The 56496-nt window shown below is 61.6% G+C and carries 48 protein-coding genes and 3 tRNA genes (2 of these 51 cut by a window edge); 34 read left to right on the top strand and 17 right to left on the bottom strand.

The window, feature by feature from the left end; genetic code table 11:
* Nucleotide 1, bottom strand: a 1-nt sliver of a protein-coding gene (locus V0R37_RS16050; protein WP_420375461.1) for an alpha/beta hydrolase. 887 nt of this gene lie to the left of the window's left edge; only 1 of the gene's 888 nt is visible here; the start codon is cut by the window's left edge — 1 of its three bases falls inside, at nt 1; its stop codon lies off the left edge, out of view.
* A 115-nt stretch (nt 2-116) separates the two neighbouring features.
* Here V0R37_RS16050 and V0R37_RS16045 point away from each other — a divergent pair, with 115 nt between their 5' ends.
* Nucleotides 117-1772: an acyl-CoA synthetase gene (locus tag V0R37_RS16045; protein ID WP_420375460.1), complete on the top strand. Its 1656-nt coding sequence runs from the start codon at nt 117-119 to the stop codon at nt 1770-1772.
* A gap of 175 nt (nt 1773-1947) precedes the next feature.
* Nucleotides 1948-3045, top strand: coding sequence for a PLP-dependent cysteine synthase family protein (locus V0R37_RS16040; protein WP_420375459.1), 1098 nt, complete (start codon nt 1948-1950; stop codon nt 3043-3045).
* Between the two features lie 83 nt (nt 3046-3128).
* On the opposite strand, the gene V0R37_RS16035 is transcribed toward V0R37_RS16040, so the two are convergent.
* Together V0R37_RS16035 and V0R37_RS16030 are read right to left on the bottom strand one after the other, a co-directional pair.
* Nucleotides 3129-3205: transfer RNA gene (locus V0R37_RS16035), tRNA-Pro, on the bottom strand.
* Nucleotides 3206-3239: 34 nt separating this feature from the next.
* Complete coding sequence (locus V0R37_RS16030; RefSeq protein ID WP_420375458.1) at nt 3240-4823, bottom strand: TerC family protein; 1584 nt, start codon at nt 4821-4823, stop codon at nt 3240-3242.
* Nucleotides 4824-4981: 158 nt separating this feature from the next.
* Here V0R37_RS16030 and V0R37_RS16025 point away from each other — a divergent pair, with 158 nt between their 5' ends.
* Nucleotides 4982-5563, top strand: coding sequence for a DJ-1/PfpI family protein (locus V0R37_RS16025; RefSeq protein WP_420375457.1), 582 nt, complete (start codon nt 4982-4984; stop codon nt 5561-5563).
* Here the strand turns inward: V0R37_RS16025 and V0R37_RS16020 are convergent.
* Complete coding sequence (locus V0R37_RS16020) at nt 5560-7449, bottom strand: LTA synthase family protein (protein ID WP_420375456.1); 1890 nt, start codon at nt 7447-7449, stop codon at nt 5560-5562. The two genes, V0R37_RS16025 and V0R37_RS16020, sit on opposite strands and share 4 nt — an antisense overlap.
* 118 nt (nt 7450-7567) lie before the next feature.
* Here V0R37_RS16020 and V0R37_RS16015 point away from each other — a divergent pair, with 118 nt between their 5' ends.
* From V0R37_RS16015 to V0R37_RS16000, 4 genes are read left to right on the top strand one after another with little or no spacing between them, the layout of a single operon-like run.
* Nucleotides 7568-8779: an ABC transporter substrate-binding protein gene (locus tag V0R37_RS16015; RefSeq protein ID WP_420375455.1), complete on the top strand. Its 1212-nt coding sequence runs from the start codon at nt 7568-7570 to the stop codon at nt 8777-8779.
* Nucleotides 8780-8818: 39 nt separating this feature from the next.
* A complete protein-coding gene (locus V0R37_RS16010; RefSeq protein WP_420375454.1) occupies nt 8819-10705 on the top strand; it encodes an ABC transporter permease in 1887 nt (628 codons plus the stop codon).
* The gene (locus V0R37_RS16005; RefSeq protein ID WP_420375453.1) at nt 10702-11478 is read left to right on the top strand and encodes an ABC transporter ATP-binding protein; all 777 of its coding nucleotides are present in this window, start codon (nt 10702-10704) and stop codon (nt 11476-11478) included. The genes V0R37_RS16010 and V0R37_RS16005 overlap by 4 nt, the downstream gene beginning before the upstream one ends.
* Nucleotides 11475-12230, top strand: coding sequence for an ABC transporter ATP-binding protein (locus V0R37_RS16000; protein WP_420375452.1), 756 nt, complete (start codon nt 11475-11477; stop codon nt 12228-12230). Before V0R37_RS16005 ends, V0R37_RS16000 begins: the two co-directional genes overlap by 4 nt.
* A 42-nt stretch (nt 12231-12272) precedes the next feature.
* Here the strand turns inward: V0R37_RS16000 and V0R37_RS15995 are convergent, their stop codons facing one another.
* Complete coding sequence (locus tag V0R37_RS15995; RefSeq protein ID WP_420375451.1) at nt 12273-15836, bottom strand: indolepyruvate ferredoxin oxidoreductase family protein; 3564 nt, start codon at nt 15834-15836, stop codon at nt 12273-12275.
* A gap of 105 nt (nt 15837-15941) precedes the next feature.
* Between V0R37_RS15995 and V0R37_RS15990 the strand changes: the two genes are divergently transcribed.
* Nucleotides 15942-16871: a LysR substrate-binding domain-containing protein gene (locus V0R37_RS15990; RefSeq protein ID WP_420375450.1), complete on the top strand. Its 930-nt coding sequence runs from the start codon at nt 15942-15944 to the stop codon at nt 16869-16871.
* Here the strand turns inward: V0R37_RS15990 and V0R37_RS15985 are convergent.
* Entirely contained in the window at nt 16868-18163 is a 1296-nt protein-coding gene (locus tag V0R37_RS15985) for a phospholipase A (RefSeq protein WP_420375449.1), read from the bottom strand. The two genes, V0R37_RS15990 and V0R37_RS15985, sit on opposite strands and share 4 nt — an antisense overlap.
* A gap of 198 nt (nt 18164-18361) precedes the next feature.
* Between V0R37_RS15985 and V0R37_RS15980 the strand changes: the two genes are divergently transcribed.
* The 3 genes from V0R37_RS15980 (at nt 18362) to V0R37_RS15970 (ending at nt 22006) form a co-directional block, all read left to right on the top strand.
* Nucleotides 18362-18438: transfer RNA gene (locus V0R37_RS15980), tRNA-Arg, on the top strand.
* A 26-nt stretch (nt 18439-18464) separates the two neighbouring features.
* Nucleotides 18465-20135 (top strand): ABC-F family ATP-binding cassette domain-containing protein, encoded by a 1671-nt coding sequence (locus V0R37_RS15975; RefSeq protein ID WP_420375448.1) that lies wholly within the window; start codon nt 18465-18467, stop codon nt 20133-20135.
* A 305-nt stretch (nt 20136-20440) separates the two neighbouring features.
* Complete coding sequence (locus tag V0R37_RS15970; RefSeq protein ID WP_420375447.1) at nt 20441-22006, top strand: ABC transporter substrate-binding protein; 1566 nt, start codon at nt 20441-20443, stop codon at nt 22004-22006.
* A 9-nt stretch (nt 22007-22015) separates the two neighbouring features.
* Here V0R37_RS15970 and V0R37_RS15965 read toward each other — a convergent pair whose 3' ends face one another.
* A complete protein-coding gene (locus V0R37_RS15965; RefSeq protein WP_420375446.1) occupies nt 22016-22933 on the bottom strand; it encodes a LysR substrate-binding domain-containing protein in 918 nt (305 codons plus the stop codon).
* A 34-nt stretch (nt 22934-22967) separates the two neighbouring features.
* Here V0R37_RS15965 and V0R37_RS15960 point away from each other — a divergent pair, with 34 nt between their 5' ends.
* The 8 genes from V0R37_RS15960 to V0R37_RS15925 are packed head-to-tail and all read left to right on the top strand — an operon-like array spanning nt 22968 to nt 30678.
* Nucleotides 22968-24092, top strand: a complete 1125-nt coding sequence (locus V0R37_RS15960) for an NAD(P)/FAD-dependent oxidoreductase (protein ID WP_420375445.1) — start codon at nt 22968-22970, stop codon at nt 24090-24092.
* Complete coding sequence (locus V0R37_RS15955; RefSeq protein WP_420375444.1) at nt 24073-24366, top strand: (2Fe-2S)-binding protein; 294 nt, start codon at nt 24073-24075, stop codon at nt 24364-24366. The genes V0R37_RS15960 and V0R37_RS15955 overlap by 20 nt, the downstream gene beginning before the upstream one ends.
* Nucleotides 24363-25763: an FAD-dependent oxidoreductase gene (locus tag V0R37_RS15950; RefSeq protein WP_420375443.1), complete on the top strand. Its 1401-nt coding sequence runs from the start codon at nt 24363-24365 to the stop codon at nt 25761-25763. The genes V0R37_RS15955 and V0R37_RS15950 overlap by 4 nt, the downstream gene beginning before the upstream one ends.
* A complete protein-coding gene (locus tag V0R37_RS15945; protein ID WP_420375442.1) occupies nt 25760-26902 on the top strand; it encodes an NAD(P)/FAD-dependent oxidoreductase in 1143 nt (380 codons plus the stop codon). Before V0R37_RS15950 ends, V0R37_RS15945 begins: the two co-directional genes overlap by 4 nt.
* A complete protein-coding gene (locus V0R37_RS15940; protein WP_420375441.1) occupies nt 26899-27840 on the top strand; it encodes an ABC transporter permease in 942 nt (313 codons plus the stop codon). The genes V0R37_RS15945 and V0R37_RS15940 overlap by 4 nt, the downstream gene beginning before the upstream one ends.
* Nucleotides 27837-28712, top strand: a complete 876-nt coding sequence (locus V0R37_RS15935; protein ID WP_420375440.1) for an ABC transporter permease — start codon at nt 27837-27839, stop codon at nt 28710-28712. The genes V0R37_RS15940 and V0R37_RS15935 overlap by 4 nt, the downstream gene beginning before the upstream one ends.
* A gap of 2 nt (nt 28713-28714) precedes the next feature.
* The gene (locus V0R37_RS15930; RefSeq protein ID WP_420375439.1) at nt 28715-29713 is read left to right on the top strand and encodes an ABC transporter ATP-binding protein; all 999 of its coding nucleotides are present in this window, start codon (nt 28715-28717) and stop codon (nt 29711-29713) included.
* On the top strand, nt 29710-30678 hold the full coding sequence (locus V0R37_RS15925) for an ABC transporter ATP-binding protein (protein WP_420375438.1): 969 nt from the start codon (nt 29710-29712) through the stop codon (nt 30676-30678). The genes V0R37_RS15930 and V0R37_RS15925 overlap by 4 nt, the downstream gene beginning before the upstream one ends.
* 37 nt (nt 30679-30715) lie before the next feature.
* Here the strand turns inward: V0R37_RS15925 and V0R37_RS15920 are convergent, their stop codons facing one another.
* Nucleotides 30716-31615: a LysR substrate-binding domain-containing protein gene (locus V0R37_RS15920; RefSeq protein ID WP_420375437.1), complete on the bottom strand. Its 900-nt coding sequence runs from the start codon at nt 31613-31615 to the stop codon at nt 30716-30718.
* 100 nt (nt 31616-31715) lie between these two features.
* Here V0R37_RS15920 and V0R37_RS15915 point away from each other — a divergent pair, with 100 nt between their 5' ends.
* Together V0R37_RS15915 and V0R37_RS15910 are read left to right on the top strand one after the other, a co-directional pair.
* Nucleotides 31716-32915: an MFS transporter gene (locus V0R37_RS15915; protein ID WP_420375436.1), complete on the top strand. Its 1200-nt coding sequence runs from the start codon at nt 31716-31718 to the stop codon at nt 32913-32915.
* Nucleotides 32916-33123: 208 nt separating this feature from the next.
* The gene (locus tag V0R37_RS15910) at nt 33124-34161 is read left to right on the top strand and encodes an acyltransferase (RefSeq protein WP_420375435.1); all 1038 of its coding nucleotides are present in this window, start codon (nt 33124-33126) and stop codon (nt 34159-34161) included.
* A 66-nt stretch (nt 34162-34227) separates the two neighbouring features.
* On the opposite strand, the gene V0R37_RS15905 is transcribed toward V0R37_RS15910, so the two are convergent.
* Nucleotides 34228-35439, bottom strand: coding sequence for a trans-sulfuration enzyme family protein (locus V0R37_RS15905; RefSeq protein WP_420375434.1), 1212 nt, complete (start codon nt 35437-35439; stop codon nt 34228-34230).
* Nucleotides 35440-35675: 236 nt separating this feature from the next.
* On the opposite strand from V0R37_RS15905, the gene V0R37_RS15900 reads away from it, so the two are divergent.
* The 8 genes from V0R37_RS15900 (at nt 35676) to V0R37_RS15865 (ending at nt 44111) form a co-directional block, all read left to right on the top strand.
* Nucleotides 35676-36386: a GntR family transcriptional regulator gene (locus V0R37_RS15900; RefSeq protein WP_420375433.1), complete on the top strand. Its 711-nt coding sequence runs from the start codon at nt 35676-35678 to the stop codon at nt 36384-36386.
* Between the two features lie 2 nt (nt 36387-36388).
* Nucleotides 36389-37687 (top strand): malonyl-CoA decarboxylase domain-containing protein, encoded by a 1299-nt coding sequence (locus V0R37_RS15895; protein WP_420375432.1) that lies wholly within the window; start codon nt 36389-36391, stop codon nt 37685-37687.
* Complete coding sequence (locus V0R37_RS15890; protein ID WP_420375431.1) at nt 37684-38490, top strand: enoyl-CoA hydratase/isomerase family protein; 807 nt, start codon at nt 37684-37686, stop codon at nt 38488-38490. Before V0R37_RS15895 ends, V0R37_RS15890 begins: the two co-directional genes overlap by 4 nt.
* Before the next feature lies 1 nt (nt 38491).
* A complete protein-coding gene (locus V0R37_RS15885; RefSeq protein ID WP_420375430.1) occupies nt 38492-40024 on the top strand; it encodes a malonate--CoA ligase in 1533 nt (510 codons plus the stop codon).
* 83 nt (nt 40025-40107) lie between these two features.
* Nucleotides 40108-41100, top strand: coding sequence for a TRAP transporter substrate-binding protein (locus tag V0R37_RS15880; protein ID WP_420375429.1), 993 nt, complete (start codon nt 40108-40110; stop codon nt 41098-41100).
* 95 nt (nt 41101-41195) lie between these two features.
* Nucleotides 41196-41684, top strand: a complete 489-nt coding sequence (locus V0R37_RS15875) for a TRAP transporter small permease subunit (RefSeq protein WP_420375428.1) — start codon at nt 41196-41198, stop codon at nt 41682-41684.
* Nucleotides 41681-42997 carry a TRAP transporter large permease gene (locus V0R37_RS15870; protein ID WP_420375427.1) on the top strand — a complete coding sequence of 439 codons (1317 nt, stop codon included), beginning with the start codon at nt 41681-41683 and terminating at the stop codon, nt 42995-42997. Before V0R37_RS15875 ends, V0R37_RS15870 begins: the two co-directional genes overlap by 4 nt.
* A 142-nt stretch (nt 42998-43139) precedes the next feature.
* Nucleotides 43140-44111 carry a Bug family tripartite tricarboxylate transporter substrate binding protein gene (locus V0R37_RS15865; RefSeq protein ID WP_420375426.1) on the top strand — a complete coding sequence of 324 codons (972 nt, stop codon included), beginning with the start codon at nt 43140-43142 and terminating at the stop codon, nt 44109-44111.
* 13 nt (nt 44112-44124) lie between these two features.
* Here the strand turns inward: V0R37_RS15865 and cls are convergent, their stop codons facing one another.
* The 4 genes from cls to V0R37_RS15845 all read right to left on the bottom strand — a co-directional run bounded on the left by cls (nt 44125) and on the right by V0R37_RS15845 (nt 47324).
* Nucleotides 44125-45579, bottom strand: a complete 1455-nt coding sequence (gene cls / locus V0R37_RS15860) for a cardiolipin synthase (RefSeq protein ID WP_420375425.1) — start codon at nt 45577-45579, stop codon at nt 44125-44127.
* 118 nt (nt 45580-45697) lie between these two features.
* Nucleotides 45698-45907 (bottom strand): hypothetical protein, encoded by a 210-nt coding sequence (locus V0R37_RS15855; RefSeq protein WP_420375424.1) that lies wholly within the window; start codon nt 45905-45907, stop codon nt 45698-45700.
* Nucleotides 45908-46001: 94 nt separating this feature from the next.
* Nucleotides 46002-47057 carry an FUSC family protein gene (locus V0R37_RS15850; RefSeq protein WP_420375423.1) on the bottom strand — a complete coding sequence of 352 codons (1056 nt, stop codon included), beginning with the start codon at nt 47055-47057 and terminating at the stop codon, nt 46002-46004.
* Nucleotides 47058-47248: 191 nt separating this feature from the next.
* Nucleotides 47249-47324, bottom strand: a tRNA-His gene (locus V0R37_RS15845).
* Nucleotides 47325-47627: 303 nt separating this feature from the next.
* On the opposite strand from V0R37_RS15845, the gene V0R37_RS15840 reads away from it, so the two are divergent.
* Entirely contained in the window at nt 47628-48011 is a 384-nt protein-coding gene (locus V0R37_RS15840) for a hypothetical protein (protein WP_420375422.1), read from the top strand.
* Between the two features lie 21 nt (nt 48012-48032).
* On the opposite strand, the gene ypfJ is transcribed toward V0R37_RS15840, so the two are convergent.
* Nucleotides 48033-48887: a KPN_02809 family neutral zinc metallopeptidase gene (ypfJ, locus tag V0R37_RS15835; RefSeq protein WP_420375421.1), complete on the bottom strand. Its 855-nt coding sequence runs from the start codon at nt 48885-48887 to the stop codon at nt 48033-48035.
* Nucleotides 48888-48995: 108 nt separating this feature from the next.
* Between ypfJ and V0R37_RS15830 the strand changes: the two genes are divergently transcribed.
* The 4 genes from V0R37_RS15830 to bamC all read left to right on the top strand — a co-directional run bounded on the left by V0R37_RS15830 (nt 48996) and on the right by bamC (nt 52478).
* Nucleotides 48996-49622 carry an L-threonylcarbamoyladenylate synthase gene (locus V0R37_RS15830; RefSeq protein WP_420375420.1) on the top strand — a complete coding sequence of 209 codons (627 nt, stop codon included), beginning with the start codon at nt 48996-48998 and terminating at the stop codon, nt 49620-49622.
* Between the two features lie 77 nt (nt 49623-49699).
* Nucleotides 49700-50350, top strand: coding sequence for a site-2 protease family protein (locus V0R37_RS15825; RefSeq protein ID WP_420375419.1), 651 nt, complete (start codon nt 49700-49702; stop codon nt 50348-50350).
* An 88-nt stretch (nt 50351-50438) separates the two neighbouring features.
* Complete coding sequence (gene dapA / locus V0R37_RS15820) at nt 50439-51344, top strand: 4-hydroxy-tetrahydrodipicolinate synthase (protein WP_420375418.1); 906 nt, start codon at nt 50439-50441, stop codon at nt 51342-51344.
* A 15-nt stretch (nt 51345-51359) separates the two neighbouring features.
* Nucleotides 51360-52478: an NlpB/DapX family lipoprotein gene (bamC, locus tag V0R37_RS15815; protein WP_420375417.1), complete on the top strand. Its 1119-nt coding sequence runs from the start codon at nt 51360-51362 to the stop codon at nt 52476-52478.
* Between the two features lie 70 nt (nt 52479-52548).
* Here the strand turns inward: bamC and cysG are convergent, their stop codons facing one another.
* The 3 genes in view from cysG to V0R37_RS15800 are tightly spaced (at most 27 nt apart) and all read right to left on the bottom strand, a layout consistent with a single transcriptional unit that may run on beyond the window.
* Nucleotides 52549-53946 (bottom strand): siroheme synthase CysG, encoded by a 1398-nt coding sequence (cysG, locus tag V0R37_RS15810; protein WP_420375416.1) that lies wholly within the window; start codon nt 53944-53946, stop codon nt 52549-52551.
* Nucleotides 53947-53973: 27 nt separating this feature from the next.
* Nucleotides 53974-55674, bottom strand: coding sequence for an assimilatory sulfite reductase (NADPH) hemoprotein subunit (cysI, locus tag V0R37_RS15805; protein WP_420375415.1), 1701 nt, complete (start codon nt 55672-55674; stop codon nt 53974-53976).
* 12 nt (nt 55675-55686) lie between these two features.
* Nucleotides 55687-56496, bottom strand: partial view of an assimilatory sulfite reductase (NADPH) flavoprotein subunit gene (locus V0R37_RS15800; protein WP_420375414.1) — the 3' portion only. It continues 984 nt past the right edge of the window; the window shows 810 of its 1794 coding nt (coding positions 985-1794); its start codon lies beyond the right edge, outside the window; its stop codon occupies nt 55687-55689.

The following is a 56496-nucleotide window of genomic DNA, read 5'->3' as shown; positions in this document are numbered from 1 at the left end:
TGAAGTATCGGTCGGAAGGGGCGAAGCATTGATGATAGCGATTCGCGTCGGATGCTGCGCGGTTTTTCGGCGTTATATACTTGGACGATACCTACAAAGAGACAAAGGACGCTTCCATGTTGCCGCTGCACCCCACCAGCTATGAAGATGCCGCCAGGCGGTTTCAATGGGAGATCCCGCAGCGCTACAACATCGGCGTCGACGCTTGCGCCAAGTGGGCGGAGCGGGATTCGGGCCGGTTGGCGCTGGTCCATGTCGATCAACACGGGCAGGCGCGGCAATACAGTTTCGGTGAAATACACGAGTCGTCGAATCGCTTGGCCAAGCTGTTTCTTGCCCTGGGCGCCAAGCCCGGCGACCGGATCGGAATTCTTCTGCCGCAGGCTCCGGAGACCGCCTGGGCGCACATCGCCGCTTACAAGATTGGCTGTATAGCCATTCCCTTGTTCACGCTGTTCGGGGCCGAGGCGCTGTGCTATCGGCTGGCCGACAGTGCGGCGCTGGTGGTCGTGACCAATGCGGAAGGCGCGGCGAAGCTGGCTGAAATACGCAGCCAGCTTCCGGCCTTGAAGACAATACTTACGATAGATGGCGCGCAGGCCGATACCGTTGACCTGCATCGCGAAATGAAGCGGCATGGCTCCGATCTGGTTCCAGCCGATACGGCGGCCGACGACCCCGCCGTCATCATTTATACCTCGGGCACCACAGGCCAGCCCAAGGGCGCGCTGCATGCGCACCGTGTGTTGCTGGGCCATCTGCCGGGCGTGGAAATCTCGCACAATCTCTTTCCGCAAGAGGGCGACCGGATGTGGACGCCGGCCGACTGGGCATGGATAGGCGGACTGTTCGACGTGCTGCTTCCCGCCTGGCATCACGGCATTGCCGTGGTCGCGCATCGTTTCAAGAAATTCACACCCGAGAACGCTTTTCAATTCCTGCAGGATTACGGTGTGCGCAACACTTTCCTGCCGCCCACGGCATTGAAGATGATGCGCTCGGTGGACAGGCCCGAGACGCGCTGGAATTACCGCCTGCGTTCCGTGGCCAGCGGCGGCGAATCGCTGGGCGCTGAATTGCTCGATTGGGGCAGGCGTACTTTCGGACTCACCATCAACGAATTCTATGGCCAGACCGAATGCAACATGACTGTCTCTTCGTGCGCGGACATCATGCCCGCGCGCCCGGGTGCCATAGGCCGCGCCGTGCCGGGCCATACCGTGGCCATCATCGACGAGCAGGGCAACACGCTGCCGTCGGGAAGCAGTGGCAGCATAGCCGTGCGGCGTCCCGATCCGGTGCTGTTCCTGCAATATTGGAATAACGCCAGGGCCACCGAAGAAAAGTTCGCGGGCGACTGGCTGCTTACCGGCGACACCGGCAGCATGGACGATGATGGCTACATCCATTTCATCGGCCGTAACGACGACGTCATCACCTCGGCGGGTTATCGCATAGGTCCGGGCGAAATCGAGGACTGCATCCTGCAGCATCCTTCGGTGAAAATGGTCGCTGTGGTCGGCGCGCCCGATGCGCAGCGCACCGAAATCGTGGCGGCTATCGTTGTCCTGCAGGATGAGCGCAGTCCAAGCGATGCGCTCAAGCGTGAAATCCAGGATCATGTAAAGTCGCGGCTGGCCGCGCACGAATACCCTCGCGAAGTGTTCTTCGTCCAGGAATTGCCCATGACCACCACCGGGAAGGTGATACGCCGCGAGCTGCGCCAGATGGTCGGGCAGTGGCGCAAGGATGCGCTGAAAGCCGCTCACTGACCGGAAGTGCTTGAAGGCGCCGCCATTGCGTTGTTCGCGGGCTTGCATCCACGATCAACTCTTATAATCCAGTCTTTGCCGTGTTAGGCGGGCCGCCCGGACGTCGTGGTAAGCGCGGATCGGCAAGGCTCGCGTGCCGCATGATGCGGCGCATTTCAAAGGAGAGGACCGGATCATGCCAAGTATTCGCGACGCATGGGTGCAACAGGCTGTGCGAAAGATAGAGGCGGATTTCAACAGATCGGCCGACACGCATTTGATCCCCCTGCGCCTGCCGGCTTATCCCGGCGTGGATCTCTACTTGAAAGACGAGTCCAGCCACCCGACTGGCAGCCTGAAGCACCGCCTGGCGCGATCCCTGTTTCTGTATGCTCTTTGCAACGGCTGGCTGCATCCGGACAGTACCGTCATCGAAGCCTCGTCGGGTTCCACAGCCGTGTCCGAAGCCTATTTTGCACGATTGATAGGCTTGCCTTTCATCGCCGTCATTCCCAAAGGCACGTCCCAGGAGAAGATCGCCGCCATCGAGTTTTACGGCGGGAAGATACACCTGGTGAACTCCGGACGGGAAATCTACGGCGAATCCGAACGCCTGGCGCGCGAGTTGGGCGGGCATTACATGGATCAGTTCACCTACGCCGAAAGGGCGACGGACTGGCGCAGCAACAACAATATCGCCGAGTCGATCTTCAGCCAGATGCGGCAGGAGCCGCATCCTGTGCCCGCATGGATCGTGTGCAGTTGCGGAACCGGAGGCACCACGGCGACGATAGGGCGATATATACGCTATCAAGGCTACGACAGCCGCGTGTGCGTCGCGGACCCGGAAAATTCGGTGTTCTTCGATGCCTATGCCACGGGTGATAAGCAGCTGGAAATTCAGACCGGCTCTTTGATTGAAGGCATAGGCCGGCCGCGGGTCGAACTGTCCTTCATACCGTCGGTCATAGATCGCATGGTGAAAGTTCCCGATGCGGCAAGCTTGTCGGCCTTGCGCTATCTGCAAAGCAGCCTGGGGCGGCGTTGCGGCGGATCGACGGGCACGAACTTCATCGCCGCCCTGCATTTGGCGCGCGAGATGCACGAGGCGGGTCAAGAAGGCTCCATCGTCACCGTATTGTGCGACAGCGGCGAGCGCTATACGCAGACCTATTACAACGATGGCTGGCTGGCCGCCCGTGGCTTCGACATAGGCAATCTGGAATCGGCGGTCCAGGCTTGCGCCCAGAATGGCGCGGCCATGCCCTGGGATCTGCTGGAGCACTTGCGCTGATGTAAAAAGCCCCATGCCGCGCGGCGGAAAAAAAAAGAGCTTACGCCTTGTATTGCGTAAGCTCTTGATTTTTGCTGAAGTAATGGTCGGGGCGAAAGGATTCGAACCTTCGACCCTCTGGTCCCAAACCAGATGCGCTACCAGGCTGCGCTACGCCCCGAATTCACAACAGCCAGCGACTATAACATAAAAGCCTAGGCGGCGTTGGCGGGCGCCTGGGGTTCCTGATCGCTGGCCGGCGAACGCTGCACCAGCACCTTGGCGATGCGCCGTCCTTCCAGTTGCAGGACCCGGAATCGGAACGTGCCGTTCGCTTGAGAGAACTCAAGCTCGTCCCCGACTTCCGGCAGGCGGCCGAAACGGCGCAGCATATAACCGGCCAGGGTGCTGAACTCGTCGGTATCGTCCTGCAGGCCCTCGAGTTCGAGCGTCTGCTCGAAATAATGCATGTCGGTGGCGCCGTCGACGATCCAGCGATCGTCTCCGTCGGCGATGATGTCCGGGGTTTCATCCTCGTCGGGGAAGTCGCCCGCAATGGCTTCAAAGACGTCGATGGGCGTAACCAGCCCCTCGACCGTGCCGAACTCGTTGATGACGATGACCAACTGGCCGCGCGCGGACTTGAGCGTTTTTATCAGATCCAGGATGCGGATGGTCTCATGCACAAGAATGGGCGGGCGCAGGTTTTTTTCGTTCAGGGTCTTGTGCGTGATCAGATCCGCGATCATGTCCTTGGCCCGGCCTATTCCCACGATATCGTCCAGCGAGCCTCGGCAAACAGGGAAGAACCCGTGAGGCGTCTCGCTGATTTCCTGGCGGATGTGGTCGGGATCGCCGTTCAGGTCTATCCAGCTGATATCGGTGCGCGGCGTCATGATGGAATGGACGTTGCGATCGGCCAGCCGCAGCACGCCGCTGACCATGTTGCGCTCTTCCACGCCGAAAGGCGTATCGTCCGGCGAGGGCGCGGAGTTGGGAGCGGGCTCGTCGCTGGTGGAAGGCCGCTTGCCCAGCATGCGCAAGATGCCCTCCGCGGTGCGCTCGCGCATGGGGCGCTGGGTATCGCGGCTAAGCAGGTTGCGCCGCGCGATCTGGTTCAGGGATTCGATGGCAACCGAAAAGCCGATGGCGGCATACAGATAGCCCTTGGGCACCTTGAAGCCGAAGCCTTCGGCAACCAGTGCAAAGCCTATCATCAGCAGGAAGCCCAGGCACAGTATGACGACTGTGGGATGGGCATTGACGAAGCGCGTCAACGGCTTGGACGCCACCAGCATGATGCCGATGGCGATGATGACGGCCGCCATCATGACCTCCAGGTGATCCACCATGCCCACCGCCGTGATGACGGCATCCAGGGAAAAGACGGCGTCCAGCACCACGATTTGCGTCACGATGACCCAGAAGCTGGCATACATGCGCGAGCCCGACATGGCATGGGCCTTGCCTTCGACCCGCTCGTGCATTTCCATGGTGCCTTTGAAGACCAGGAAGAAGCCGCCGACGATAAGAATTAGATCGCGCCCGGAAAAACTGAACGGCCCCATCGAGAACAGCGGTTCGGTCAGCTTGAACAGCCAGGATATGGCCGATAGCAGGGCCAGACGCATGACAAGGGCCAGCGACAGGCCGATGACGCGGGCGCGGTCCCGCTGCGCCGGCGGCAGCTTATCCGCCAGGATCGCGATGAAAATCAGGTTGTCGATGCCCAGAACGATTTCCAGGACAACCAGTGTCAACAAGCCGATCCACATGGTGGGATCAAGCAGCAACTCCATTTTTATTCCTTTCAGTTTGCAGTAAGTATTGTATCGTGCTTGTTTTTTGCCGCGAATGGATAGAAGATGGAAACGCCCATAGGCTTTATACGGGCGGGGCGCGCCGCATTCGCTTGTCGACGGCGTTCATTGAAACCTGTCTTTACATGAGACGACACATGAGCAAGAAACTATTGATGCTGGTCGGCGACTATGCCGAAGATTACGAGACCATGGTGCCATTTCAAACCCTGTTGACGGTGGGGCATGTCGTGCACGCCGTGTGCCCGGACAAGAAGGCGGGCGATACGGTTGCCACAGCCATACACGACTTCGAGGGCGACCAGACATACAGCGAGAAGCCCGGACATCGTTTTGCGTTGAACTACGATTTCGACAAGGTTGACGCCGCGGACTACGACGGCCTTGTCATTCCAGGCGGCCGCGCGCCGGAGTATCTGCGCATGAACGACAGGGTAATAGAGATCGTGAAGCAATTCGATGCCGCCAAAAAGCCGATTGCCGCCGTGTGCCATGGCGCTCAGATACTGGCGGCGGCCGGTGTGCTGAAGGGGCGCACGTGTTCGGCGTACCCGGCTTGCGCGGCCGAAGTCCGCCTGGCGGGCGGCACCTATGCCGATATTGCCGTCGACCAGGCCCATACCGATGGCAACCTGGTCACCGCGCCGGCATGGCCGGCCCATCCGGCCTGGATGGCGCAATTCCTGGCTGTATTGGGGACTCGCATACAGCACGCCTAGGCCTTGGGCCCGAGCTGGGGCAGGGTATAAGCCCGATTCTGGTACACCCAGCTTGGCCAAAGGACGTGGGCCAGGGCCTCGCCGGCCAGGCCGGCGTCCAGCGGCATGGGCGTGTACGTCTCGGGCGCCTGATAGCGGTATTGGGTGGCGTCGCGGTGGGGCTCCATCACGACCAGCGCGTCGCCCTTCAGGTAACCGTAGTTCTCGCCATACTGCATCATGGCCCTGTCTCCGCCGGGCAGCGTCAGGTCGCGTCCTATCATGGGGTGCTCGGCCCGCAAGCCCATGATGGAGAGCAGGGTGGTGGGCAGGTCTATCTGGCTGATCAGGCGGTCATCGCGCCTGGCGGCGACATCGGCCCCGGTGATCAGCGCGGGGATATGGAAGTGGCGCAAGGGCACCAGGCTGGCGCCGCCGACTCGCGAATCATGGTCGGCCACGACCAGGAACACGGTGTTTTCCCAATAATCGGATTGCCTTGCCCGGTCGAAGAATTGCCCCATGGCCCAATCGGCATAGCGCACGGTGTTTTCCACAGTGGCCGGGTTGCCGTCGGTCTCTATCCGGCCGCCGGGGTATTCCCAGGGCGAATGGTTGCTGACGGAAAAAGCCAGCGTGAAGGTAGGCTCGTCGGGCGCCTCGCTGAGCAGGCTGTGAACCGTATTGAACATGTCCTCGTCGCTGGCGCCCCAGGTGCCGACGAAAGCGGGGTTCCTGAATGTGGGCAGGTCGTACAGATCGTCGAAGCCATTGCCCAGGAAGAAGCTTTTCATATTATCGAAATGCGCTTCGCCGCCGTAGATGAAACGCGAGCGGTAGCCATGCTGCTTCAGGACTTGCGCCATGGTGAAGAAATTGCTTTGCGCGCCGGACAGTCGCAGCGCGGCATCGGACACCGTGGGCGGAAAGCCGGCGACAACGGCTTCCAGGCCGCGGACCGAGCGCGTGCCCGTGGCGTAGGCGCGCGTGAAGTTCCAGGAGGTTTGGGCAAGCCTGTCCAGTTGCGGGGTCAGCGCGGCGCCGCCCAGGTTGCCTACATATTGGGCGCCCAGGCTTTCCTGCACGATCATCACCACGTTCAGCGGACGACTTCGTTGTGAGGTGGGCTCCTGCACATGCAGCGTGGGGATATCGGCCGGACCTGCGGCCAGCCCGGCGCAGCGCTGGACGATGCCGTTCATTTCCTGGGCGGGCATGTCGCCGTATACGTCGGCGGCGGAGCGCTCGTTTTTCATGCTGTAGATGGCGTAGGCCACGCTGTACAGCGAGTTCAGCGGCAAAGTGTTCAGCATGCTGTCGCCGCAGTAGGCCACCGTTGATGGGTTGATGGGACGGTGCCCCAGCGTGCCGCGTATGGCAAGAAAGACGACGGCCGCCGCCACCAGCGTAAAGATCGGGCGCTGCCACCACGTCATGGGCGGGTCGGTGGGCACGTTGGCGAACAGCAGCCAGGCGATCCATGCAAAGACGGCCAAGGCGGCGACCGCGCCGAAGATCACCGCCTTGTAGCCCTTCCACAGCATGCCGAATACTTCCTGGGGGTGCTTCAAGTATTCCACGTACAAGCGGTTGGGACGCGTATCGTATTCATGAATGAACTGGGGCGTTGAAACTTCCAGCAAGACCAGCAGGAACCAGGCGAACTGGAACCACCATCCGGTGATGCTGACGGCCAGGGGCCAGTGGCCCAGCCAGGGCGCAAGCATGAGCGGGATGCCGGCGATGATGGCAATCTGGTTGGCATCGATGCGCAGCCCGCCTTTCAATATGGGCAGCAGGCCGCCCGCCTGCTTGACGCGATCCCATTGCCAGGCCGCCAACAGGCATCGGCTGAGCGTCAGCAGGCAGAGGCTGGATACAATGAAAATCAGGCTGAGTTCGCGCATGAGGGAAGTAAAATGGGTTCAGTCGGCGTAGTGTAATGGCATCCGCAGGTCTTGCCTGCCCATATTGCGTACAATTTATTGCACTTTTACCTTCAGACGGCTCAGCACAGGATCCTATATGTACTCTTTCAGGTTTTATTTGAAACTGGCAGGCGCCGCGGCACTGGCGGCGGCAAGCACAGCCGTTGCGGCCCAGGACACCATCAAAATAGGCGAGCTGAACAGCTACAAGACCCAGCCTGCCTTCCTGGGACCGTACAAGAAAGGCATGGAGCTGGCCGTTGAGCAGATCAATGCGGCGGGCGGGGTCGACGGCAAGGCGCTGGAACTGGTGGTGCGCGATGACAATTCCAATCCGGGCGACGCGGTGCGCGCCGCCGAAGAATTGCTTACGCGCGACAAGGTCGATGTGCTGACCGGCACCTTTTTGTCTCATATAGGTTTGGCGGTCACCGATTACGCCAAGCATAAGAAGCAGTTCTTCCTGGCCAGCGAGCCGTTGACCGACAAGATCGTCTGGGCCGACGGCAACCGCTATACCTACCGCCTGCGCAACTCCACCTATATGCAGGTGGCCATGCTGATTCCGGCCGCCGTGAAAATGAACAAGAAGCGCTGGGCCATCGTCTATCCCAATTACGAATACGGGCAATCGGCGGTCGCCACGTTCAAGACGCTGCTGAAACAGGCGCAGCCGGACGTGGAATTCGTCGCGGAACAGGCCACGCCTTTGGGCAAGATCGATGCGGGCAATGTGGTCCAGGCGCTGGCCGATGCGCGGCCCGAAGCCATGTTCAATGTATTGTTCGCCACCGATCTGGCCAAATTCGTGCGCGCCGGAACGCAGCGCAATTTCTTCAAGGACCTGCCGGTGGTCAGCATGCTGACCGGCGAACCCGAATACCTGGATCCGCTGGGCGCCGAGGCGCCTGTGGGCTGGGTGGTTACGGGCTACCCGTGGTATGCCATCGACACGCCGGAACACAACGCTTTCCTGAAAGCCTACCAGGCCCGCTACAACGACTATCCGCGCCTTGGCACCATCGTCGGCTACAACGCCATCCTGTCGCTGGCGGCCGGCATCAAGAAAGCCGGTTCCACCGAAACGGAAGCGCTGGTCCAGGCCTTCAAGGGACTGGAGGTCGATACGCCTTTTGGACGCATCAAATACCGCGGCATCGACCATCAGTCCACGATGGGAGCCTACGTGGGCACGATCGCCATCAAGGACGGCAAGGGCATCATGACCGATTTCAAATACGTGGATGGAGCCAGCGTCCAGCCGACCGACGACCAGGTCAGGCAATGGCGGCCCGCATCGGCCGACTAACTTCCAGGGCCGCGGTGCCTGACGGCACCGCTTTTTAGCATGCACCTTACCGGTTTTATCGTTCAGTTCCTGAACGGCTTGGCAGAGGCGTCATCTCTTTTCCTGGTGGCGGCGGGACTGTCGCTGATCTTCGGCGTGAGCCGCATCGTCAACTTCGCCCATGGATCCCTGTACATGCTGGGCATATACATCGCCTACTCCATCGTCCAGCACTGGGGCCAGGGGCCGGCGGGTTTCTGGGCCAGCCTGCTTTGCGCCGCGCTGGTCGTCGGCCTGCTTGGCGCGCTGGTCGAAATGGTCTTGCTGCGCCGCATATATCGGGCGCCGGAAATGTTCCAGCTTCTGGCCACCTTCGCGTTGGTGCTGGTGTTCAACGACATGGCGCTTTGGCTATGGGGGCCCGACGATTTGCTGGGTCCGCTCGCCCCGGGACTGAACGGGTCATTGCGGATCTTCGACCGCTATCTGCCGGTGTACGACGTGGTCCTGATCGTTATCGGGCCAGCGGTATTGCTGGCCTTGTGGCTGCTGCTGACGCGCACCCGCTGGGGCACCTTGATACGTGCGGCGACGCAGGATCGCGAGATGCTCGGCGCCCTGGGCGTGAACCAGGCCTGGCTCTTTACCGGCGTGTTCGCACTGGGCGCCTTCCTGGCGGGACTGGGCGGAGCGATACAGATTCCACGCCAGCCCGCCAGCCTGGGGCTGGATCTAAGCGTAATCGGCGATGCCTTCGTCGTGGTCGTGGTGGGCGGCATGGGTTCGATTCCCGGCGCCTACCTGGCGGCGCTGATCATTGCCGAGCTCAAGGCCCTGTGCATTGCGCTGGGCGTGGTCGATATCGCCGGAGTCAGCGTGGCCTTTCCCAAGCTGACGCTGGTGGTCGAATTCATTTTCATGGCCTTCGTCCTGGTCTTCCGGCCTTGGGGCTTGCGCGGCAGGCCATTGGCCTCGGTGCGTCTTGCGGGCCAGCCCGATGCGCCCCTGCGCCCGGCGGGCGCGGGCTTCAAGTGGCTTGCGCTGCTGCTGGCAGCGGCCTTCGCCCTTTTGCCGCTCCTGTCCGGCGTCCTGCCCTACGCCGCGGTGCTGGCGCAAGACATGCTGATTGCGGTGCTGTTCGCCGTCAGCCTGCATTTCATGATGGGGCTGGGCGGCATGCCTTCCTTCGGACATGCCGCCTACTTCGGTATCGGCGCCTATGCAGCCGCCTTGCTGTTCAAATCGGCCGGCCTGGGCATGGCGGCCTCGCTGCTTGCGGCTCCTCTGGCGGCCGGCCTGGCGGCGGTCGTCTTCGGCTGGTTCTGCATTCGATTGACGGGCGTCTATCTGGCCATGCTTACCCTGGCCTTTGCGCAAATCGTATGGTCCATCGTCTATCAGTGGGACGCGGTAACGGGCGGTTCCAACGGCATAGTCGGCATCTGGCCCGAAGCCTGGCTGTCGGGCAATGCCTATTACTACTTTACGCTGCTGGTGGTGGCCGCGGCGAGTGTCGCGGTGCGCCGCATGGCCTTCGCGCCATTCGGCTATGCCTTGCGCTCGGTTCGCGACTCGGCATTGCGCGCCGACGCCATAGGCCTGAACGCCAAGGGCGTGCAATGGACCGCTTTCATCGTGGCCGGCTTGTTCGCCGGTTTGGCGGGGGCCTTGTATGTATTTTCCAAAGGCAGCACCTCGCCCGAGGTCATCACGGTGGGCAAATCGGTGGATGGCCTGGTGATGGTGCTGCTGGGCGGTATTCAGACTCTGTTCGGGCCTATCGTGGGCGCGGCCGGCTTTACGCTGCTGCAGGATTACTTCGTGGGCATTACCGAGTACTGGCGCGCACTGTTCGGCGCGGTGATATTGCTGATCGTATTGGTCTTCCCGCAAGGAATCGCGGGCTATGCCGGCATGTTGCTGCAGCGCAAGGGGAAACCGGCATGAGCCTGCTGAAGGTAAGCGGACTGAGCAAGCATTTCGGCGGCAACAAGGCGGTCGATGCCATCGGCTTCGAGCTGCGGCCGGGCGAACTGCTGGCCTTGATCGGCCCCAATGGCGCCGGGAAGTCGACCACGTTCAATATGGTGGGCGGGCAATTGCCGGCCTCCGGCGGATCGGTGCGCTTCGACGGCGTCGAGTTGCTGGGCATGCCCTCGCGCAAGATTGCGCGGCTGGGCGTGGGGCGCACTTTCCAGATTGCCGCCACCTTCGCGTCCCTGACCGTGCTGGAGAATGTGCAGATGGCCTTGCTGTCTCATCATCGCAAGGTGTATTCCTTCTGGCGTACGGCCATGCCCAGATACCGGGATGAAGCCTTGCGCTTGCTGGGTCAGGTCGGCATGGGCGAGCAGGCGGGCCGCGCATGCAGCGAACTGGCCTACGGCGATGTCAAGCGCGTGGAATTGGCGATGAGCCTGGCGGGCAGTCCACGCCTGCTGTTGATGGACGAGCCTACCGCCGGCATGGCGCCCGCCGAACGCAATGCCTTGGTCGGCCTGGTAAAGAGTCTGGTCGTGCAGCGGAATATGGCGGTCCTGTTTACCGAACACAGCATGGATGTGGTGTTCGCGTATGCCGATCGCGTGATTGTGCTGGCTCGTGGCAAATTGATCGCGGAAGGCACTGTCGATGAAGTGCGCCGCCACCCCAAGGTCCAAGAGGTGTATTTCGGAACGGGCCGGACCTTCCAGGCCAAGGCGGGAGGCGCTGTCGTATGAAGAGCGGGCAAGTACATGCGGGGCAGGGGGGATCGCTATTGTCCGTGGCCGGATTGAATGCATGGTACGGCGCGGCCCACATACTGCATGATGTCGATCTGCAAGTTGAGCAGGGCGAGGTCGTTGCCTTGATGGGGCGCAACGGCGCCGGCAAATCCACCACGCTCAAGGCCATCATGGGGCTGCTGCCGGCACGGCGCGGAGATCTTGCCTTCATGGAGCACGATCTGCAAAAGCGGCAGGCCTACGAAATCGCACGCCTGGGGCTGGGCTATGTTCCGGAGGATCGGCGGGTATTCACCGATCTGACTGTCATGGAAAACCTGGCGACGGGCCGTCAGCCTGATAGAACCCGGCCCGATGGCCGGCCCGGACTGAACTGGTCCTTGGAGGCGGTATTCGATCTGTTCCCCGCCCTTGCCGACATGCGCAAGCGCCGGGCCGGCACATTGAGCGGCGGCGAGCAGCAGATGTTGACGGTGGCGCGGACGTTGATGGGGAATCCTTACTGCCTGTTGCTGGACGAACCTTCCGAAGGCGTTGCGCCGCTGATCATTGAGCAAATGGCCGACATGATCCTGGCCTTGAAGGCCAGGGGAGCAAGCGTGCTGCTGTCCGAGCAGAACATCCATTTCGCGGATCTGGTGTCCGACCGCGCTTATGTGCTGGAAAAAGGCGCCATCCGGTACAGCGGCACGATGGCCGAGTTGGCCGCCAACGAAGACGTGCGACTATCCTATCTGGCGCTTTAGGCCGCCCAGGCGGACTGCCTTCACTCTAGCCAGGAAAACGCGTCAAGCCACCTGTACTAAAGGCGCCGTGTTCCGATAGCTGTCCAGCAGCTGTGCCCGCCGCGCCTGGGCCGCTTGCAGATTCCTTTCCTTTACGTGGCCGAAACCCCGGATGTCTTGCGGTAGATTGGCCAACTCGATGGCCACGGCCAGGTTTCCGTCCGTCAAGCTGGCGTCGAATTCCTGAGTCAGCGCAAGGTAATCCTGCACCAGCGCACGTTCCTGGCGGCGTTCGGCGCTGCGTCCGAACACGTCCAGCGCGGTCCCCCGCAAGCCTTTCATGCGGGCCAATGCCTTGAACACCGTCATCACCCACGGTCCGTATTTCTTTTTTACCAATTCGCCCTTGTCGTTGCGCTTGGCCAGAAGGGGAGGCGCCAGATGAAAATGCAGCTGGTAGTCCTTGCCGGGTTCGCCTTCGAACTGCGTGCGCAGTTTTTGCGTGAATGCCGGGTCGGTATAAAGCCGGGCGACCTCGTACTCGTCCTTGTAGGCCATCAGCTTGGCCAGGTTTCCGGCCACCGCGCGTGTCAGTCGCATCCCTTTCCCCGATGCCAGGCCGGCCTCTTTGGCACGCACCCGTTCGACCGCCAGCGCATAACGGCGCGCATAGGCGGGATTCTGATATGCCGTCAGCCATTGAACGCCGCGCTCGATGACCGCGTCCAGGGTTTCGGGCATGGCGATGACCTGGGCCGCCTTGTCCGTCTTGCCCAGGTCGGGGGCAATGGCATCCGGGCCATGATGCGCCGCGGCTCGGCCCCACTCGAAGGCCGACAGGTTTTTCTCCACCATTACGCCATTCAATTCGATGGCGCGCAGCAGGCTTTCATAGGACAGCGGTATCCAGCCCTTTTGCCATGCATAGCCCAAAAGCAGAGGGTTGGCGTAGATGGCATCCCCCAGCAGATACACCGCCAATGCATTGGCGTCCAGGAATTCGCACGCCGGGCCCATGGCTTCGGTCAAGGTCTTATGTGCCGCCGCATCGGGAAAGCGCCATGATGGGTTCTTGATGAAGTCGGCCGTGGGAATGGGCGCGCTGTTGATGGCGGCGCGGGTCGTGTCCTTGCGCACTTTCGATATGACTTCGGCCGAAGTGGTGACGATGGCGTCGCAGCCTATTATTACCTCGGCTTCGCCGGTTGCGATGCGCGTGGCATGCAAATCGTCGGGATGTCGCGCAATCTGCACATGGCTGAGCACGGCGCCGCCTTTTTGCGCCAGCCCGGCCATGTCGAGCACGGTCACCCCCTTGCTTTCCAGGTGGGCCGCCATGCCCAGCAGGCCGCCTATGGTGACCACGCCGGTGCCGCCTATGCCGGTGATCAATATGCCGTAAGGACCGTCCATGGCCGGCAGTGCGGGCATGGGCAGTCCGGTGCTCAGCCCGCCGTCCGCCTTGGGTTCTTGAGGCTGCGGTTTTTTAAGCTGTGCGCCCTCGGCGGTGATGAAGCTGGGACAGAAGCCGTTGACGCAGGAAAAATCCTTGTTGCAGGATGACTGGTTTATTTTCCGCTTGGTGCCCAAAGGTGTTTCCAGCGGCTCGACCGACAGGCAGTTGGATTTGACGGAGCAGTCGCCGCAGCCTTCGCAAACGGTGTCGTTGATGAAGACACGGCGCGCCGGGTCGGGGTAGGTGCCGCGCTTGCGGCGGCGCCGTTTCTCGGTGGCGCAGGTCTGGTCGTAGACCAGGACGGTGGTGCCTTCCATGTCGCGCAGCTCGCGCTGCACACGGTCCAGTTCCTCGCGATGATGCACGGCCGCGTTGCCGGCCAGCGTCACGCCCTTGTATTTGTCGGGCTCATCGGTAACGACCACCACTTTCCGGGCGCCTTCGGCGTGCACTTGCGCGATCACGTCGGTCACCTTCAGCACGCCGTCCACAGGCTGGCCGCCCGTCATGGCAACGGCGTCGTTGTACAGGATCTTGTAGGTGATATTGGCGTTGGCGGCGATGGCGGCGCGGATGGCCAGGATGCCGGAATGGAAATACGTGCCGTCGCCCAGGTTCGCAAAAACATGTTTCTCGGTGGTGAAGGATTTCTGGCCTATCCAGGCGGCCCCTTCGCCGCCCATGTGGCTGAAGGTTTCGGTCTTGCGGTCCATCCAGATCGCCATGTAGTGGCAGCCGATGCCGGCCAGCGCGCGCGAGCCGTCAGGCACATTGGTCGAGGTGTTGTGAGGGCAGCCCGAACAGAACCAGGGCTTGCGGTCGATGGCGGCGGCCGGTGACTGGAGTTCGCGTTCCTTTGCGTCGATGATGGCCACGCGAGCGGCGATCCGCGCGCGGACCTCGGCCGGCAGCTCGGTCTTTTCCAGCCTCCTGGCAATCGCCCGCGCGATCAGGGCGGGCGACAGCTCGGCGCTGGCGGGCAGCAGCCATTGTCCGCGCGGCACCGACCATTCGCCGCCGGCATTGTCTTTTTCGTCGAACTTGCCGTATACCTTTGGGCGGACATCGTCGCGCCAGTTGTACAGCTCTTCTTTGAGCGCGTATTCCAGTATCTGGCGTTTTTCCTCGACCACCAGTATTTCTTCCAGGCCGGTGGCGAATTCGCGGGCATCCTGCGCATTAAGGGGCCAGACGCAGCCCACCTTCATCAGGCGTATGCCCAGCTGCGCACAGGTGGAGGCATCCAGCCCCAGGTCGGCCAACGCCTGGCGGGTGTCCAGGTAGGCCTTGCCGGCGGTCATGATGCCGAATCGCGGGCGTGGCGAATCGATGACGATGCGATTCAGCTTGTTGGCGCGCGTATAGGCCAGCGCCGCATACCATTTATAGTCGATCAGCCGCGCTTCCTGCGCCAGGGGCGGATCGGGCCAGCGTATGCCCAATCCATCGGGAGGCAGGATGAAGTCCTCGGGGATGACGATGCGCGCGCGATCCGGGTCGATGTCCACCGAGGCGGTCGATTCGACAACTTCGGTGACGCATTTCATGGCGACCCACAGGCCTGAGTAGCGGCTCATGGCCCAGCCGTGCAGGCCGTAATCCAGGTATTCCTGCACGTTCGACGGGTAAAGCACGGGAATGCCCGCCGCCTGGAGATCGTGTTCGGATTGATGGGCCACGGTGGACGACTTGGCGCCGTGGTCGTCGCCGGCCAGCACCAGGACCCCGCCGTGGCGGGACGTGCCGGCGGAATTCGCATGCTTGAAGACATCCATGGAGCGGTCCACGCCCGGCCCCTTGCCGTACCACATGCCGAAAACGCCGTCGCGCGTGGCGTCCGGATAAAGGGTGACCTGCTGCGTGCCCCAGACCGAGGTTGCGGCCAAGTCTTCGTTCAGGCCCGGCTGAAACACGATGTCGTGATCGCTTAGATGCTGCTTGGCCTTCCAGAGCGCCTGGTCCAGCGCGCCCAGCGGAGAACCGCGATAGCCTGAAATGAAACCGGCGGTATTCAAGCCGGCGCGCTGGTCCCGTGCCTTTTGCAGCATGGGCAGGCGCACCAGGGCCTGGGTGCCGCTCATGTAGGCGCGGCCTTTCTCCAGCGTGTACTTGTCGTCGAGGGATACCTTGGCGAGCGTCGACAGCATCGCCTGATCGAGGGGAGCATTCATCGGGGCAGTCTCCTGTGCGTTGCCTTTCTGCTTATCGACCTAGTGTATGAACTTATATTGATATCGTAAAATCAAATTTTCAGCTATCTGGTATTTGAAAATCGAATGAAGAGCGAGGTCACCCTGCGGCAGTTCCGTTACTTCATCGCCGCGGCGGCGTCGGGACAATTTTCCAGCGCGGCGGTGGCCGAACACGTGTCGCAATCAGCCATCACCAGCGCCGTGCAAAGCCTGGAAAGGCAATTGAAAGTTCGCTTGTTCGAGCGCCTTCCGCACGGCGTGGTGTTGACTCCGGAAGGCCAGGTCTTCTTTCATCATGCGCGCCATGTCATGGATTCGGTCAACGACGCCATGCGGCACGCCAGCCTGCTGCCCCAGTCGGCCAAAGGCACGATACGGCTGGCGGCCACCTATACGGTTCTGGGTTACTTTCTGCCGGATCTGTTGAGCCGTTTCAAGCGCAGCTATCCCCAGGTCGAGATCGATCTGGTGGACATGGACAGGGCATCGCTGGAGGCCGCCCTGGCCGAGAAAAGCATAGATCTTGGCATAGGGCTGCTGTCCAATATAGAGCGGCAGGAGCATTACGGCCATCGGCTGCTGGTGCGTTCACGCCGCCGGGTCTGGGCGGGCGCGTCCCATCCGCTGGCGCGGCAAGCCACCGCCACGCTGAAGGAAATCGCCGACCACCCCTATATCATGCTGACGGTCGACGACGCGGATACGGCGGCGCTGCGCCATTGGCCCGATACGCATGCCGCCTTGAAGGTGGCCATGCGCACCAGTTCGCTGGAAGCCTTGCGCGGCCTGGTGGCTTACGGTTTTGGCGTATCGATACTGTCGGACCTGGTTTACCGGCCCTGGTCGCTGGAAGGCAAGAAGATCGTCGCCATACCGATATCCGATCCCGTGGCGCCGATGGATGTCGGGCTGGTATGGCCGCCAGAAAAGGAACCCGCCGGCCTGGTCGATGTCTTTCGCCAGTTTCTGATCCATGCCTGCGACAGCGACGCGGCGGGCGGCAAGCAGCGCTAAGGCACCAGGGAAATCCCCACGCGGACCTGCGAATCGCTTTTGTGGTTATAGCCCAGCAGTGTTTCCCCATAGCCCTTGAAATACTGCACGTGGAAATAGCCGTTCATGTTCAGGAACGTTCGGCGCAGCGGCCAGGCGGCTTCGATCTGGGTTGCATTGCGGCCTTCATGCCCCTGGCGGTACAGGCCGGACAGCACCAGGCCGTTGTCCTGCGCCCAGCGCAGCTTCCAGTCCACGTGTCCGGCGTAATCCGCGTAGTCCGGATTGTTCTTCACGCTGAAATAGCTTTTAAAGCGCGGCGCGAAGGTCAGCGTGCTGCCGCCGTCGAAGCGATAGTTGAACTCGGGCTGGATATATGCGAAGTTCAGCGAGCGCGAATCGTCGCCGCTCTTGCCGTTCGATTCGTGCTCTACGCCCGATGCCAGCCCCAGGAACCAGTCTTTTTGCGGCGATTGCCATAGCGCGTCCTTGCGCCAGAACAGACTGGGCTTGAACGAGGTGTCCACAAAAGGGTGGGAGTCGGAGTGAAGATCCCATAGCGCCGTCTGTGTATAGCCCAGGTAGATATTGTCGGCAAAGTCCGGATTGTTCGGGTCGTTGGGCGTGAAGATGCGATACTTGAAGCTGACTTGATAGCGCGCGTTGCGGCCGCCCTTGTTGCCCACGTCGAAATAAACGGGTTCGTAGGGCGAGATGGCGCTACGGAAATTATCGAAGGCCGAAGAGGGCGTGGTCAGGTGATTCGTCGAATTCACGGGCGGCCCCTCGGTAAGCGAAGCGCCGGTTGCCGCGACCACATTGGCCGGAAGCGGCGGGTCGGAATGCCCGCTGCCGCTTGCCGCGCCCGCATCGATTACCGGCACCGCGGCCGGCGTTCCCGCGATGACGCTGCGCTCCAGCGGGCTGGCGTCCAGCGCCAGCAGGGTGGGTTCGCCTTCGATGTTCACGGCCTGCAATCCATTGACGCCTGTCGGCACGACGGCACTCCAGGACAGCTTGACGAAATTGTTGACCGGAATGTTGACGGGGCTTTGATTGCCTTCCAGGTAGGCCAGGCTGCGTATGCTGCGGCCGCCTTGGTCGCGCCATTGAAGTACGAGGTTCTTGGGAGCCGTCCAACTCATGACGGAGTCGGTGTCATTGAACAGCACCGCCCTGATATTGACGGTTTCGCCCGCAACGGCATGCGTCTGTTCAAGCTTGTAGGTGATTCCGGCGGAAGCGGGGCCCGCCATGAGCAAGGCGGCCAACAGGACAAGGAGGCGGGATTTAAGAAGAGGCATATGAGTCATGTGACTGCATTCGGCTTGTTATTGATACGAAAGAGACTGTAGCATCGGCTGAAATGGTTTAAGCAACCTATTGTAAACACCGTATCAAGCGGTATATTCGCTTTGTGGTTTGTGTATCAAGAGCCGGTAAGTGGACGATTCCATGGGCTTTTTGGCTTTGGGGGGCGACGCGTTAAAATGCGCCGTCCCGCCTACAAAGCGGCAGTAGCTCAGCTGGATAGAGCACGGGCCTTCTAAGCCCGGGGTCGGGGGTTCGAGCCCCTCCTGCCGCGCCACCTCCTTTGAAGAACACAAGCTCCGAATGATCATCCTGAAGAACGTGACCCTGCGTCGCGGCAGTAAAGTATTGCTGGACAAGACATCCGTCACGCTCAATCCCGGTGAAAAGGTCGGGCTCGTTGGACGCAATGGCGCCGGTAAATCGTCGTTGTTCGCGGTCCTGAACCGTACATTGAGCGAAGACAGCGGCGAATTTTCCATTCCCGCCCAATGGCGCATGTCGCAAGTGGCCCAGGATATGCCGGAAACCGGGCAAAGCGCCACCGACTTCGTCATTGAAGGCGACACCGTGCTGCTGGCCGCGCAAACCGAAGTGGCCGACTCGGAGCAAAGCGAGGATGGGATGCGCATGGCGCACGCCTACATGGCATTGCATGATGCCGGCGCGCACGATGCGCCGGCCCGGGCGCAGGCGCTTATCCTGGGTCTGGGGTTCTCGGTAGCCGAACTGGATCAGCCGGTAAACAGCTTCTCGGGCGGATGGCGCATGCGTCTTCAACTGGCGCGCGCCTTGATGTGCCCGTCCGACTTGCTGTTGCTTGACGAGCCGACCAACCACCTGGACCTGGATGCCCTGGTGTGGCTGGAAGCCTGGCTCAAGAATTATGCGGGCACCATGGTGGTCATCAGTCATGACCGCGAGTTCCTGGATGCCGTGACCAATGTCACCCTGCATATCGATCAGGGCAAGCTGGTGCGCTACGGCGGCAATTACAGCAAGTTCGAAGACATGCGTTCCGAGCAAATGCTGCTGCAACAGGCGGCGCACGCCAAGCAACAGGAAAAGATCGCGCATCTGCAGAAGTTCATCGACCGCTTCAAGGCGAAAGCCAGCAAGGCCAAACAGGCGCAAAGCCGTGTCAAGGCTCTGGAGCGCATGGAGAAGGTCGCCCCCATGCTGGCCGACGCCGATTTCCAGTTCGAGTTCAAAGAGCCGGCCAGCCTGCCCAATCCCATGCTGTCGATGTCCGGCGCCAGCTTCGGCTACCCGCCCGCCGACGACGCGCCAGTCGGGACGCCGCCAACGGTGATTGTCAAGAACATCAATCGTTCGGTGCTGGCGGGCCAGCGCATCGGTATCCTGGGTGCCAACGGCCAGGGGAAATCCACCTTTGTGAAAACCATTGCCGGAGCACTGCAAGCGACCGCGGGCGAAATCATCACTGGCAAAGGCTTGAATATCGGCTACTTCTCGCAGCAGGAACTTGACGTCCTGCGTCCCGCCGACAATCCGCTGGACCACATGATACGGCTGGTGCGTGATACGCCCGCCAATGTGCGCCCCAGCGCCATGGACTGCCGCGAGCAAGGCTTGCGCAACTTCCTGGGCACCTTCAATTTCAGCGGCGACATGGTCAAGCAAAGCGTGGGCAGCATGAGCGGCGGCGAAAAGGCCCGCCTGGTGCTGTGCATGATCGTGTGGCAGCGTCCCAACCTGCTGCTGCTTGACGAACCCACCAATCACTTGGACTTGGCCACCCGCGAGGCGCTAAGCATTGCCTTGAACGAATTCGAAGGGTCGGTCATGCTTGTCAGCCATGACCGCGCTTTGCTGCGTTCGGTGTGCGACGAGTTCTGGCTGGTATCGCGCGGGGGCATGACGGACTTCCAGGGCGACCTGGATGACTACCAGGTTTATCTTCTGGAAGAGGCCAAGCGCCAGCGGGAAGCCGCGTCCCGGAAGGCGGCTTGAATGCAATCCTCAGGAGCAGCCCTAATCCTATAGGGTTTGATTCTTGTCCCGCTGATCACAAGCCTTGCTTTTGCGCAGACTCCGGCTGCGCAATCGGGTCAATTTTCCCTAGTATTTACCCTTATTCGACTGCCTGGTACTAACCCTTAGTGAGTCAGGCGGCTAGCCCTTGGCGTCCATCTTTATCGCCCACTACATAACCTTTTGGAATAGACGTTTGGAAAAAAGGACTTTGACGCATATGTTGGTCGTCCATAAGATCGATGCCGCTTGCATGACTATCAAACACCATGAGGAGATCGACAATGAAAATGAAGATGTTGCCCGCGCTGACACTGGCCGCATTCGGCTTCTGTGCCGCCCCGCTGATGTCCGCGCACGCCCAGAGTGCCGAACGCCCTGTCATCCGGGTGACGTCGGGAGCGGCGGATAACGCGACTTTCGACCCCCATCGCGCCACGTCCACCCATGACAAGGGCGTGGTCAGCCAGATGTTCAATGGATTGGTGCGATTTCCCCCCGGCAGCGCCGATCCCAAGGCGCTGGAACCCGATCTGGCCGAGAGCTGGGAAAACGAAGGCAGCAAGGTATGGACCTTCCATTTGCGCAAAGGCGTGAAGTTCCATGGCAACTACGGCGAGCTGACGGCTGACGACGTGGTGTATTCGTTGCAGCGCGCGGCCGATCCCAAGCGTTCGAGCTTTGCGTCGACCTTCAGGGGCGTCGAGAAAATCGAGGCGGTGGACCCTCTCACCGTTCGCGTTACGCTCAAGTATCCCGACTCGGGCTTTCTTGGGCGCGTCTCCAACTATCACGGCGGCAACATCGTCAGCAAGAAGGCCGCTGAGGAAAAAGGCAACAAGTTCGGCGCCAGCCCCATAGGCACCGGCCCCTTCGCCTTTGCCGAGCATGTCACACAGCAGTATGTGAAGCTGAACGCGAACGACGCCTATTTTCGCGGCAAGCCCAAGGCGGCGGGCCTGATGTATCGCATGATTCCTTCGGATAGCGCCCGCGACCTGGCCTTTACCTCCGGCGAGATCGATATCATCCAGGGCAAGCGCGAACAGCGTTGGGTGGAAAGCGCCCGCAAGCGCGGCTACAACGTAGACATTTTCGAGCCGGCCGAATTCCGCATCCTGCACCTGAACCGCAATATCAAGCCGCTGGATGACCTCAAGGTTCGCCAGGCCGTGGCGGCGGCGGTCAGCGTGGACCAGATTATCAAGTATGTCGGCGCCGACGTGGCCGATAAAGGCTGCTCCGTGGTGCCCAATGGCTATCTGGGGCATGACTGCAGCGCGGGGGCATATAAGCACGACGTCGCCAAGGCGAAGAAGCTGTTGGCCGAGGCGGGGCATCCGAACGGCATCACGCTCAAGTCGATCGTGTCCAATATATCGGCCCAGCAGCCGATCATGGAAATCGTTCAGGCGCAGTTGGCGCAGGCCGGCATCAAGCTGGATATGGAAGTGGTTGACCATGCCACTTATCAAGCACGCAGCCGCAAGGATCAAAGCGCCATCGTTTTCTATGGCGCGGCCCGCTTCCCCAATGCCGATGCCTATCTGTCCGAGTTCTTCGACTCGGCATCGGCTATCGGGTCACCGACGGCCATGTCCAATTTTTCGCACTGCTCGGTGGCGGACGAGAGCATACGCGCCGCCAGGATCGAACCCGACGATGCGAAGCAATTGGCCCTTTGGAAGGACGCCCAGCAGAAGATCCACGCCGATGTCTGCGGCATTCCCTTGTTCGGCTTGAAGCAGGTATGGGTGCATAGCAAACGCGTGAACTACGGCTATGAATTGAAGGGCGCGCTGAACCTGGCCCCTCCGATCACCGAGGCCACGACGCTGAGCGCCAAGTAAGGCGCCGGGCTATATGCCATGAAGCAATTCGTCGGAAATCTGTTGCGACACGCGCCGCGCATCCTGCATGAAGGCCTCGACCAGGCTGGCATTGCGGGTGGCGTCTACCCAGCAAAGCTGGAAGGTGAATTCGATTTCCGGATCGAATCGCCGCAGGGCCAGCCGGCCGCGTGCGCCTTCCGCGAAAAGGGGGTGGATGAGCGACACCCCCAGGCCCGCCGCCACGAATTCGCAAACGGTGGGCGCGGTGACGGTTTCGAGCACAGTGCGCAGGCGCGCTCCGGTGGACAGGAAGGCCTGGCGCGTGAGCTGGTCCGTTTGGCTGTTGGGGGCGAAGGTCACGAAGGGTTCGTTGTCCAGGTCGGTGGCTCGGATCACCCGCTTGCGCGTCAGGGGGTGGTCCAGCGGAAGGGCGCAAACCAGAGGGGACGAAGTCAAGGGCTCGCGGTCGATGTAGGGGTTGTCGATGAGGCTGCCGGCCAGGACCACGTCGATCTGCCGGGATACCAGCCATTCCGCCAGGAATTGGGATCCGCGCGTTTCGATGGTGATGTGGACGTCGGGATGCTTCTTGATGAATTCCATGGTGACTCGCCGGACGAAGGAGCCCGACAAGGCCGGCATGACGCCGATATGCAGCTGGCGCTGCTCGTCGCGGCGAATGGAATCGACGGCCTCTTCAAGCTGGCGCAGCCCGACGAAGATGCGGTCGACTTCCTCGTACAGCCGCATGCCGTGTTGCGTGGGGGCCAGCCTGCCTTTGACCCGTTCGAACAGCGCGAGCCCCGAGTCTTGTTCGAGCTTGAGCAGCAGCTTGCTCACCGCGGGCTGGGATACGAACAAGGCGTCGGCGGCGCGGTTGACCGAACCATGTTCGATAACCGCCTTGAAGGCTTCGATCTGGCGAAGGTTCAGCGATTTCTTCATGCATCAATCCCGTAATGAATAAGAAGTGAGAACGATGGAATCTTATGACGTAATCGTAATCGGCGCCGGCATGGTCGGGTCGGCGATTGCCTACGGTTTGGCCGGGCGGGGCCGCAAGGTGCTGGTATTGGACGGAGCCGATAGCGATTTTCGCGCGGCCAAGGCCAATTTCGGCCTGGTGTGGGTGCAGGGTAAAGGGTATGGCGTGCCGGACTACCAACGCATATCGCGCCGCGCCGCCAGGATGTGGCCGTCCTTCAACAGCCAGTTGGCGCAGGAAACCGGCATGGCCCTGGACTACGAGAATCGTGGCGGCCTGTCGTTTTGCGTGGGCGAGAAGGAATGGAACGATCGCCGGGAGCGCCTGGCGTCCTGGAATGCGCAAGTCCCCGAAGAGCACGCCTGTACGCGCATGCTGGATCGCGGCCAGTTGCAGGCTTTGCTGCCGGGCGTGCGGCTGGGAGATCAAGTGAGCGGCGCGAGCTTCGGCGAAGCCGACGGCCACGTCAACCCGCTGAAGCTGCTTGCCGCCCTGCATAAAGCCCTTGCGGTCCGGGGAGCCAGGCTGGTCAGCGCCGCGCCCGCGACGGCCATCGATCCCTTGCAAGGAGGGGGCTTTGCGGTGCATGCGAATGGCATTCGTTATGAAGGGGCTCAGGTCGTGATCGCGGCCGGCCTGGGTTCAAGCGAGTTGGGCCGCATGGTTGGGCTGGATGCCTCCTTGCGTCCGCAGCGCGGCCAGATACTGGTCACGGAGCGGCTGGCACCGATGCTGCCTCTTCCGGCCAGCGGGGTACGCCAGACCGGCGAAGGCACCGTCATGATAGGCGTGACGCACGAAGAGACAGGTTACGACGTGCACACCACGACCGATGCCGCCGTCCGGATGAGCCGCCGCGCCCTGCGTCTATTTCCGGATCTGGCCAAGGCGCGATTGGTGCGCCAGTGGGCCTGCCTGCGCATCATGACGCCCGACGGATGCCCGGTCTACGCGCAATCAAGCTCGCATCCCGGCGCCTGGATCGCCCTGTGCCATTCGGGCGTCACTTTGGCTTCGTTTCATGCCGGTCCCGTTGCTGATGCGGTGTTCGATTCAGCGCTCGGCGACGAGTTCAACGTTTTTCATCATAGGCGGTTTAATGTTTCGACAATTGGATGATTCAAGCGCGGCGGCGCTCACGATTTATATCGACGGCGTAGCCGTCACCGCGCGGGCCGGGGAAACCGCCGCCGGCGTCATGTTGCGCCAGGCATCGCCCGTGACCCGCACGACGCCTGTGCAAGGCCAGCCCCGCGCGCCGTATTGCATGATGGGCGTCTGCTTCGAGTGCCTGGCCGTCGTGGACGGCGTCGCCTCGACGCAGACCTGCATGCTGCCTGTGCATGAGGGGATGAGGATAGAGCGTCAACATGGAAAACGGAGCGTGGCATGACTGAACGATACGACCTGATCATCGTCGGCGCCGGCCCGGCGGGCATGCATGCCGCCATCGAGGCGCGCCGGCAAAACCTGAGCGTGCTGGTGGCCGACGACCAGCCCACCCCCGGCGGCCAGATATGGCGCGCCGTGGAGCGGACGGCCGCCAGCGCCACGGGCGATATCCTTGGCGAGGACTACCAGGCCGGCGCCGCCGTCGTGCGCGCCTTTCGCGCCTGCGGCGCCGACTATCGGCCCAGCACTCAGGTGTGGCAAATAGAAAGCGGCTGGCACGTCTATATGACGCATGGCCAGCAAGCCACTGTGGTGCAGGCCGACAACATACTGCTTGCCACTGGGGCGCAAGAGCGTCCGGCGCCTTTTTCGGGCTGGACGCTGCCCGGCGTGATGACGGTGGGCGCGGCGCAGATCCTGCTCAAGACCTCCAAGCAGGTGCCTGAGCAGCCGGTATGGATAGCGGGCAGCGGCCCGCTGGTGCTGGTTTACATCAAGCAGTTGCTGCAGGCCGGTGGGCGAGTGGCCGGGTGGCTGGATACGGCGCCGCCGCGGAACTGGCGGCGCGGCCTGCCGCATTTCCTTGGCGCGCTGGGCAACTGGCGCGAGTTGCGCAAGGGCTACCGCTGGATGCAGGCCTTGCGCAGGGCGGGCGTTCCCATCCATCGCGGTGTTACGGATATTCGCGCCGAAGGCGAGGGCAGACTGTCGCAATTGGCGTTTAAAACGGAAGGCGGCGCCGAGCAACGCGTTCCCGCCGCCTTGCTGCTGGTGCATGAAGGCATCGTACCGTCCATACACATGACCCGGGCTCTTGAATGCAAGCTGGCCTGGCTGCCGGCCCAGCGCTGTTTCTCGCCGGAAACGGACGAGTGGGGGCAGTCCAGCCAGCCGGGCGTTTTCATCGCCGGCGATGGCGCCGGCATTGCCGGTGCGCGGGCCGCCTGCCTGCGCGGCCAGCTTGCCGGCTTGGGCGTTGCCAGGCATATGGGCAAAATGGATGACGCCCAGGCAAGCAAACTGGCATCCCCGATACGGGATCAGCTCGCTCGCGAGCTGGCCCTGCGCCCGCTGCTCGACGCCATGTACCCGCCGCGCGCGAATACGGCTTCTCCTTCCGACGACACCATAGTCTGCCGCTGCGAAGAGCTGACGGCGGGCGATATACGGGCTTGCGCCAAGCTGGGCCAGCCCGGCCCCAATCAGATCAAGTCGTTCACGCGCGCCGGAATGGGACCCTGCCAGGGGCGCCAATGCGGCTATACCATCGCCAATATTCTGTCCGAGGCGCAGCAGCGTCCCGTGTCGGATGTAGGCTTCTACCGGATACGGCCGCCGCTCAAACCCCTTACGCTGGGCGAACTGGCTTCGTTGGACGATAAGGCGCCGCAAGCATGACACGCCAGAACTACGATGTTGCCGTCATTGGGGGCGGCCTGCACGGCCTGTCGACCGCGATGCATCTGGGCCGATCCGGCAAGAAGGTGCTGATTCTGGAACGCCATTGGTCGGGCCGTCATGCCTCGGGGGCGACGGCGGCGGGCGTACGCACGCTCAACCGGGATCGCGGCGAGCTGGACCTGTCGCTGCAAGCCATGGAAATGTGGCACGACATGCCGGGCCTGGTGGGGGATGACTGCGGGTTTCACGCCAATGGGCAGATATGGGTGGCCGAGGATGCCGCCGCGCTGACGCGGGTGCAGGCCCACGTCCAGGCTCTGGAGCGCGACGGCTACCGGCATGAGGAGCTGATCGGCCCCGAGGAACTGCGCCGCTGGCTGCCTGCCTTGAGTCCGCATTGCCTGGGGGCATCCATCGCCAAGCGCGACGGGGCCGCGGATCCGCACCGCACTTTGCGGGCCTTCCGGACCAGCGCTCTGGCCGCCGGCGCGACCCTGGTGGAACAATGCGGGGTCGAGGCCATTGAAAGGCAGGGCGGCGATTGGACCTTGCGCACCAGCCGGGGCAATTGGACCGTGCCCTTCGTCGTGAATGCGGCCGGCGCGTGGTCCGGGCGCATCGCCGCCATGGTGGGCGACGTCATTCCACTGGCGACGAAATCGTCGATGATGATGGTCAGCGAGCGGATCAACCCCTTCATCAAGCCCGTGGTATCCATCGTGGGCCGATCGCTGTCGTTCAAGCAGGCGGATCAGGGCACTCTGGTCATCGGGGGAGGGCTGCAGGGCGTGCCCGACCTGGACAAGGAAACCTCGACGGCGCGCATGCGGGTGCTGGCGGCGGGCGCGCGCGCCGCCACGGATTTGTTCCCTTCGGTCCGGGACCTGCGCATCGTGCGCGTCTGGGCGGGACTGGAGGCCAAGACCTCCGACATGCTGCCCATTGTGGACGCATCGCCCAATGCGCCCGGCGTTTTTCATGCCTTTGGCTTCTCGGGGCATGGGTTTCAACTGGTTCCCATCGTCGGCGCCGCCGTGGCGGACCTGATCGTGCAGGGCAAGACCAGCCTGCCCATCAGTCACTTGTCGGCGCGCCGCCTGATGGAGCCGTCTCCTGTCAAGGACAACACACCATGATCAAGTTTGCGATCAAGCGACTGCTGCTCGCCATCCCCACCTTGCTGGCCATGCTGACCGCGGTGTTCGTGCTCGTTCGGTTGGTGCCGGGAGACCCGGCGGCGGTCATGCTGGGAGACCAGGCCAGCGCCGAGGCCTTGCAGGCCCTGCGCACGCAGCTAGGCCTGGACCTGCCGGTACACCAGCAGTATCTGTCCTTTTTGGGCGATGTCCTGTCGGGCAACCTGGGCGTCGCCATGTCCACCGGGCGGCCCGTGCTGCAAGAGGTCGCCGCGGTGCTGCCCTGGACCTTGCAGCTTACCGCCGCGGCCATCGTCATAGGCTGTCTTTTCGGTTTGCCGCTGGGCGTGTGGGCGTCCTTGCGCCGCAATGCATGGCCGGACTACCTGGGACGCCTGGTTTCCCTGACGGGCTTGTCTTTCCCCGCCTTCGTGTCGGCGATCCTGATGCTGCTGGTATTCGCCATACAGATGAACTGGTTTCCGGTGATCAGCGCCACCCATACCGGCAGCTGGATCGATGAATTGCGCAATCTGGCGCTGCCCGCCTTCAACCTGGGCCTGATCATGATGGCCTACGTGATGCGGGTCACGCGCTCGTCGATGCTGGGCGTGATGGGCGAAGACTACATACGCACGGCGCGGGCCAAGGGGATACGCCCCATGCGCCTCATCCTGCGCCATGGCTTGCGCAACGCCCTGATACCCATCGTCACCATCATCGGCCTGTACTTCGGCACGCTGATCGGCAACTCGGTGCTGACGGAAATCGTGTTCAACCGGCCCGGACTGGGCAAGCTCATCCTGGGGGCTTTGAACGTCCGTGACTATTCCTTGTTGCAAGGCCTGATGATCGTCTTCGCCACTTGTGTGATTCTCGTCAACCTGTTGACTGACCTGGTCTACGGCCTGGTCGATCCTAGGGTGAAATACCAATGAGTTCTACTGCTACCGTACCTGTTGCGGCGGCTACGCACAGCCATGCGCTGTGGGCCGCCCTGCGTCGCAACCGCCTGTCGTGGATCGGGCTTGCACTGTTGCTGCTGATTGTCCTGGCCGCCTTCCTGGCTCCCTGGCTGGCGCCTTACGATCCGCTCAAGCAAAACATCATCTATCGCCTGGAGCCGCCGTCGGCCCAGTTCTGGCTGGGCACCGACAGCTATGGCCGCGACGTGCTGTCGCGCATCATCTATGGCTCGCGCGTGTCGCTGCTGGTGGGCTTCGTGGCCATCCTGATCGCCATGACCATAGGCTCGGCGCTGGGCGTGCTGGCCGGTTACCTGGGCGGCTTGTTCGATCGCCTGGTGATGGGCCTGGTCGATGTGCTGTTGTCTTTTCCCACCCTGGTGCTGGGCTTGATGATCGCCGCCATGCTGGGCGCCAGCCTGGAAAACCTGATCATCGCCATTGCCATCACCGAAATCGCGCCTTTCGTGCGCGTCGCAAGGGCGCCGACCATCGCCTTGAAGCAGCGCGACTTCATCGAAGCGGGGCGCGCCCTGGGCTATGGCCCCTTGCGCCTGATGGGCGTGCACATCGTGCCGAACATGATTTCGGACGTCGTGGTGCTGGGGTCCCTGTGGATGGCTTCCGCCATCCGCACCGAGGCCTCGCTGAGCTTCATCGGCCTTGGCGTTCCGCCGCCGACGGCGACCTGGGGCAGCATGATACGGGAAGGCTTCGAGAACATTCTGGACGCGTGGTGGCTTACCGTGTTCCCCAGCCTGGCTATCCTGCTGACCGTCCTTGCCCTGAATCTATTGGGTGATGCGTTGCGCGACGCCATCGACCCCAAGCTGCGCTCGGAGTGATTATGACGACAGCATCTCCCACCCTTGAACTTCGGGACCTGGTCACCGAGTTCCGCGTAGGCGGAAAGTGGCACGCGGCGGTGCGCGGCGTGTCGTTCAAGGTCGAAAAAAATGAAACGCTGGCCATCGTTGGCGAGTCGGGCAGCGGCAAGAGCGTCACGGCGTTGTCCATATTGCGGCTGATGCCGGCGACGGGCGCCCGGCATGGCGGGGGCCATGTGGCGCTGGAAGGGCGCGACCTGACGTCCTTGTCTGAGCGCCAGATGGCCAGCGTGCGCGGCAACGACATCGCGATGATATTCCAGGAGCCGATGACGTCGCTGAACCCGACGATGACTATCGGGGACCAGATAGCCGAGGCCGTGCGACAGCACCGCAAGATAGGTTGGGCCGAGGCCCGCAAAGTGGCGCTGGACGTGCTGGAAGAGGTCAAGATACCGGCCGCCGCCAAGCGCTTCAAGGATTATCCCCACCAGTTCTCGGGCGGGATGCGCCAGCGCGTCATGATCGCCATGGCCCTGGCCTGCCGGCCCAAGGTCTTGCTGGCCGACGAGCCGACCACCGCCCTGGACGTGACCATACAGGCGCAGATATTGACGCTGCTGGACGATTTGAAGACAGCCTATGGCATGTCGGTGGTGTTCATTACCCATAACCTGGGCGTCGTGGCGCAAATCGCCGACCGGGTGGTCGTGATGTACGGCGGCGAGATCGTGGAGCAGGCCGATGCGGACGCCTTGTTCAAGCAGCCGGCCCACCCCTATACCGAGGCCTTGCTGAAGGCCATGCCCCGCGTGGATGATGACGTGGCCTCCCTGGAACCCATAGCGGGCAGCGTCCCGGCCATTACCGACATGCCCAAGGGCTGCACCTTCGCGGCCCGCTGCCCCTTGCGCGAAGCCCGCTGCGAACAGGAGCACCCGCCTTTGGTATCACTGACCGGCCGGCGGCAGGACGTGCGCTGCTTTGTCCGCGCACGTCAACACGGAGAGAACGTATGAGCACGCTCCTGGAAGTCAAGAACCTGGTCAAGCGCTTTGAAAGCGGCGGAGGACTGCTGGGCGGCCCGAAACAGATCGTCCGCGCAGTCAACGACGTCTCCTTCACCGTTGAACGGGGGCAGTCCCTGGGCCTGGTGGGCGAGTCGGGTTGCGGCAAGTCCACGGTTGCGCGCACCCTGCTAAGGCTGGTCGAGCCCGACGAGGGCTCCATCGTGTTTGACGGGACGGAGTTGCGTAATGCTTCGTCGGCTCAGCTGCGTGCGCTGCGCAAGCGGATACAGATCGTTTTTCAAGATCCCTTTGCTTCGCTGAATCCCAGGCTGACCGTGCGCCAGACGCTTTCCGAGCCTTTGCGGGTGCATAAGCTGGGTTCGGCGGAACAGATACACGCCACGATAACGCGAGCGCTGGACGAGGTCGGCCTGCCGCAAACCGCGCTGGATCGTTACCCCTTCGAGTTTTCGGGCGGGCAGCGCCAACGCATAGGCATCGCCCGGGCGCTGGTTCTGAATCCCGAACTTATCGTCGCCGATGAGCCGGTTTCCGCTTTGGACGTATCGGTGCAGGCCCAGATTCTCCAACTGCTGGAAAGGCTCAAGGCCGAGCGCAAGCTGTCCTTTGTGTTCGTCTCGCACGACCTGGGCGTGGTGCGGCATTTTTGCGATGAGGTCTGCGTCATGTACTTGGGGCGCATTGTCGAGCGCGGCAAGACCGGCGAAGTGCTGGATGCGCCCCAACACCCATACAGCCGCGTGCTGCGCGATTCTTCGCCGGTGCCCGATCCGGCGGCGCGGATCAGGCTGGCCAAGATCACCGGCGAGATACCCGCGCCCACCGACCTGCCCACCGGCTGCACCTACCACCCGCGCTGCGCCCATGCCCAGGCCAATTGCAGCGCCCAGGTGCCGGAATTGCGGCAGACCTCGGCCGAACGCAAGGTGGCGTGCTTTTATCCTTTGGTTTGATGAACATCCGGCCGCGCTATGCCGCCGGCGCCACTCCCTACTTTTCCAACACTCCTTCGCTTAGCCGCAAGGCCAGCAGGTCCACCAGCGCCGCCACGCGCGGCGCCAGCGTTCCCTGTTTATAGAACACCGCCCATACGGGCTGCTTCCAAGGCAGCGTTACCGATTCCAGCACCGGAACCAGCCGGCCGGCGGCCACGTCGCCGCGCGTAAGGAAATCGCCCAGGCAGGCAATGCCGGCATGGGCCAGTACCAGGTGCCGCAAGGTTTCGCCGCTGGACGCCGCGATGGCCGGCTGTATGGGCAGTCCATCGCAACCGCCATGGGGCAGGGGCCAGATATTCAGCGATGCGGGTTCGGTAAAGCCCACCAGGCGATGCCTTGATAGATCGGCGATGTCCATAGGTGCGCCGTGGCGCTCAAGGTATTCGGGCGAAGCCAGCAAACGCAAGGGATTGGCTCCAAGCCGCCGGGCGTTGAGCGTGGAGTCCGCCAGGGAGCCGATGCGGATGGCCAGGTCGGCGCGTTCTTCGATGAGGTCAACGAAGGTCTCGCCGCTGATCAGCTCCAGGCGCAGCAGGGGATAGTTGTCCAGCAGTTCGGCCACCAGCGGCGCAAGCAGATGATCCAGCACCGGCGTGGCGGCGTTGACGCGCACCAGCCCCGAAGGCTGTGACAGGCGGGCGGCCAATTGCTGCTCGGTGTCCTCCAGGTCGGCCAGCACGCTGCGCGCGCGGACCAGCAGCCATTGGCCTTCCTCGGTCAGGTCCAGGCGGCGCGTGGTGCGTGTTATCAGCGCCATGCCCAGTTTCTTTTCCAGGCGCGAAATGGTTCGGCTTATACCGGATGGCGTCAAGTCCAGGCGTTGCGCGGCGGCGGTGAAGGACCCCGTATCGTTTACCGCGACAAATGCAATCAGCGAGTCGGTGTCCAGCATTGTTGACTCCGAGTCAAAAGTATATTGTAGCGGCGCCGGTTTTTCTTTACGCCCTCAGGCCTCACACTGCCTGGCATTCACACGCATATCGGAGAAAAACATGCCGCTCGCTTTATGGGCCCTGACCCTTAGCGCCTTTGCCATCGGGACGACGGAGTTCGTCATCGTCGGCCTCATTCCCACCATTGCCGCCAGCCTGGAAGTGTCCGTGCCCTCCGCCGGCTTGCTGGTCAGCGTTTACGCCTTAGGCGTGGCGGTCGGCGCGCCGGTGCTGACGGCGCTGACCGGCCGTGTACCGCGCAAGCAACTGCTATTGGGCTTGATGGCCTTGTTCACCGTGGGGAACCTGGTAGCCTGGATGGCGCCCGGTTATGTTGCGCTGATGGGCGCGCGCGTCCTTACCGGCCTGGCGCACGGGGTGTTCTTTTCCGTGGGCTCCACCATTGCGACCGGCCTGGTCAGCAAGGACAAGGCCGCCAGCGCCATCGCCCTGATGTTTACCGGACTGACCGTGGCGCTGGTGACGGGCGTGCCGCTGGGCACTTTCATTGGCCAGACGCTAGGTTGGCAGGCGACCTTCCTGGCGGTTGGGGGCCTGGGCGTCATTGCCTTCGCCGGCAGCTTGCTGCTTGTGCCGAACACGATTTCGACTAGCCCGGCGGCCCCGTTGACGACCCAACTGGCGGTATTGAAGAAGCCCAGGCTTTTGCTGGTCTACGCCATCACGACACTGGGCTATGGCGGAAGCTTTGTCGCCTTCACCTATCTGGCGCCCATTCTGCAGGAGGTATCGGGCTTCTCGGCCGCCAGCGTCAGCCTGGTGATGCTGGTATATGGCGTGTCGGTGGCATTCGGGAATATCTGGGGCGGGAAACTGGCCGATCGCAAAGGCGCGATTCCCGCCCTGAAAATCGTGTTCGGCTTGCTGGCCCTGGTGCTGTTTGCTTTCACTTTTACCGCCGGCCATGCGTGGCTGGCTCTTATTACCGTGCTGGCCTGGGGCGCGGTCGCTTTCGGCAATGTGCCGGGCCTTCAAGTTTATGTCGTGCAACAAGCCCAGCGTCATGCGCCCCGGGCGGTCGATGTGGCTTCGGGACTGAATATCACGGCCTTCAACGTGGGCATCGCTTTGGGCGCTTGGGCGGGCGGCATCATCGTCGCGCACTGGGGCTTGATGGCTACACCATGGATAGGCGCCATCGTGGTGCTGGGCGCGCTGGCCCTGACGGCGCTGGCCGGCCGGCTGGATGGCGAGTCCGTCCGGCAGTTGAAGCCTTGCGTGCTTGCGCAGCCCAACTGAATTTCTTTTTTTTGATTTCTATCGATTTTCCTTCAACCTAATATTGGAACTCTTTACACATGAACATTCCACGCATTGGCCTGGGACTGACGGCCTGGCAGAGCCGTCCCGGCTTACTTGCGGCAATTGCTTGAAATACCCGCTCGCATGTCGCGGCGGGCTTCGTGTTACTACTGGATGAGTGATAAGTGTTCAGGAGGCAGCAAGCATGTCCGCGGCAAAGGCCCGTTTCAGCACAGCAATGGATACCGCGCGGGTGGGCGCCTGCTTCATGGTGGTGATCCTGCACGTGGCGGCGGTTCGTTTCGCCACCTTCGACGACCAGTGGTGGGCTAGCAATTTCTATGATTCACTCGCTCGCAGCTGCGTGCCTTTGTTTCTTATGATTACTGGAGTATTGCTGCTGGGTAAGCAGGAATCCCTGCCGGCTTTTCTGTCGAAGCGTTTTGCGCGCATCCTGCCTCCCTTGCTGTTCTGGTCCCTGTTCTATATGGCCTGGAATACGCTGCGGGGCGAACAGTACGGCCCCTGGTACGATTGGCTTCGGACTCTGGCGTACGGGCCCGTCGTCTTTCACCTGTGGTATCTGTATGCGATTGTGGGCATCTACTTGTTCGTGCCTTTTTTGCGGGCCATTTGGAATGCAGCGCAGCCGTCCGAAAAAATAGCGTACCTGGCGCTTTGGGCGGTGGCCTCGACCTGGCCCACGCTGGGTAGCGCCATGGGCATCGATACCGGCCTGCTCCAGGTATACGGCCTGGACACCTTTTTTGGGCTGGCCGGTTATCTGTTCCTGGGGGCCTACGTGCATGAGGCCTACATGTGTCAAACGGAAAAGCGCCGCTATTGGTGCGCCAGCCTGCTGCTGTTCATCGTCTTCAGCACGCTGACCATGCTGGCAACCTATGCCTTGACGGCGCGCTCGGGCGTGCCCGATACCTTGTTCTATGATTACCTGTCGCCATTCGTAATGGCTTCGGCCGTATGCGCTTTCAACGTCTTGTACGGCCTGGGGACGAAGGCGGGGGAGTATGCCGGTCCATTGAAAAAGCTGTCCGCCTGCACCTTGGGCGTCTACTGCCTGCACATCTTCGTTTTGAACGAGGTCGATTCGGCACTTGAAGGGATGGGGGCCGCAGGCTCGTCGTGGTGGTCGATTCCCGCCACGGCCCTGGCCGTATTCGGCATCTCGCTCAGCGCAATCATGCTGTTGCGGCGTATCAAGCCATTCGAATTGGTGACTTAGCTTGAAGAACGAGCCGGCGAGGCTTCCGCCTTCCGCCGGCCGCGCTCATGTTCGGAGCATGCCGGTTCAGCGAGTGCCGGCCAGTGCGCGGCCCAGGTCGGCTTTCAAGTCCTCGATATGCTCGACGCCCACCGACATGCGCACGAAATTCGGCTCGATGCCGGCCGATTCCATTTGCGCCTCCGTCATGGTTCCGGCCCACATGGCGGCGGTATGCACCGCCAGTGTTTCCACGCCGCCCAGGCTGACGGCGTGCGTGGCCAGCGTCAGCGAGGAAACGAAGCGGCTGGTGGCGCCGAACCCGCCTTTTATCGAAAAGGCGATGACGGCGCCAAAGCCCTTCATCTGGCGCAGTGCCAGATCGTGTTGCGGATGGCTGGCCAGTCCGGGGTAGAACACGCGTTCGACCTGCGGTTGCGCTTCCAGCCATTGAGCCAGGGCCAGCGCATTGGAATTGATGCGCTCCATGCGCAGCGGCAGCGTGCGCAGCCCGCGCAGCAGCAGCCAGGCGTCCATGGGCGAGAGCACAGAACCCAGGGTGGTATGCATGCCCCAGATCTTCTCGGCGAGTTCCCGGCTGCAACATACGGCGCCGGCCGTGATGTCGTGGTGGCCGCCGAAGTACTTGGTGGCGCTGTGTACGACGATGTCTATGCCCAGGGCATGGGGCTTCTGGTTCAAGGACGAGGCGAAGGTGTTGTCGGCGATGGTGATGATGCCTTTGGGTCGGGCCAACGCGGCAACCGCTTCCAGGTCGGTCAGCGACAGGGTGGGATTGACCGGCGTCTCCAGCATGATCAGGCGGGTCTCGGGCCGGATGGCGGAGGCAATCGCCTTCAGGTCGGTCTGGTCGACGATGGTCGATTCGATGCCGAAGCGCGGCAGGACCTCTTCGAACAGCTTCGAGGTGCTCATGTAATGGCGGCGCTGGGCGACGACATGATCGCCGCGCGCGACCAGGGCCAGTATGGTGGTGCTGATGGCGCCCATGCCCGAGGCCATCAACAGGGCGGTTTCCGTGCCCTCCAGCTCGGCCAGTATGGCTTCGACCCGCTTATGCACGGGATTGCCGTAACGTGTATAGAAACCTGGATGGCGAGGCGTGTTGGCCATGTCCGCGAATTGCGCGGCATCGTCGGCGCGGAAGGTGGCGCTGTAATGAATGGGAGGCACGACGGCGGAATCGGCCGTCAAGCCGCCGTCGCCATGCAAGACGGTGGTTTCGTCGCGCCAGTGGTCCATATCGCCGATCGAGCCGGCCTGTCCTGCTGCCTTCATTGCTTTGCTCCGGTAGAGGCTGCCCAGGCACTGACATCACGGCCGGCGCGGGCCAAAGCCACCATGATACGCCTGGCGGACCCGGCCATTATCAACGTGGAAGGCAAGACCGAGGGCGGGTACGCACAAGCGGGCCTAGGGAAAACTATAGGCGCGGGAAGCTTGAATTAATCTCCGATAAGTCCATAATTATGAATTATGAGCCTTGACAACCGGCCGCCGCATAGGGGAAAGCTTTGAATACGCGCATAGTCCAACAGGTGCTGTATCAGGAAGTGGCGGATAGATTGCGGGCCATGATCCAGACGCACGAGCTGGAAGCCGGTGAATGGGTGGACGAGGTCGCCTTGACCAAATCGCTGGGTATTTCCCGGACCCCCTTGCGTGAAGCTTTGAAGGTGTTGGTGGCCGAAGGCCTGCTGCGGCTTGAACCGCGCCGGGGCTGCTATGTCAACGAGCTTTCAGTCAGCGATCTGGACGATATCTTTCCCCTGATGGCATTGCTGGAAGGGCGTTGCGCGCACGAGGCGGCGCGCAAGATCACCGATCAGGATCTGCTGCGCCTGGAGCCCCTGCATCAGCGCCTGCAAGAGCATGCCGCAATAGGCGACATCGATCAGTACTACGCCAGCAATGCCCTGATTCACGAGGCCATCCAGGCGCTGGCGGCCAATCATTGGCTGTCCGACCTGGTCGACAACCTGCGCAAGCTGCTTAGCTTGTCGCGCCATAAAAGCCTGGCGCTGCCGGGCCGTATCGACGAGTCCTGCGCCGAACACATGGCAATTTTCGCTGCCTTGAAGGCGCGCGATCCGGAAGGCGCCGAAGCCCTGACCCGCAAGCATCTTATGCGGCAGCTCGATGCGCTTCACATCTTGACCGAACAATCGGATCAGGCCGATGCCGTCAAGGAAAGTCCGTCCACCCTACAGGATTCAGGAGTCTGAACATGACAGCCACCGAAACCCCTCTCGCGGTAAGACCGAAGCCAGACGCCGAGCCGTCCGTACCCGCAGTCAAAGAGAAAGAAACGCAGGGCATCATGGCCAGGCTGGGCCGCTGGCTGGAACGCGACCATTGGCCGACCCCGGCCGATACGCTGGCGCTATTCACCGCGCGCCTGACCGACGTGGCGGCGAACAAGCTGGCCAAGCAATGGAGCTTGCGCTATAGCGCCGCCGACGCCAAAGAGCGCCGTGTTCTGCTGGCCGGCCTGGCGCAGGCCAGCGCGGGGCTGGAGCCGCGCGGCGATCAGGGCCTGCGTCTGTTCCGTCGCCTGTATGCCCAGGCGGACAGCTTGCAATTGGTGGTGGAATTGCGCGCCGATATCTTGCGCTGGCGCAATCAGGTGGCGGGCCTTACTGTGCTGGAGCGCGAGCTCGAAGGCCTGTTGTCCAGCTGGTTCGATGTGGGCATGCTTGAACTGCGCCCCATCAACTGGGATTCGCCCGCGTCGCTGCTCGAAAAGCTTATCCAATACGAGGCCGTGCACGAAATCCGTTCATGGGAAGAGCTGCGCCACCGCGTCGCGGATCAGCGCCGCTGCTATGCGTTCTTCCACCCCCGCATGAACGATGTCCCGCTCATCTTCGTGGAAGTGGCGTTTGCGGCGCAAATGGCCGACAACGTCCAGGTGCTGCTTGATCCCCAGGTGCCCGCCGGCGACCCCGCCAAAGCGCGCTGGGCGATTTTTTATTCCATTTCCAACACGCAGCCGGGCCTGCGCGGCATCAGCTTCGGCAATTTCCTGCTGAAACGGGTCATCGACGAACTATTGCGCGAACTGCCGCGCCTGAAGTCCTTCGCCACCTTGTCCCCCATACCGGGCTTTGCCGACTGGCTGGCCAAACAGGATGGCAAGGCCATGCAGGCCTTGCTGCACGACAAGGCCGACAAGCAGCAGGCCCAGGACGATCCATCGGCCGGACAGAAGTGGGTAGAGCGCCTGCAGGCCGCCGCCGCGGGCAAGGCCTCCGATGCCGTCCAGCGTACGGGCTTGCGCCTGGCCGCCCATTATCTGAAAAGCATGAAGAACGGCCAGCCGCTGGATCCGGTGGCGCGCTTTCACTTGGGCAACGGTGCGCGTATTGAAAGAGTCAATTGGGCCGCCGATTGTTCGCCCAAGGGCATGTCGCAGTCTTGCGGGATCATGACCAACTATTTATATGAACTGGATCAACTGGACGACAATCTTGCGCAGTTGGCGGCGGGCAAACCCAAAACCGGACTCAACCTGAGATGGCTATGACCGAGCACGAGCAGTCTGCCGGACCTGATCGCGTCCTGCTGGATGTGGATGGCGCGATCGCCTTCGTCACCCTTAGCCATCCGGGCCGCCTGAACGCCATCAGCGTATCCATGTGGCGCCAGCTTCACCGGATATTCACCCAGGTCGGCGCCGACCCCGCCTTGCGCTGCGTGGTGCTGCGCGGCGATCAGGGAAACTTCGCCGCCGGCGCCGACATTCGCGAATTCCCACGCGAGCGCGCCGACCGGAAGGGCGTCATCAACTATCACATGCAGGTCATAGCGCCGGCGCTCCATGCCATCGCCAATTGCATGCATCCAGTGCTGGCGCAAATCGAAGGCGTATGCGTGGGCGGAGGCCTGGAAGTCGCCAGCCAGTGCGACTTGCGCATCGCCGGTGCGTCGTCCCGCTTTGGCGTGCCGATCAACAAGCTGGGCTTTCCCATGGCGCCCGAGGAAATGCGGGGACTGCTGGAATTGGCCGGACGCGCCACGACCATGGAAATTCTGCTGGAAGGGCGTGTGTTCACCGCCGCCGAGGCGATGGCCAAGGGCTTGCTTACGCGCGTGCTGCCCGATGCCGAGGTGGCCGGCGACGTCTTGCGCACAGCGCAGCGCCTGGCTGGCGGGGCGCCACTGGCCGCCCGCATCAACAAGAAGACCGCCGCCCGGCTGTGTTCCCGGCCCGAGCCGCTAGGCGAATCCGAGCTCGACGAATTTTTCAGTTATGCCCAGACGCGTGACCATCACGAGGGCGTAAGAGCATTTTTGGCTGGCGAGGAGCCGGTATTTTCAGGAGATTGATTTGGAAAGCAACGCTAATCTGTATGCCTTGCTCGCGTCGGGCTTCCCTTCGGACCGTTCACTGACCGCCATCGAAACGCCGGATCAGGTTTATAGCTGGAACGATGTCGAAGAAATGAGCGGCCGGCTGGCATCGTTGCTGCAAGCCCTGGGTTTGCCCGCCGGCGCGCGCGTGGCCGTACAGGTCGAGAAATCGCCCATCGCCCTGATGCTGTACCTGGCCGCTGTGCGCGCGGGACTGGTGTACTTGCCGCTGAACACGGCCTACCGCTCCGCCGAGGTCGAATACTTCCTGACCGACGCCGAACCGGCCGTAGTCGTGTGCGACAGCAAGAATCTGGAATGGATAGAAGCCCTGGCGAAGAAGACCGGCATCGCCCATGTTTATACGCTGGATGCCGACGGCAACGGCAGCCTGGCGGTCGCCGCCGCCAGCCAGGAAGGCCGTTTCGACACCGTCCAAAGCCAAGCGGACGATCTTGCAGCCATCCTGTATACCTCGGGCACCACGGGCCGCAGCAAGGGCGCCATGCTGTCGCACCGCAACCTGTCCTCGAACGCCCAGGTCCTGAAGAAATTCTGGGGCTGGCGTTCGGATGACGTGCTGCTGCACATGCTGCCCATCTTCCACGTCCATGGCCTTTTTGTCGCTTCGCACGGCGCTTTGCTGGCCGGCGCCAAAATGATCTGGCTGCCCAAGTTCAATACGGACCAGGCCTTGCACTATCTGCCGCAAAGCACGGTAATGATGGGTGTGCCCACCTACTATGTGCGCCTGCTGGCCGATGCGCGGTTCACCCGCGAGGCGACGCGCAATATGCGCCTGTTCATTTCGGGTTCGGCGCCCTTGCTGACTGAAACCTTCACCGAGTTTCGCGAACGTACCGGCCAGACCATACTTGAGCGCTACGGCATGAGCGAAACCATCATGCTGACATCCAATCCCTACGATGCCGCCCTGGGCGAGCGCATAGGCGGCACGGTCGGCCAGGCCCTGCCCGGCGTGTCGGTCCGGGTGGTCGACGAGGCGGGCGCCGCCTTGCCGGCCGGCGAAATCGGCAGTGTCCAGGTGCGCGGCCCGAACGTGTTCTCGGGCTACTGGCGCATGCCCGAGAAAACGCGCGAAGAATTCACCGAGGATGGCTGGTTCCGCACCGGCGACGTCGGCCAATGGGGCGGCGCCAATGTGCCCGAAAACTACCTGACTATTGTCGGGCGCAGCAAGGACCTGATCATTTCAGGCGGATTCAATGTTTACCCCAAAGAGATCGAACTGGTCATCGACGCATTGCCCTGCGTCGATGAATCGGCGGTCATCGGCGTGCCGCATCCGGATTTCGGCGAGGCGGTGGTGGCGGTCGTGGTTGCGAAGCAAGGATGCAAGATTGATCCTGAAGCCATGTTGGCGGACCTGAAAACCTGTCTGGCCAATTTCAAGATTCCGAAGCGGATAGTCGTAGCGGCAGAGTTGCCGCGCAATACGATGGGCAAGGTTCAGAAGAACGTATTGAGAGAGCAATACAAGAGCCTGTAGTTCGAAGAGAGCGGTATGCATTACGCGTAGCAAGGCAGTTCACATAGAAAGTAGTCCTTATTAAAATTTCAGGAGACAAAGCTATGAAGAGCCTATATCGCATCGTGGTGGGAGCCGCGATTCTGGCCGCCGCCGGCGCGGCGTCGTCCCAAACCACCCTACGAGCATCGCATCAGTTCCCGGGAGGCCAGGGGGACCCCCGCGACGAGATGGTGCAAATCATCGCGCGCGAGGTCGAGGCCGCCAAGGTCGGATTGAAGATCCAGGTGTTTCCATCGTCGTCGTTGTACAAGGCGACTGAGCAGTGGGGCGCGATTACGCGCGGCCAGCTGGATATGTCGGCCTTCCCGCTGGATTACGCCTCCGGGCGCGTGCCGCAATTTTCCGCCACCCTTATGCCGGGACTGGTGCGCAACTACGATCACGCGCAGCGCTTGAACAAGTCCGATTTCATGAAGGACATCAAGGCGCTGGTAGAGAAAAGCGGCGCAGTGGTCATTGCCGACGCATGGCTTGCGGGCGGCTTTGCATCCAAAAAGCAATGCATTACCAGCCCCGACACCATCAAAGGGCAGGTCATACGCGCCGCCGGTCCGGCGTTCGAGCAAATGCTGGCGGCCGCGGGCGCATCCATTTCGTCCATGCCGTCGTCGGAAATCTATACCGCCATGCAAACCGGGGTTCTGGATGCCACCAACACGTCCAACGACAGCTTCGTGTCCTACCGGATCTACGAACAGGTCAAGTGCCTGACCGCGCCGGGCGATAACGCGCTGTGGTTCATGTACGAGCCGGTGATCATGTCCAAGAAGGTATTCGATGGACTCAAGCCCGAGCAGCAGAAGGCGATTATGTCGGCGGCGAAGAAAGCCGAAGACTACTTCACCGGCGAGGCCCGCAAAGGCGAGAAGAAAATGGTCGATACCTTTACCAAGGCCGGCGTCAAGGTCGTCAGCATGAGCAAGGAAGACTTCGACGCCTGGATGAAGGTGGCTCAAGCGTCGTCCTACAAGCAGTTTGCCGAAAAGGTAAAGGGCGGCGATGTGTTGCTGAAAAAGGCGCTGGCGGTCCAGTGATGTCTGATTGCGGCCGGGTCGGGCCGGGCATTGCGGGCAGCCGCAATGCCTATGTGTTCCGATCCGGCGGCTCTTACCAAGAATAAGGAAGGCATATGACTGGACGATTTATCGGTTTCGTTGAAACCCTGTCGCGAGCATGCGGAGTGCTGTCCGCCTTGTTGCTGGTCTTTTCCATGCTGGTGGTATGCGAGATGATATTACTGCGCTATATATTCCGCGCAGCCACCATATGGCAGACCGAAGCGGTGGTGTTCAGCGCGACCGCGGCGATTTTCCTGGGCGCGCCCTATGTCTTGCTGACCAAGGGGCATGTCGGCGTCGATTTCATACAGATGGTGGTCAAGCCGCGCACCCGCCTGGCCATGGACAGGGCGGGCGCCTTGTTCGGAATAATGTTTTGCCTGGTCATGGCGGCTGCCACGGGCATCCATCTCTATGAAGCGCTGGAAGGCGGCTGGACCACGCCCAGCGTTGCCGCTGTTCCTTTGTGGATGCCGCTCTCGCCGATGCTGGCGGGCTTTGTTTTGCTTTCCTTGCAATACATGGCCGAGATCGTCAAATTGACCGGAGAGCAATCATGAGCCCCACCTATGCGGGAATCACGCTGGTCGTGGGGTTGTGCCTGTTGCTGGGCACCGGCATGCCCATTGCATTTGCGCTGGGCCTGGCCGCCATCACGGGCCTGTTTCTGGACATGGGACCGGACGTCATCTATGTGATTGCCGAAACGATGTTTGCGGGCATCGCCAATCTGGCTTACGTGGCCATACCCATGTTTGTATTGATGGGGGCGATCGTGGCAGGAACTCCAGCGGGAGGCGATCTGTACAAGTCGCTGGATCGCTGGCTGTACAAGGTGCCGGGCGGGCTGGTGCTGTCCAATATCGGCGCCTGCGCCATTTTTTCGGGCATGACGGGGTCCAGCCCCGCTACATGTGCCGCCATCGGCAAGATGGGCATTCCCGAGATGCTCAAGCGCGGCTATCCCAGTTCGGTGGCAACGGGCTCTATCGCTGCGGGCGGCACCCTGGGCATATTGATACCGCCTTCGGTCACCATGATCGTGTACGGGATATCGACGCAGACTTCCATCGGCCGATTGTTCCTTGCGGGCGTTTTGCCCGGCTTGATGCTGACCGCCATGTTCATGGTGTGGGCCTTGCTGGACGCCCGCAGGAAAGGCTTCCGCTTCCAGTCCGCAGCGCTGCACTATACCTTGAAGGAGAAGCTGGCGACCTTGCCGCGCGTGCTTCCATTGCTGCTGATTATCCTGGGCATGCTGTTTGTGCTGTACGGCGGGGTGGCGACGCCGTCGGAAGCGGCCGGCGCCGGCGCCTTCCTGACCCTGCTGGTGGTGATCGTGGTGTATCGCCTGTTCAAGATCAAATCATTCGTGGGCATCTTCGGCTCGGCCATGCGTGAAAGCGTCATGATCATGATGATCATGGCCTCGGCCGAACTCTTCGCCTTCGCCCTGTCCTCGCTTTATATTACGCAGTCCTTGGCTGCGGCTATCGCCGAGCTGCAGATCAATCGATGGGCCTTGATGGGCCTGATCAACGTGTTTCTGCTGGTGTCGGGCATGTTCCTGCCGCCGGTCGCGATCATCGTGATGTCGGCGCCCCTGCTTTTTCCCATCATCACCCAGGCTGGTTTCGACCCGTATTGGTTCGCCGTTGTGCTGACCATCAATATGGAGATAGGGCTGATTACTCCCCCGGTGGGCTTGAACCTTTTTGTGCTGAATTCCATTGCGCCCGATGTTCCGACCCGGGAGATTCTATGGGGCGCTTTGCCCTATGTGCTGGTCATGATGCTGGCGATCGTACTGTTGTGCGTATTTCCCCAGATCGTCACGTCGCTGCCCGAGTATGTGATGGGCCCGGCCATTTAGTTTTACGCTGCGAAAGCAGTTTTTATGCTGGCGATAGGTGTTTTCTCCAGTAGTGTGCAATACGCTCCGCACAGAGAATGCGGAGTGCCCCATGCGAATTATTCGCTTTAGTTTTTTATATAAGAATCCAAGAGGAGATTTCATGAAGAAAGGTTTTGTTTACGCGGCCGCCGCGGCTTTGTCCGCATTGGCAGTATCCGGCGCCGCGCAAGCCGCATGGCCCGACCGGTCCATCACCATCATCGTTCCGTTCCCGGCCGGTGGCGGCACCGACACATTTGCCCGGCCGCTGGCTCATCAGCTTGGCCAACAGCTCAAGCAAAGCGTGGTGGTCGACAACAAGGGTGGGGCGGGCGGCACGCTGGGCGCCGGTGTGGCCGCGCGCGCACCGGCCGACGGCTACACCTTCTTCATGGGTGGAGCTCACCACGCGGTGGCGCCATCCATCTACAAGAAGCTGAACTACGACATCCAGAAGGATTTCGTGCCCGTCGCCCTGTTGGCTCAGCCGCCGCAGATCATTGTGGTGAACCCCAGCAAGCTTCCCGTTAAAAATGTGAAGGAGTTTCTTGAAAAGGCCAAGGCCAGCCCAGGCCAGATCAACTTCGGTTCGGCCGGCATCGGCAGCACCCACCATTTGGCTGGCGAATTGTTCGCGCTGAAGACGGGCATTGAATTGACGCACGTTCCCTACCAGGGCGCGGGCCCCATGCTGACCGGCCTGATTACCGGGCAGGTCGATGTCGCCTTCGACGGACTGGGCTCGTCGGCATCGCATATCCGGGCGGGCACCATCCGTCCCTTGGCGGTAGCGTCGGCCCAGCGTTCGCCATCGTTCCCCGACGTGCCGACAGCGGCCGAGGCGGGTGTTCCCGACTACGAGGTATCGACGTGGTACGCCATGTGGGCACCGAAGGGCACGCCTCCCGATATCGTCAAGAAAATGTCGGAAGAACTGGTCAAGGCGCTGAACGCGCCCAAGGTGAAAGAGCTTTGGACCAGCAACGGCTCGGCCACGCCCAACATGACGGGCGAGGCTTTCGGCAAGTTCGTCGACAGCGAGATCATTCGTTGGGGCGATGTTGCCAAGCAGGCAAAGGTTCAGCCCCAGTAAGCCTGGCGGCGTATTACAAATAAGGGCTGGCCAGCCATATCACCCTGTTGCGCAGACGTTTGCGAAAGGGAATGGCGGCCAGCCCTTCCAGGGTTACCGCCTCGGAATTTCGTATTTCTTCGTCTATCAGCCCTTCGACCTGGCTTGCCAGGTCGTGGCTGTAGATCTCCATGTCAAGCTCGAAGTTAAGGCGCAGGCTGCGCGGGTCCATGTTGGATGAACCTACGTACGACCAGGCGCCATCGATGGTGATCAGTTTGGAGTGGTTGAAATTCCCATGGGCGCGCCACACCCGGCAGCCATTGCGTATCACCTGATCAAGCTGGGCCGTCATTGCATAATTGACCAGGCGCAGGTTGTTGCGCCCCGGGATGACGATGTCGACCGTGATGCCCCGCCGGGCAGCGGTGTTGATGGCCCCCAGAAGTATCTGATCGGGCAGGAAGTAGGGCGACTGTATGCGTATGTGTTTCTGTGCCACGGCAAAGGCGCCAAGCAGCATGTTGTGCGTACCCACGATATAACGGTCCGGACCCGAGCGTATGCAGCGCGCCGGCATTGTCGGTCGGGGCGGATTCCAGGCGGTGCAGCACCAAACGTCAAATGGCAGGCTTTCCTTGGTCGTGAATTCCCAGTCGTGCGCGAAGACCGAGATCAACTGCAGTACCACGGGACCCTCTACGCGGAAATGGGTATCGCTTGCCGTATTCTCGCCGGCAACGGAGGTAACGAATCCTTCCCGTATGTTCATGCCGCCGGTGAAGGCGCAGCGCCCATCGATGACCAGTATTTTGCGGTGGCTGCGCAGGTTGGCGTAAGGCATGCGCATGCCCAGCGGATTGGTCATGAACAATGCCGATGGAATGCCAAGCTTGCGCAACAGCCTGATGATGGGAGGGCGGGAATACTTGGAACCGACAGCGTCGATCAGGACGCGTACCTGCACGCCCCGTTCATGCGCGCGCGCTAGCGCCTGGACGATTTTTCGCCCTTCGCTGTCATTATCGAAAATATAGGTTTGCAGGGCGATGGATCGAGTCGCCTGATCGATGGCGGCGATCATTGCGGGGTAAGTCTGGTCGCCGCCGATCAGCATCTGTATATGGTTGCCGTCGCGCAGCGGGAAATGGCTGATGCGGTCGCCCAGCACGCGCAAGGAAGCGAACTGCTCTCCGGAGATGGCGCCGACGTCGGCCAGGGGCGCCTCGGGGATGGCGGCATAATCCTTCAGGCTTTTGTTGCGCTGTTCGGTAATGTGGTCGCGGCGGATACGGTTGATGCCGGCAATCAGATAGAAAAATGGGCCGATAAGGGGTGACATCAGAATGATGCCCACCCAGCCTATGGCGGCGCGAACGTCATTCTTGGTCATGGCCGCATGGACGGCGGCGGTTCCGCCTACGGCAAGACTCAAGAAAAACGCCAAGTGCGGCCAGTATTCCGAGACCAGGTATTCCAACGAAGCCATATTCAATGCCCTATCGGTTTTTTCATCGCAATCGGGAGCGGGCCGGCGCGGCCGAGGCTCCGGCTCCATGGCATGCGCAAGCCGGAGCCAGGGCCAAGTATATAGAAGGGCGGGGCGCTTAGGGTTGCCTGGGACGTTCCAGCAGCGTTTCATGCCACAAGGGATTGGGATCGCCTTGACAGGCAAATGCCTGGGCTCGCGACGGTGCGCGCCATACGCCGCCGCCTATGCCCAGAACAGGCTTGACGCCGTACCAGAACCAACGGCCGTCTTCGTCTTGCGCCGCCCAGTTCCAGCCTCGCGGCGCGTGTGTCCAGTCCAGCTTCATGTCTCCCCCGCGTTCGGCATGCTGCCGCACATACAAAAAGCCCCGCACATGGCGAGGCGGCCGGTCGCGGCAGCCTTCCTTATAGCACGGGTGGTCATCGGTTTCGCGCCTGGCGAACCAGCTCCGCCAAGTTGGACAGCACCGAACCGTATGCGCTTTTTATCGAAACCATATGTTCTTCATCTTCCATGGAAAGGCCGCCATGCTTGACGGAGTCATCCACCCGTTTTTCAAATGTTCCGTAAATTTTCTTCACCTCATCTATTTCCTCGCACTCTTTCCCGGCCTCGATCGCATCGGCGATTTTTTCCAGGCAATTCCTGACTGTACCGGCCAGTTCCAGGAGCGCTTTCTTGTTGTCGTGGCGCAGTGCGTCGGAAATCGGCTTGTCGCTGAAACGATCGACCAAGGTAAGCGTATAAGCGAAACGCTCGATCTCAGGGAGCAAGGCTTGTGAAAAGGGACTGAGCCCCATGGCGCGGGTTTTTTCTTCAATGCGGGCCTCGCGCGCCATAAGACGGGCCTGTCTGATTGAGCTCTGTATGGTGTCCTGGGCCTTTCTGTCCTTGTCCTGTTTGTCCCGGACCAGGCATGCGGTGCATTCCATGACATAGGCTCCGCAGTTGCGCAGCGCCATGGCCAAGTACTCCTGTTCGGTGCGCCTGGCAAGAACCGGCAATACCGCGAAGGCGGCGACCATCCCGCAGCTTGAGCCGATGGCGATGGCCAGCACCTTCCGTAGCGCGCCTTCAACGAGGTAGAAGTCGGGGGCTACAGCGATAATGGCGACGGTGACCAGCCCATAGGCCAGCACTGGCCACTTTGCGGCTAAGAAGCTCATGAAGCCGACGCCGGCCAGCAAGGCAAGAAGAGTGCCCCAGCCTTCGCTGCCAAACAGGATGACCAGCGCGACGGCAATGATCGCGCCTAAAGCCGCCCCGGCAATGCGGCCCAGTGCGGCGCCTATGGTCCCGCCTATGCTGGCCTGTACCACAAACAGCGCCGAAAACACTCCCCATGACGCATCTTCGGTGCCCATGAAGCGGGTTGCGAAATACGCCATGAAGACCGCGGAGGCCGTCTGTATCGGTATTCGGACCTCGTCTTTCCTGAGATGCGTGCGTATCCGCTTCAATGCTGGCGCTTTCATGGGATTGGATTGTTGTTCGCTCGGACACTTGAGCCCGGGGCGCCATGACAGCAAGCCATATGCCTGTTTATCGTATTCTGGGCGCAAAAAAGCCCCGCATTCAGCGAGGCAATTCAATGTTTCAATATTTGTTTTAATTTTTAGATTGCGAAAAATTTGAAATTCGCAATGTATTGATAAATAAAGAAATTTGGGGTGACCGATGGGGCTCGAACCCACGACAACCGGAATCACAATCCGGGACTCTACCAACTGAGCTACGGTCACCACCGAGACGGCAAACGTCAACTAAAAAGTATATCACTATTTAATCGAGCGCATGCGCTGCACAGAGAAACGGGATTCTAGCATGAACCGTGGAATAAGGCTTGCGGGGCTGAACCATTGCGCGAAAAACTGAAACTTCATGTGTCATCGGCCGGGGACGCAGGTATCAGGCGAGGACGAGGCTTGTCGGCGAACCGGAAAACCGGCCCTGTATCTTGTGACGGCTTGAAACGTTTGGGCGGTCACGGCTTCGCTTGTTTGCCCTACGATGAATGTTCAGCAATCTTTCCAAGGAGCTGGCTCATGAAAACATTGAATAAAACCTTGTTGTTGGCCGCCTTGCTGGCTGCGCCATTTGCCGCCGCGCAGGCGCACGATGACGAAGCCGCCCATAGGGCCTGGCTCAAGGCGCAACAGATAGACATTAAGCCGACGCTGAGGATAGAGGAAACCGAGATACCGGCGGGCACGTCGGCAACCTCATCCGGCACTGGCGCACCTGCGGGAACCCAATCGCCTTCCTCCGTGACGCCATCGCCCTCATCGCCGGCCGCGCCACCCTCGACCACCCCTTCCTCGCCGGGCACGTACTCCCCGGGAATCCAGCCCTCCGGGACGCCTCCTTATCCGGCACCCATAGAGAATCATCCCGGAATGAATTCCGGCATGGGGACGCAGCCCAAGTAGTGCGCCCGAGCGGCCAGACTCTTAGAGCGTGGCCGCGCTGAAGGTGTCGCATTGCGCGGTGTCTCCGCTCTTGAAGCCGCGGGTGAACCAGCGCATCCGTTGCGCCGAGCTTCCATGAGTGAACGAATCGGGCACGACATAGCCCTGCGATTGCTGCTGAAGCCGGTCATCGCCGATGGCGCTGGCCGCATTCAGCGCTTCCTCGATGTCGCCTTGCTCCAGGGTATTGCGCCGGGTATCGGAGTGGTGGGCCCATACGCCGGCCATGCAGTCCGCCTGCAGTTCGACGCGCACCGATAGTTGATTCGCCGCCACGGCGCCCCCGCGTTGCCGCGCCTGATCCACCTGGTCGGTGACGCCCAGCAGATGCTGTACGTGGTGCGCGACTTCATGCGCAATGACATAAGCCTGGGCAAAGTCGCCGGGGGAATTCAGTTGCTGCGCCATTTGCTTGAAGAAGCTCAGGTCAAGGTAGACTTTGCTGTCGCCCGGGCAGTAGAACGGCCCCATGGCCGACTGGCCCGTGCCGCAGGCGGTAGGGGTTGCTCCGTTGAACAGGACCAGTTTGGGCTGTTGATAATGGCCCCAGCCCTTTTGCTGGAAAATCGCATCCCAGGCATCTTCGGTGTCGGCCAGCACTTTGGACACGAAGCGGGTTTCCGGCGTGGCCGATGGGGTGGGGCCGCTGCTGTACGAGGTATCGTCGGTTGGGGATGTGGCGTTTTGCAGGACGACGCCTGGGTCGATGCCGAAATACATGGCTACCAGGGCCAGCACGATGGTTCCCAAGCCGATTTTCCCGCGTCCGCCCATGCGCATGCGCCGACCGCGCCGGTCTTCGATATTGCTGCTTTCGCGCGAATTATCCAGGCGCATGTGGAACTCCTTTCAGTGGGAGCCGCGGGAAGGCGGCCGGACTTAATTTTATTGCCTGTTGCCGGATTGGAACTTAAACTCGCCCTCCAGGAATGTTAGGATACGTTAATGGCTCAATTGTTTGTTGTTCATCCTCAAAATCCGCAGCCGCGCCTGATGAAGCAGGCCGGCCAGTTGCTTTCCAATGGCGGTCTCGTGGCGGTTCCCACCGATTCCAGCTATGCCCTGGTGGCGCGCCTAGACGACAAGCCGTCGGCCGACGCATTGCGGCGCTTGCGGGGACTGGACGAGCGCCATCACCTGACACTGCTTTGCCGCGATCTGGCCGAGATCGGCCATTTCGCGCGGGTGGACAACAAGCAATACCGCTTCCTTAAATTGGCGACGCCCGGCCCCTGGACGTTTATCCTTGAAGCCACGCGCGAAGTGCCGCGCCGGGTATCCCATCCCTCGCGCAAGACCATAGGCATACGTGTGCCCGATCATCCGGTAGCGCTGGCCCTGATCGAAGCCGCGGGTTCGCCCTTGATGTCCACCACATTGATACCCGAAGGCGAGGAAGAACCCATGAACGATGCGCAGGCCATATTCGATCGCTACGCCAATCAGCTGGCCGCCGTCATCGATGGCGGCCCTTGCCCCCTTGCGCCCACCACGGTCATCGACTTGACGGGCCCCAGTCCTGAGATCACACGTCGCGGGCAGGGCGACTTGTCCGTCCTGGGCCTTGATTAGCGAACTTTTTCCCTTTTCGGCAGCCTTAGCCATACGGGCCGTCCGTCGTCGCTGACGGCCCATCTTTGCGGAACTCCATGGAATCGTTGATACAGACCATTACCGTCTATGCCTTGCCTGTGCTGTTTGGCATCACCCTGCATGAAGCGGCGCATGGCTATGTGGCCCGGATGTTCGGCGATCCCACGGCCTGGCAGGCAGGGCGCATCAGCCTTAATCCCATACGCCATATTGATCTGGTCGGCACCATCATCGTGCCGCTCGTGCTGCTGTTCAGCACCAAGCTGCTGGGCGGCGGAGGACTGCTTTTCGGCTGGGCCAAGCCGGTTCCGGTCGATTGGGGACGCTTGCGCCGGCCCAAGCAGGACATGCTGTGGGTGGCATTGGCCGGTCCGGGGTCCAACCTGGTCATGGCGATTATCTGGGCGTTAGGCCTGCGCTTGCTGGCGGAAACCGGTGCCAGCCAGGGCGACTTCTGGGTGCAGATGACGATCGCCGGCATCCAGGTGAATCTTATATTGATGGCGCTGAATCTGGTGCCTCTGCCCCCCCTGGACGGCGGGCGCATCGTGTTCAGCCTGCTGCCCGCCAGGATGGCATGGCAGTTCTCCCGGATCGAGCCTTATGGCCTGTTGATCCTGATCATCCTGATGCTGACCGGTATTTTATGGGTGGTATTGCAACCATTGCTGGCATTCGGCCAGTTAATTGTGAATTGGTTCTTATGATTTTGCACGCATATCCGGTAAACTTGTGAGTTAATTCACGTCTAGGCAAGTTCACCGTTACGGTGAGTTCGAGGAGATCATTCCTATCATGGCAACAAGCACGGATTCTGCGATTCCTACCTTTCAGGGCAGCATGGTGGCACTTATCACACCCATGCATCCCGACGGCAGCCTGGATTTCGACAGTTTCCGAAAACTGATCGACTGGCACGCCAGCGAGGGCACCGATGCCTTGGTGGTGGTGGGCACGTCGGGCGAATCCCCGACCGTGGACGTGGATGAGCATGCCCAGATCATCAAGGTGGCGGTCGAGCATGCGGCGGGACGCCTGCCTGTCATTGCGGGTGTGGGCGGCAATTCCACCCAGGAAGCCATCGAACTGTCCCGGCATGCCAAGGCGGTCGGCGCTCAGGCGGGCTTATCGGTCGTTCCCTATTACAACAAACCCACCCAGGAAGGGCTTTACCAGCACTTCAAGGCCATAGCCGAAGCGGTTGACCTGCCTTCCATCCTGTACAACGTGCCGGGCCGGACGGTGGCCGACATGTCCAATGACACCATCCTGCGCCTGGCTCAGGTGCCCGGCATCATCGGCATCAAGGATGCAACCGGCGATATCGGCCGAGGGGCGATGCTGGTGCGCGATGTGCCGGCGGGCTTCCAGGTCTTCAGCGGCGACGATGCCACGGCGGCGGCCCTTATTCTGCTGGGCGGCCAGGGCAATATTTCGGTCACGGCCAACGTTGCTCCTCGTCTCATGCACGACATGTGCATGGCGGCGCTCAAGGGCGATGCGGCATTGACGCGCAAGCTCAATGCCCGCCTTGCGACGCTTAATAAAGTGCTTTTTGTTGAATCCAACCCGATACCGGTTAAATGGGCCGTTGCTGAAATGGGTCTGTCCAAACTGGGCTATCGCCTACCCTTAACCTCCTTGCACGAACAGCACCATGCTCTGGTGCGCAATTCGCTAAAAGAAGTGGGCTTAATCTAAATGATGAATACGCGTATGAACAAACGCTGCGCCGGCCTGGCTCTGGGCATGGGCATGGTACTGCTGTCCGGCTGCTCCACCTGGAACCAAATGACGGGTGCGGAGGAAGCTGTCGATTACAAAAGCACGGTTGCCGGCGACCCGCTCAGCATTCCTCCCGACCTGACTCAAGCCAACAGCGATGCGCGCTACCGCGCGCCCGAAGGCACGGCCACGTTCAGCCAATACTCTCAAAGCCAGCAGACCCAGCAGGGCAAGACGGCTGCCGATCGCATACTGCCGCAGACTCAAGGCGTGTCGGTCATGCGCGATGGCGATGTGCGCTGGTTGGTGGTCGACAAGCCGGCCGAAGAGGTCTACCCGAAAATCCTCGATTTCTGGGGCGAGCAGGGCTTTACCATCCATTCCCAGGATCCGCGCGCCGGCCTGATGGAAACTGACTGGGCTGAAAACCGCGCCAAGATACCCGAAGGCTGGATCCGCAGCGCCTTGGGATCCATTATCGATACCGTGTTCGACAGCGGCGAGCGCGAACGCTTCCGCACACGCGTCGAGCGCGTCAATGGCAAGACCGAGGTCTACATCAGCCATCAGCAAATGGTCGAAACGCCGACCCAGGACGGCTCCACGTTCAAGTGGGTGTTCGGCAAGGAAGACCCGGGCCTGAACGCCGCCATGCTGGCTCGCCTCATGGTGTTCCTGGGTACCGATGTGCAGAAGGCGCACGACATGGTCGCGCAGGCTGAAAAGGACTCGGAGCAGGCCTCGATCACGCAAATGCCCGACGGCCAGGCCGCCATCGCGCTGGCCGAGCCTTTCGACCGGGCATGGCGCCGCGTGGGCGTGGCCATCGACTCAGCGGGCTTCGCCGTCGATGACCGCGATCGTTCCGCGGGCGATTACTTCATCCGCTATCTGGACAGCGACACCGGCGAGAAAATCGAGCAGCAGAATTTCATCGGACGATTGTTCGGCTCGAAGAATACGGCGGAAGCGGCAGGATACCGCATTCACGTCGCCGGCCAGGGTTCGGGCTCGATCGTCACGGTTCTGGATCAGAATGGCCAGGTTCAGAACACCGATACCGCCAAGCGCATCATTACGGTGCTGTCCAGCCACATGAAGGCGAAGTAAGCCTGCGGACGCCGTCCGCCCTTGCAATGGCGGGCGGCACGTATCAAAAGGGGCCGCCGCAATGGCGGCCCTAGTCTTGCCGGATGCTGGCGCCAAACCATTCCAGCGCAGGCGCCAATGCGGCCACCTCGCCGATCAGCAGCAAGGAAGGCGCTTTCATTTCATGGCGGCGGGCCAGTTCGGCCAGGTTTTTCAGGCTGCCCTGCAGCACCCTCTGATTGCTGCGCGTGCCGTTTTCCACCATGGCAAACGGCGTATCGCCGGATCGTCCATGCGACATCAACTGTTCCGATAGCCAATCAAGCTGGCTGACCCCCATGTAGAACGCCAGGGTCTGCTTGTCGCGTGCCAACGATGGCCAATCCTCCAGGAAAGTATCCTGGCGGCAGTGCGCGGTAATCAGGCGGACCGACTGCGCATGGTCGCGATGGGTCAGCGGGATGCCGGCATAGGCCGCGCAGGCCAGCGCCGCCGTGATCCCGGGCACTACCTCGTACGGCACATCGTGTTCGCGCAGGAATTGGAGCTCTTCGCCGCCGCGCCCGAATACGAAGGCGTCCCCGCCTTTCAGGCGCACCACCAGCCGGCCTTGCCGGGCATGCTCCAGCATGAGGCTGTGAATGCGAGCCTGAGTCGCGTTGTGGTCTTCGCCGGGGATTTTCCCGATCGGAATCTGCGTGGCGTCGCGGCGCGCCAATTCCAGGATTTCGCCGTCCACCAGGCGGTCATAAAGAATGACGTCGGCCTCATTCAGCGCACGCAGGGCTTTAAGGGTCAGCAGGCCCGGATCGCCGGGACCTGCGCCGACCAGGATCACTTTTCCGGCAATGGCCGCTTGCGGATTCCGCAGTTCGTCTTCCAGCAACTGGCGCGCTTGCGAGGGTTGGCGCTTGCGCAGGGCATCGGCCACGGGGCCGTCCAGCAGCCAATCGTAGAATTCACGGCGTCGGCGCAGGTCGGGTCGCGCCTGGCGTATGGCCTGGCGATAGCCGGCGGCCAGCGCCGCCAGCGAGCCCAGGGTATGGTCGAACAGGCTTTCGATGCGTTCACGCACGCGGCGGGCCAGCACGGGGGCGCTGCCCGCCGACGAGATCGCGATGGTCAAGGGCGAGCGGTCGACGATGGATGGAACCTGGAAGCTGGATAATTCGGGGTCGTCGACCACATTGATGAAGCGCTTCTGTTCGCCGGCCAGTGCGGCAATATGCCGGTTCAGTTCGCGGTCATCGGTAGCGGCCACGACCAGCCAGGCTCCTTCCAGCCAGTCGGGCTCGAAGGAGCCGCGCAGCAATTCGATCTTGCCTTGGCGGGCCAGTTCTTGCACCGCGTCTCCGGCTTCCAGCGCGCCGACCCGAACACGGGCGCCCGAAGCCAGCAGGCTTTTGATTTTGCGTTCGGCGACGGCGCCGCCGCCCACGACCAGGACGAGCCGCGCTTCAAGGTCGGCGAATATGGGAAATAATCTCATGGGGAGTGTGGTGGCGTCGGGATTGTTTTATACCACCGTGTCCAGAACGATAGGAATCAGTTTTTGCGAGGGAGGGGGTATGACCGCGCTGCGAAGCAGGAAATCGCCGAATTTCTCGTCGGGCCGGCGGTTCTTTGCATAGGCGCCGAACAGGCCATCCAGCGTATCCAGTATTTCGGGCTCGGCGATGTTCTCGCGATACGGAATATTCAGACGTTCGCCCGTGAAGTTGGCGCCCAGCCGCAGGTCATACCGGCCCAGAGCCCGGCCCACCAGGGCGATCTCGGCCAGATAAGGGCGTGAGCACCCGTTCGGACAGCCCGACAGGCGCAGCAGGATGGGGGCGTCGATAAGGCCGTGCTTGTCCAGCAGGGCTTCCAGCTTGAGCAGCAATACCGGCGCATAGCGCTCGCTTTCAGCCATGGCCAGGCCGCAGGTGGGCAGGGCCACACAGGCGATGCTGTGGCGGCGGATGCCGCTTTGCCGCTTGTAGCCGTCCAGTCCGTATTTTTCGACCAGCGTGTCTATCTTGCCGCGATCCTTGGCGTCGACGTTGGCGACAAGCAGGTTCTGATTGCAGGTCATGCGAAATTCGCCTTTCAGTACCTTGGCGATTTCGCGCACACCGGTTTGCAGCAGGCTGCCGTCGGTATCCCGCAGCCGGCCCGATTCGATGTACAGGCCCAGATGCCATTTTCCATCGTCGCCTTCCTTCCAGCCATAGCTGTCGCCGTTCAGATCGAAGCGGTAAGGGCGCGAGGCTTGCAGCGCGAATCCGATGCGCTCTTCCAACTGTGCCTTGAACCAGTCCAGGCCGCGGTGATCGATGGTGTATTTAAGGCGGGCGTGCTGACGCTCGACGCGATTGCCGTAGTCGCGCTGCAGGGTCACCACGCCTTCGGCGACCTGGATCAACTGTTCGGGCGGCACAAAGCCGATCAAGCTGCCCAGCCGCGCATACGTGGTTTCATCGCCATGGGTGGCGCCCATGCCGCCGCCTATGGCGACATTGAAACCCAGCAAGCGGCCGTCCTCGATAATGGCGATCAGACCCAGGTCCTGCGCGAAAACATCGATGTCGTTGGTGGGAGGTATAGCCACACCGATCTTGAACTTACGCGGCAGATAGGTGTCGCCGTAAATGGGTTCTTCTTCAGGCTCGTCGGTGATCTTCTCGCCGTCCAACCAGATTTCATGATAAGCGCGGGTGCGCGGAATGAAATGATCGGACAGCTTCTGTGTCCATTCCTGTACAAGGCGATGCTGGCTGGAAAGATAGGGATTGACCGAGCTGACCACCTGGCGATTCACATCGCCGCAGGCGGCGATCGTGGTCGCCATGGCGTGGTGGATAGCCTGCATGGTGGGCTTCAGATCACGCTTGATGATGCCGTGCCACTGGAAGGTTTGCCGGGTGGTGATGCGCAAGCCGCGTCCGGCGTAGGTGTTGGCGATGTCGTCGAAGGCCAGCCACTGGGCCGGCGTGACGACGCCGCCCGGCAGGCGTGCTCGTATCATGAATGCATAGGCGGGCTCCAGCTTTTGCTTGCGCCGCTCATCGCGTATGTCGCGATCGTCCTGCTGATAGCTGCCATGGAACTTCAGCAGCTTGTTGTCGTCGTCGCTGATTGCGCCCGTGACCGGGTCATTCAGTCCGGCTTCGATAGTGCCGCGCAGATGGCGGCTATCGGCTTTGACCTGCTCTAAATGCGAAAGGGTGTTGCTCATTGCTATCCTGAATTAGTAAACGTCGCGTGCGTATCGGCCTTGCGCGGCCAGCTCGTCCAGCCATTCCTTGGCCTGGGCTTCGTCCAGGCCGCCTTCCTGGCGGGCGACCTGCAGCAGTGCCTGATGAACGTCTTTGGCCATGCGGGTGGCATCCCCGCAGACATACACGTGGGCGCCGCCCTGGATCCAGTCGTACAGGTCGCCGGCGCGCTCCAGCAGCTTGTCCTGCACATAGACCTTGTGCGCCTGGTCGCGCGAGAAGGCTAAATCCAGCCGATGCAGGTCGCCGTCTTGAAGCGCGCGCTGCCATTCGGTCTGGTACAGGAAGTCCGACGAGAAGTGGGGGTTGCCGAAGAACAGCCAGTTTCGGCCGCTGGCGCCTGCCGCCGCGCGCTCCTGGACGAAAGCGCGGAAGGGCGCAACGCCGGTGCCGGGCCCTATCATGATGACATCGCGTGAACTGTCGGCGGGAAGGCGGAAGCGCTGATTCTCCTCGATGAAGACAGGCAGCTTTTCGCCTTCGGCAAGCGCAACCAGGAAATTCGATGCCGCGCCCCAGCGCGCCTCGCCTTCGTATTCGTAGGCGACATTGGCCAGCGTAAGATGTACTTCCTGATCCACGGCGGACTGGCTGGACGCAATGGAATACATGCGCGGCGTCAGCGGACGCAAGGCTTTGACCAGGCCCTGGGCGGACCACTTGGCGGGGAACTCCCTGAGCAGATCGATGAGCTGCCGCGTTTCCAGATAGCTCTTCAGTTGGTCTATCGATTCGGGCAACAGCAGGGTTTTAAGCTGTTCGTTGCCTGACAGTTCGGCGTG

The organism is Pollutimonas rozaliensis (genome assembly GCF_048751585.1).
Taxonomy (GTDB): domain Bacteria; phylum Pseudomonadota; class Gammaproteobacteria; order Burkholderiales; family Burkholderiaceae_B.
The sequence above is the reverse complement of the archived record's forward strand: the minus strand, read 5'-3'. Positions and strand labels throughout refer to the sequence as shown.

Excerpts from the sequence above, each read along its gene's own strand:
- V0R37_RS16045 (WP_420375460.1), top strand. The coding sequence starts at position 117 with ATGTTGCCGCTGCACCCCACCAGCTATGAAGATGCCGCCAGGCGGTTT.
- V0R37_RS16040 (WP_420375459.1), top strand. The coding sequence starts at position 1,948 with ATGCCAAGTATTCGCGACGCATGGGTGCAACAGGCTGTGCGAAAGATA.
- V0R37_RS16030 (WP_420375458.1), bottom strand. The coding sequence starts at position 4,823 with ATGGAGTTGCTGCTTGATCCCACCATGTGGATCGGCTTGTTGACACTG.
- V0R37_RS16025 (WP_420375457.1), top strand. The coding sequence starts at position 4,982 with ATGAGCAAGAAACTATTGATGCTGGTCGGCGACTATGCCGAAGATTAC.
- V0R37_RS16020 (WP_420375456.1), bottom strand. The coding sequence starts at position 7,449 with ATGCGCGAACTCAGCCTGATTTTCATTGTATCCAGCCTCTGCCTGCTG.
- V0R37_RS16015 (WP_420375455.1), top strand. The coding sequence starts at position 7,568 with ATGTACTCTTTCAGGTTTTATTTGAAACTGGCAGGCGCCGCGGCACTG.
- V0R37_RS16010 (WP_420375454.1), top strand. The coding sequence starts at position 8,819 with ATGCACCTTACCGGTTTTATCGTTCAGTTCCTGAACGGCTTGGCAGAG.
- V0R37_RS16005 (WP_420375453.1), top strand. The coding sequence starts at position 10,702 with ATGAGCCTGCTGAAGGTAAGCGGACTGAGCAAGCATTTCGGCGGCAAC.
- V0R37_RS16000 (WP_420375452.1), top strand. The coding sequence starts at position 11,475 with ATGAAGAGCGGGCAAGTACATGCGGGGCAGGGGGGATCGCTATTGTCC.
- V0R37_RS15995 (WP_420375451.1), bottom strand. The coding sequence starts at position 15,836 with ATGAATGCTCCCCTCGATCAGGCGATGCTGTCGACGCTCGCCAAGGTA.
- V0R37_RS15990 (WP_420375450.1), top strand. The coding sequence starts at position 15,942 with ATGAAGAGCGAGGTCACCCTGCGGCAGTTCCGTTACTTCATCGCCGCG.
- V0R37_RS15985 (WP_420375449.1), bottom strand. The coding sequence starts at position 18,163 with ATGACTCATATGCCTCTTCTTAAATCCCGCCTCCTTGTCCTGTTGGCC.
- V0R37_RS15975 (WP_420375448.1), top strand. The coding sequence starts at position 18,465 with ATGATCATCCTGAAGAACGTGACCCTGCGTCGCGGCAGTAAAGTATTG.
- V0R37_RS15970 (WP_420375447.1), top strand. The coding sequence starts at position 20,441 with ATGAAAATGAAGATGTTGCCCGCGCTGACACTGGCCGCATTCGGCTTC.
- V0R37_RS15965 (WP_420375446.1), bottom strand. The coding sequence starts at position 22,933 with ATGAAGAAATCGCTGAACCTTCGCCAGATCGAAGCCTTCAAGGCGGTT.
- V0R37_RS15960 (WP_420375445.1), top strand. The coding sequence starts at position 22,968 with ATGGAATCTTATGACGTAATCGTAATCGGCGCCGGCATGGTCGGGTCG.
- V0R37_RS15955 (WP_420375444.1), top strand. The coding sequence starts at position 24,073 with ATGTTTCGACAATTGGATGATTCAAGCGCGGCGGCGCTCACGATTTAT.
- V0R37_RS15950 (WP_420375443.1), top strand. The coding sequence starts at position 24,363 with ATGACTGAACGATACGACCTGATCATCGTCGGCGCCGGCCCGGCGGGC.
- V0R37_RS15945 (WP_420375442.1), top strand. The coding sequence starts at position 25,760 with ATGACACGCCAGAACTACGATGTTGCCGTCATTGGGGGCGGCCTGCAC.
- V0R37_RS15940 (WP_420375441.1), top strand. The coding sequence starts at position 26,899 with ATGATCAAGTTTGCGATCAAGCGACTGCTGCTCGCCATCCCCACCTTG.
- V0R37_RS15935 (WP_420375440.1), top strand. The coding sequence starts at position 27,837 with ATGAGTTCTACTGCTACCGTACCTGTTGCGGCGGCTACGCACAGCCAT.
- V0R37_RS15930 (WP_420375439.1), top strand. The coding sequence starts at position 28,715 with ATGACGACAGCATCTCCCACCCTTGAACTTCGGGACCTGGTCACCGAG.
- V0R37_RS15925 (WP_420375438.1), top strand. The coding sequence starts at position 29,710 with ATGAGCACGCTCCTGGAAGTCAAGAACCTGGTCAAGCGCTTTGAAAGC.
- V0R37_RS15920 (WP_420375437.1), bottom strand. The coding sequence starts at position 31,615 with ATGCTGGACACCGACTCGCTGATTGCATTTGTCGCGGTAAACGATACG.
- V0R37_RS15915 (WP_420375436.1), top strand. The coding sequence starts at position 31,716 with ATGCCGCTCGCTTTATGGGCCCTGACCCTTAGCGCCTTTGCCATCGGG.
- V0R37_RS15910 (WP_420375435.1), top strand. The coding sequence starts at position 33,124 with ATGTCCGCGGCAAAGGCCCGTTTCAGCACAGCAATGGATACCGCGCGG.
- V0R37_RS15905 (WP_420375434.1), bottom strand. The coding sequence starts at position 35,439 with ATGAAGGCAGCAGGACAGGCCGGCTCGATCGGCGATATGGACCACTGG.
- V0R37_RS15895 (WP_420375432.1), top strand. The coding sequence starts at position 36,389 with ATGACAGCCACCGAAACCCCTCTCGCGGTAAGACCGAAGCCAGACGCC.
- V0R37_RS15890 (WP_420375431.1), top strand. The coding sequence starts at position 37,684 with ATGACCGAGCACGAGCAGTCTGCCGGACCTGATCGCGTCCTGCTGGAT.
- V0R37_RS15880 (WP_420375429.1), top strand. The coding sequence starts at position 40,108 with ATGAAGAGCCTATATCGCATCGTGGTGGGAGCCGCGATTCTGGCCGCC.
- V0R37_RS15875 (WP_420375428.1), top strand. The coding sequence starts at position 41,196 with ATGACTGGACGATTTATCGGTTTCGTTGAAACCCTGTCGCGAGCATGC.
- V0R37_RS15870 (WP_420375427.1), top strand. The coding sequence starts at position 41,681 with ATGAGCCCCACCTATGCGGGAATCACGCTGGTCGTGGGGTTGTGCCTG.
- V0R37_RS15865 (WP_420375426.1), top strand. The coding sequence starts at position 43,140 with ATGAAGAAAGGTTTTGTTTACGCGGCCGCCGCGGCTTTGTCCGCATTG.
- cls (WP_420375425.1), bottom strand. The coding sequence starts at position 45,579 with ATGGCTTCGTTGGAATACCTGGTCTCGGAATACTGGCCGCACTTGGCG.
- V0R37_RS15855 (WP_420375424.1), bottom strand. The coding sequence starts at position 45,907 with ATGAAGCTGGACTGGACACACGCGCCGCGAGGCTGGAACTGGGCGGCG.
- V0R37_RS15850 (WP_420375423.1), bottom strand. The coding sequence starts at position 47,057 with ATGAAAGCGCCAGCATTGAAGCGGATACGCACGCATCTCAGGAAAGAC.
- V0R37_RS15840 (WP_420375422.1), top strand. The coding sequence starts at position 47,628 with ATGAAAACATTGAATAAAACCTTGTTGTTGGCCGCCTTGCTGGCTGCG.
- ypfJ (WP_420375421.1), bottom strand. The coding sequence starts at position 48,887 with ATGCGCCTGGATAATTCGCGCGAAAGCAGCAATATCGAAGACCGGCGC.
- V0R37_RS15830 (WP_420375420.1), top strand. The coding sequence starts at position 48,996 with ATGGCTCAATTGTTTGTTGTTCATCCTCAAAATCCGCAGCCGCGCCTG.
- V0R37_RS15825 (WP_420375419.1), top strand. The coding sequence starts at position 49,700 with ATGGAATCGTTGATACAGACCATTACCGTCTATGCCTTGCCTGTGCTG.
- dapA (WP_420375418.1), top strand. The coding sequence starts at position 50,439 with ATGGCAACAAGCACGGATTCTGCGATTCCTACCTTTCAGGGCAGCATG.
- bamC (WP_420375417.1), top strand. The coding sequence starts at position 51,360 with ATGAACAAACGCTGCGCCGGCCTGGCTCTGGGCATGGGCATGGTACTG.
- cysG (WP_420375416.1), bottom strand. The coding sequence starts at position 53,946 with ATGAGATTATTTCCCATATTCGCCGACCTTGAAGCGCGGCTCGTCCTG.
- cysI (WP_420375415.1), bottom strand. The coding sequence starts at position 55,674 with ATGAGCAACACCCTTTCGCATTTAGAGCAGGTCAAAGCCGATAGCCGC.